This window comes from Bradyrhizobium embrapense (assembly GCF_001189235.2).
Lineage (GTDB): Bacteria > Pseudomonadota > Alphaproteobacteria > Rhizobiales > Xanthobacteraceae > Bradyrhizobium > Bradyrhizobium embrapense.
Genome location: NZ_LFIP02000010.1, coordinates 55,756 through 112,239, shown reverse-complemented (window position 1 = coordinate 112,239; position 56,484 = coordinate 55,756). Strand labels below are relative to the sequence as shown.

Here is a 56,484-nt window from a genome sequence, read left to right as displayed (position 1 = left end):
CGTGAAATGGCAGAGCCTCTCCGGCGGCATCGTGGCGCTGCATTCGGGCTGGCGTTTGTGATCTCTGCACTGACCCACATCTCGCGCCTTGCCCGCGCCGGTTTCGTGTTTGCGCGCGAGGGCGTGTTCGGCGTCGTCGATCCCGCGCTGGTGCCGCCGCCCGGGCAGCTCGCGCTGAAGCTGGCGCGGCTGATCGAGCGCCGCTCCGCCAAGTCCGGTCCGCGGCTGTCGCGGGCGCTGACCCGGCTCGGGCCCGCCTATCTCAAGCTCGGGCAATTCCTCGCCACCCGCCCCGACGTGGTCGGCGTCGCGATGGCGCGCGATCTCGAAAGCCTGCAGGACCGGCTGCCGCCGTTCGCGCAGGAGGAGGCCGAGACTGTCATCGCGCAATCGCTGGAACGGCCGCTGGCGCAGGCCTTCGTGCAGCTGGGTCCGGCGGTGGCCGCAGCCTCGATCGCGCAGGTGCATCGCGGCGAGGTCGAGCGCGACGGCGTGCGACAGCAGGTTGCAGTCAAGGTGCTCCGGCCCAATGTCGCCGCGCGCTTCCGCCGCGACCTCAGCGACTTCTTCTTTGTCGCGCACAAGGCCGAAGCGCATTCCGCCGAGGCGCGGCGCCTGCGGCTGATCGAGGTCATCAACACGATGTCGCGCTCGGTCGCGATGGAGATGGACCTGCGGCTCGAGGCGGCCGCGCTGTCCGAGATGGCCGAGAACACGCGCGACGATCCGGATTTCCGTGTGCCGGCTGTGGACTGGGATCGCACCGCGCACAGCGTGCTGACGATGGAGTGGATCGACGGCATCGCGCTGAACGACCACGCTCGCCTTGCGCAGGCCCAGGTCGACCTGCCGGACCTTGGCCGCAAGGTGATCCAGAGCTTCCTGCGCCACGCGCTGCGCGACGGCTTCTTCCATGCCGACATGCATCCGGGCAATCTGTTCCTCGACGACGCCGGCCGCCTCGTTGCGGTGGATTTCGGCATCATGGGACGGCTCGGACTGAAGGAGCGGCGCTTCCTCGCCGAGATCCTGCTCGGCTTCATCACCCGCGACTATCGCCGCGTCGCCGAGGTTCATTTCGAGGCCGGCTATGTGCCGGGCCACCATTCGGTGGAGAATTTCGCGCAAGCGATCCGCGCCATCGGCGAGCCGATCCACAACCGCACCGCCGAGGAAATCTCGATGGCGAAGCTGTTGACGCTTCTGCTCGAGGTCACCGGCCTGTTCGACATGCAGACCCGGCCCGAACTGATCCTGCTGCAGAAGACCATGGTGGTGGTCGAGGGCGTGGCGCGCGGCTTCGATCCCAAGCTCGACATCTGGAAGATCGCCGACCCCGTGGTGCGCGAATGGATCACGCACAATCTCGGCCCGGCCGGCCGGATTCAGGGCGCGATATCGGGTGTGGGCGAACTCAGCCGCATCATCGCCAATTTGCCGTCGATCGCCAACCGCGCCGTCACGGTGCTCGAGCAGCTCGAGACCATGACGCGGGAGGGCCACATGCTGTCGTCGGACTCGATCGACGAAATGGCCCGCGCCGAGGCCCGCAAGGCGCGGGTGCAGACCGTCGGCCTTTGGGTCATTGCCGCCGCCCTGATCGCAATCTTTTTCGCCATTCGGACGCACTGATTGCAATGCATGCACTATGTGATAGCATCGCTATCACAATGATGCCTGAGGGCACGCCATGGCCAGCCTGACCATCCGCAAACTCGACGACAATTTGAAAGCCTATCTGCGGCTGCGCTCCGCCAGGAACGGGCGCTCGGTCGAGGAGGAGATCCGGGTGATCCTCCGCGAGCTCGCAGAGGGCGGCACGGAGCCCACGGAGGCGCCGGCGGCGGGTTCCCTGACGGTTGCAGCCCCTGCACCACGGGTCACCAGCGCGGCCGGCGAGCCCAGGGTGACCCTGATCATCGGCGGCGGGATTGCGGCCTATAAGGCGCTGGACCTGATCCGGCGGCTCAAGGAGCGGCACATCCAGGTGCGCTGCGTGCTGACCAAGGCGGCGCAGCAGTTCGTGACGCCGCTGGCCGCCAGCGCGCTGTCGCATGAGCGCGTCTACACCGACCTGTTCGACGCCGAGAGCGAATTCGACGCCGGCCATATCCGCCTGGCGCGGGATTGCGACCTGATCGTGGTGGCGCCGGCGACCGCCGACCTGATGGCCAAGATGGCGCAGGGCCATGCCGACGACCTCGCCACCGCCACCCTGCTGGCGGCCAACCGGCCGATCCTGCTGGCGCCGGCGATGAACCCCTTGATGTGGAACAATCCGGCTACCCGCCGCAATGTGCTGCAACTGCGCCGCGACGGCGTCCACACCGTCGGCCCCAATGCGGGCGAGATGGCGGAGGCCGGCGAGGCCGGCGTCGGGCGGATGGCCGAGCCTGTCGAGATCGCTGCCGCCGCCGACCGCATGCTGCGGCCGCCGCAGCCGCGCCCGCTCGCCGGCAAGCGCGTGCTGATCACCGCCGGCCCGACCCACGAGGCGATCGATCCGGTCCGCTACATCGCCAATCGCTCGTCCGGCAAGCAGGGCTTTGCGATCGCCACCGCCGCGCGCGCCGCCGGCGCCGAGGTCGTGCTGGTGACCGGCCCGGTCGAGCTCGGCGACCCCGCCGGGATCTCCGTGATGCGCGTGGAATCCGCGCGCGACATGCTGCACCGGGTCGAGGCCGCGCTGCCGGTCGACGTCGCGATCTTTGCGGCCGCGGTCGCCGACTGGCGGGTCGCCACCGAAGGCAGCCAGAAGCTGAAGAAGACCGCAGCCGGCATGCCGCCGCTGCAGCTGGTCGAGAACCCCGACATCCTCGCGACGATCTCGAAACTGAAGGAGAAGCGGCCGCCGCTGGTGATCGGCTTCGCCGCCGAGACCGAGCATCTGATCGAGAACGCCAAGGCCAAGTTCGCCCGCAAGGGCTGCGACTGGATCGTCGCCAACGACGTCTCGCCGGCGACCGGCGTGATGGGCGGCGACCGCAACACCGTTCATTTGCTCTCGCGCGAGGGCAAGGATGTCACCGTCGACTCCTGGCCCGTGATGACCAAGGAAGAAGTCGCGACCGCGCTGGTGTCGCGGATCGCAAGAGAAGTAGGAATCGCATGGTGAGCGCCACCATCAAGGTCGAAGTCCGCCAATTGCCGCATGGCGCAGACCTTCTGCTGCCGATCTACCAGACCGCCGACGCGGCCGGCCTCGACCTGCTTGCGGCCGTGCCGCAATCGGCGCCGTTGCTGCTGCTGCCGGGGCGCTACGAAATGGTTCCGACCGGACTGACGATCGCGCTGCCGCCGGGCTATGAGGCCCAGGTGCGGCCGCGTTCCGGCCTCGCCGCCAAATACGGCGTCACGGTGCTGAACTCGCCCGGCACGATCGACGCCGACTATCGCGGCGAGATCAATGTGCTGCTGGTCAATCACGGCCACGAGGTATTCCCGATCCGGCGTGGCGAGCGCATCGCGCAAATGGTGATCGCGCCGGTCACCAGGGCCGAGCTGGTTCCGGTCGACGTGCTGCCGGCGACCGATCGCGGCAGCGGCGGCTTCGGCTCGACCGGGCGCTAGAATAGCGACCGGAGAAGTGTGCGGCGCTCTCCGGCAGATCACGCTCCCCCGCGTGAATACGGAGTCAATTCGCGTAAAATCCACATCGCCAGCCGCATTTTTTCACAGCGGATTCTGCGTTCACGGTCTGGACTCTTACTCGCCGAGTCCGGTTGGGACTATTCTGGATTGATTCGAGCGCGACGGGGGGTCTTCGTCGGGCTGTCGGGTCCTGCTTGGGCATGATCCCCGGACAAACGTCCAACGTTTGCCGTGAGGGAATAGCGGTTCTGCTGCTTTCCGGATCATGCCTTAAGGTTTGTGCGTTCTGGGGCAACATATGTCGGGCGTAGTCGCGGCAATGCGTCGAACCCTGCTGTCATGCACCTCACTGGCGCGCGACGGCATGCTTGGGCTCGCCATGTCAGCATTGCTGCCGGCCCGCGCGTCGTTCGCCGCCGAGAGCCTGGTCGCCCAGGCGCTGTCGGACCATCTCGGCTTCAATCACCAGGAGGTCGCGGTTCTCGCGACCTCCTTCGCGCTGGTCGGCTTCTCGGCCGTCGCCGCGATCCTTCTGATGCGTACCCGCCTGCGCGCGACGCGGAACGAGGAGCAGCTGCAATCCGAGATCACGGACCTGCAGGCGCAGTCGGACCGGCTGCGGGCGCTGCTGTTCGTCGAGCCGCAGGTCCTGATCTCCTGGGCCGCGGGCGACAACCGGCCGCAGATCTCGGGCGACATCTCGCTGGTGATGTCGCAGGAAAGCGCGCCGCAACGCATCCTCGCGTTCGGAACCTGGCTGCCGCCCGAGCCGGCGCTGCAGATGGATCACGCGGTCGACGCGCTGCGCGAGAAGGGCGAGGCGTTCCTGCTCAACCTCTCGACCTCGGCCGGCCGCGCCATCGAGGCGATGGGCCGCGCGATCGGCGGCCAGGCCATCGTGCGGATCCGGGAACTTGGCGGCCTGCGCCGCGAGCTTGCCGAGTCCAACCTGCGCTACAAGACGCTGCAGGAGGAGACCGAGCTGCTGCGCGATTTCGCCGCCGCCGCGCCATGGCCGATCTGGGCCAAGAGTCTCGAGGGCAATCTGCGCTATGCCAACGCGGCCTATGTCCGCGCCACCGAAGGCAAGAGCGTGTCGGACGCGCTGCAGCGCAACCTCGAACTGCTCGAAAGCGACCAGCGCAGCGAACTGACCCGCGCGCTGAACGACAACGCCCATTATGCCGCCCGGCTGCCGATCGTCGTCAGCGGCGAGCGGCGGATCTACGACGTCCAGGCGCTGAAACTCTCCGGCGGCAGCGCCGGCATTGCGATCGACGCCAGCGAAGCCGCGGCGCTGCGCGCGGCGATCGCGCGGATGGTCGAAGCGCACCGGCGCACCCTCGATCAGCTCTCCTCGGGCGTCGCGGTGTTCGATGCCGACCGGCGGCTCACCTTCTACAACGAGTCCTATCGGCGGCTGTGGGGCCTCGACCAGGCCTTCCTCGACAGCAACCCGGACGATTCCAGCGTGCTCGACCGGCTGCGCGCCAACCGCAAGCTGCCCGAGCAGCCGGACTTCCGCGCCTGGAAGGCCAAGCTGCACGAGGCCTATCGCGCGGTCGAAGCCGAGACCTACACCTGGTTCCTGCCCGACGGCCGCGCCATCAGCGTCGTCACCACGCCGAATCTCGAGGGCGGCGTCACCTACCTGTTCGACAACGTCACCGAGAGCCTGGACCTCGCGCGCCGCTACGACCGCCTGACCCGGGTGCAGCGCGAGACCCTCGACAATCTCGGCGAGGCGGTCGCGGTGTTCGGCAGCAACGGCCGCGCCGAGCTGTTCAACCCGCCGTTCGCCAAGATGTGGAAGCTGCCGGCCGATGCGCTGCAGGGCGAGCCGCATATCGAGGCGGTGGAAGCGCTGTGCCGGCCGCTGTTCGACGACGCGCCGACCTGGCGGACACTGCGCGAGCAGATCACCGCGATCGAGAACCGCGCCCAGGTCGCGCTCAAGCTCGAGCGCAAGGATGGCAGCGTGCTGAATTGCATGACGGTGCCGCTGCCGGACGGCAAGACCCTGCTGGCCTTCCAGGACATCACCGACACCGAAAATGTCGAGCGGGCGCTGCGCGAGCGCAACGAGGCGCTGGAAGCCGCCGACCAGATGAAGGTGGATTTCGTCCACCACGTCTCCTACGAGCTGCGCGCCCCGCTCACCACCATCATCGGCTTCGCGCATTTCCTCAGCGATCCCTCGACCGGGCCGCTGACGCCGAAGCAGGCCGAATATCTCGACTACGTCACCAAATCGACCAACGCGCTGCTGGCGCTGACCAACAACATTCTCGATCTCGCCACCATCGACGCCGGCGCGATGAAGCTCGAGCTCGGCCCGGTCAATATCGGTCAGGCGATCGAGGCCGCCGCCGAAGGCATCCAGGACCGTCTCGCAACCGACCGCATCACGCTCAAGGTCGATATCGAGCCCAACATCGGCGCCTTCGTCGGCGACGAGCGGCGCGTGGTGCAGGTGCTCTATAATCTGCTCGCCAATGCGGTCGGCTTCTCGCCGCATGACGCCACCGTCACGATCAGCGCGCACCGCACCGAGCACAGCGTGGTGTTTGCGGTGACCGACGCCGGTCCCGGCATTCCGGCCGAGATGCGCGACAAGGTGTTCAACTGGTTCGAGAGCCATTCGCACGGCTCCCGGCACCGCGGCGCCGGGCTCGGCCTGTCGCTGGTCCGCTCCTTTGTCGAACTGCATGGCGGACGGGTGCGCGTCGATTCGACCGTAGGCCGCGGCACGACCGTGACCTGCGACTTCCCGATCGACCAGACCGCCCATCGCAACGCTGCCGAATGACGGCGACCTCGACATTCTCGGTGGCGCTCGCGAACGAAACCGCGACGTCAGAGCTGATGGCCGACCTTGCGCTCCTGATCGGCGCCGGCGACGTCATCACGCTGTCGGGTGACCTTGGCGCCGGCAAGACCGCCGCCGCCCGCGCGCTGATCCGCTACATCGCGGCCGACGATGCGCTGGAAGTGCCGAGCCCGACCTTCACGCTGGCGCAGACTTACGAGCTGCCGTCGTTTCCGCTGGTTCATGCCGACCTCTACCGCATCAACGATGCCAGCGAACTCGAGGAGATCGGGCTGTCGCCAATGCCCGACGACATCGTCGCCCTGATCGAGTGGCCCGAGCGCGCGCCGGACGCGATGCCCGCGGACCGCATCGACATCGCGTTCAGCCACCGCCCGGCGCTCGGATCGGCCGCACGCGCAGCCGAGATCACCGGCTTTGGCAAGGGTGCGGCGAAGGTCGCGCGGCTGCACGAGCTACGCCAGTTCCTCGAGCGCAGCGGCTTCCTCAATGCCCGGCGCGAGCGGATGCCGGGCGATGCCTCGACGCGCTCCTATGCGCGACTGCGCAACGACGACGGCAGCGTCATCCTGATGAACTCGCCGCGCCGCCCCGACGGCCCGGCGATCTACGACGGCAGATCCTACAGCGCCGCGGTGCATCTCGCCGAGGACGTCAGGCCGTTCGTCGCGATCGGAAACGGCCTGCGCAAGCACGGCTTCTCCGCGCCGGCGATCCGCCACATCGATCTCGAATCGGGCTTCCTGATCACCGAGGATCTCGGCGCCGAAGGCGTGATCGAGGGCGATCCGCCGCAGCCGATCGCCGAGCGTTACGAGGCCGCCGTCGACATGCTGGCGGCGCTGCATCGCGAGGTGCTGCCCGACACGCTGCCGCTGACAGCAGACGAGAGCTACGCCATCCCGGTGTTCGATATCGACGCCTGGCTGATCGAGATCGGGCTGATGCTCGAATGGTACCTGCCCGACCGCGGCGTCCAGGTCAGCGATGAGCTCCGCGCCGACTTCCTCGGGATGTGGCGCGGCCTCTTGCAGAAGCCCGCCGCGGCGCCGCAGACCTGGGTGATCCGCGACTTCCATTCGCCGAACATCATCTGGCTTGCCGAGCGCACCGGCATCCTGCGCGTCGGCATCATCGACTTCCAGGACGCGCTGCTCGGCCCTGCGGCCTATGACGTGGTGTCGCTGCTGCAGGACGCGCGGATCGACGTACCCGAGCAGCTCGAGCTGTCGCTCCTGACCCGCTACATCAAGGCGCGGCGCGCCACCGACGAGAGCTTCGATGCCGCCGGCTTCGCCGAGCTCTATGCGATCATGTCGGCGCAGCGCAACACCCGTCTGCTCGGCACCTTTGCGCGGCTCAACCGCCGCGACGGCAAACCGCAATATCTGAAGCACCAGCCGCGGATCTGGACCTACCTCGAACGGTCGCTGGCGCATCCGGCACTGGCCACCTTCCGGATCTGGTACATAGCTAACGTCCCTCCCCCGGTACCTTAGTTTACGGGTTATTAGCCTCAGCTCCCCTAAGGTCGCGGAGGCCACACCTCATCCAGGGCGCGGCCTGATCGGGAGCGGGACCACACGATGGGGACGGAACGACGCAGGGGCGATCGTGTCACGTTTGAGCGCGGCATAGCCGCGCACATGATGGGCATTGACGGCACCTGGCGGCGCGACTGCACCATGGAAGACGTGTCGGAGACGGGCGCCAAGCTGACCGTCGAAGGCTCGGTCGAGGGCCTGAACCTGAAGGAGTTCTTTCTGCTGCTGTCGTCCACAGGATTGGCCTATCGCCGCTGCGAATTGGCGTGGGTCAACGGCGACCAGATCGGCGTCAACTTCCTTAAACAAGGCGACAAGAAGAAGAAAACTGCCAGACGCGGCGCGCAAGCCGACGTCTAGAGCATGATCCGGAAAGAGGAGACGGCTTTCCGGCAAGATCATGCTCCAACAGGCGCAGAGGTCGCCATTGCCGTCTTACGGCCGTCATGTCCCGTGACTATGGCGTCTGATCGATGTGCTTGCCGAATCGCCGTGATATGATCGGCGCGTGAGAGATAATGACCGAGAATATCCGGAAGATGCCCGTCACTCCCCATAAAGCCATGGTGCTCGCTGCGGGCCTCGGCGTGCGCATGCGCCCCCTGACCAACACCATGCCCAAGCCGCTGGTGAGCGTCGCCGGCCAGCCGCTGCTCGACCATGTGCTCGACAAGCTCGCCGGCGCCGGCGTCAGCGAAGCGGTCGTGAATGTGCACTATCTGCCCGACCAGATCATCGAGCACGTCAAGCCCCGCAGCCGCCCGCGCGTCATCATCTCCGACGAACGCGACGAGGTGCTCGGCACCGGCGGCGCGGTCGTGAAGGCGCTGCCGCTGCTCGGCGATGCGCCGTTTTTCCATCTCAATGCCGACACGATGTGGATCGACGGCGTGCGCTCCAACCTGTCGCGGCTGGCGGAAACTTTCGATCCCGCGCGGATGGATATCCTGCTGCTGATGGCGCCGACAGCCTCGAGCATCGGCTATAGCGGCCGCGGCGATTACTCGATGCTGCCGGACGGCGCGCTGCGCAAGCGGCGCGAGAACCAAGTGGTCCCGTTCGTCTATGCCGGCGCCGCGATCATGTCGCCGGCGCTGTTCGCCGACGCCCCTGCCGGCGAATTCTCGCTGACCAAGATGTTCGACCGCGCCAACGAGCAGGAGCGGCTGTTCGGCCTGCGCCTCGACGGCGTCTGGATGCATGTCGGGACCCCCGACGCAATCCTGGCCGCGGAAGAAGCCTATCTGGAAAGCGTCGCGTAGAGCCTGGCGAGATTAGCCTGAGATAGAACGGCATCGCACGTTCACCTCTCCCTTGGGAGAGGTGAACCGAGACCGCGCCAAGCCGATTCGACCGAAACTCGTCCTCCTTTAGGCAAGGCTGTCGTCAATCAGCGCTGTCGATGGCGAGCACTGCAAAGCTCGCGAGCCAGTGTTCGCCCATATAGTCGCCGGCGATATGCGGCAGGCCGGCGTCGAGATGATCTCGCGCAGCATCCAGCAGGATCGGACGATGCGGATCGGCTTCCGGCAACGCACCAGCCAGCGCGCGCCAGCACCAGGCGCGGCTGAGATTGAGTCCGTCGAGATGCGCGAGCTTGCCGTCGGTGCGATCGGTGACGGTGGCGGGCCTGAACAGGGTTGCGGGTTCGCGTTGCGCCAACCGCGGCAGGAAGCGGTCGAACCAGGGCAGGAAGTCGCGAGGCCCCAGCAGCCGGCGCATGCATTCGGCTTCGATCAGCGCAGGCGACTGGAAATCGTCGCCGCTCGGCTCGCCCCAGGCGGGGCAATCCTGATCGGCGCCGTACCAGCGCAGCGCGGTCTCGCGCAGCAGCGCATTGAGCGCATCGTCCTGCGTCACCGCGGCATAGTCGGCGGCCATGCGAAGCCCGAACGCCGTGTTGAAGTGTGTCCCGACCCGCACCGGATAGGTGGCGAGCGGCAGGAAATCGCGGAAGCGCTGCGCGAAGATTGCGGCCAGCGGCGCGATCTGCTCGTACCACCGCGCCGCGTCGAGCAGCGCGAGCTCTGCCGCCAGCTTCAACAGCCAGCCCCAGCCGTAAGGCCGCTTGAAGCCACGCGCGGTCGGTGCCGCAAGATAGGCGCATTCGGCCGCGACCTTCTCGTCAACGAACTGTGCGTCGAACAGTGTGCGGATATCGCCCGCTACGTCGGATACCGGATAGCGACGGAGCAACCGGGCGAGCATCCAGTAGCTATGGACGCAGGAGTGCCAGTCATAGCTGCCGAAGAACACCGGATGCAGCTCGCGCGGCGTGCGCGCGTCCTTCGGTCCCGCCAGCACATGATCCGGCTTGTTCGGATACTCGCGCGTGACATGGCCGAGCGCGATGCGGGCGAAACGCGCGGCGAGGTCTTCAGTCAGGATCGTCTCGCTCATGATGAGGCTTTCTCCTTGCGCTCGCGCCGGACCAGCAGCTCGATCAGCCGCGGCATCATATAGATCGGAAACTGCGTGGCGGCGAAGAACAGCGCCGTCATCGGCGACACCGCCGCGCCCATCGCCGACCAGACCAGTCCGACATTGCGGTTGCTCAGAATGAGGCCCGTGGTCAGCCGCTCGGCCAGCGGACCCGGCGTGAGCAGCGCGCCGAACGCCTGCAGCGCGAGATTGCAGGCGAAGGCAAGGCCCGCCAAGGTCAGCGCGGTGGCCGGCTGCGCTGCGATCTGTGCGCGCACCCCCGCCATGGTCGAGATCGCGAACACCAGCAGCGCGGCGAGCACAAATGCATCGATGATGCGCGAATGCCGCGCCAATTGCGCAGCGGCCTGGCGGCGCAGCAAGAGCGCCAGCGCGCCGGAACCGACCACCAGCAGCGCGAGCCGCGCGGCGAGCGCCAGTGGATCGAGCGCGAGACCGGCAAATCCCGCTGCGATCAGCGGAACCGTGATCGGCGCCAGCCCCATCGACAGCAGCGTCACGGCGAGCGGAATGGTCGCGTCGAAGCCGAGCATGCGTGCGACCGCCGCCGTGCCGGTCGACGGCGGCGCGCACACCGACAGCACCAGCGCCACGATCAGCTCGGTGCGAAATCCGGCGCCGCGCGCGGCGAAGCCGACCGCAAGGGGACAGGCCAGCATCGCCAGCGCTGGCAGCAGCAGCGAGACCAGCGGTCGCGCCAGCGCACGCCGGAACGCCGCGGCGTCGACCTGGAGAAAAGTCCCCAGCACCAGCACGAAGATCGCCGCCGCCATCAGTGGGCGCACGCTGTCCGCCAAGGCAGGGAAAGCCAGTCCGGCCAGGACGCCGATGACCAGCAAGGTCGGCCCGCGCGGCATCAGTCTCGCGAATGATCGTCCCAAGTCTTTCCGCCTCGTCATCCTGTCGGTCACCACCGTAAGCGCGGGCAGAGCATTGTTGAAATCGATTATCATTATGATCATTATTGCTAGGATGAATTTAGCCGCCGTCGATCTCAACCTGCTGGTCGCCTTTGAGGCGCTGATGGAGGAGCGCCACGTCACGCGCGCGGCCGAGCGTATCGGGCTGGCCCAGCCGTCGATGAGCAGCGCCCTACGGAGATTGCGCGCCCTGTTTGCTGACGAATTGTTCCTGCGGGCCGGCGCGGGCATGCAGCCGACCGAGAAGGCGCTGGCGCTGGCCGGTCCGATCGGCGAGGCGCTGCGGCAGATCAGGGGCGCGCTGGCGCCCGACCGGAGCTTCGATCCGGCCAACGCGCGAAGGCGCTTCACCATCGCAGCGACCGACTATGGCGACCTCGTTCTGGTGCCGGAACTGAGCCGCCTGCTGCGGATGGAAGCGCCTGGCACCGAGCTTGCCGTGCGTCCGCTGACCGACACGACGGCGGCGTTGGCCAGGCTGGAGCGCGGTGAACTCGATGCGCTGATCGGCGGCCACCTGCCGGACTCGCCGCGCTGCGTCCGGCACCGCTTGTTCGAGGAACGCTTCGTCTGCATCCGCGACGGCGCGCGCGCGAGCCGATCGGAAGCGCTCAGCCTGGAGGATTATGCGAGCCTGCAGCACGCGCTGTTCTCCGCGGCCGGCGGCGACGGCCTGCCGAGCGTGATCGATGCGCTGCTGGCGCGCCATGGACTGAAGCGACGGGTGGCCGTCACGCTTGCGCATGTGGTGGCCGTTCCGTTCGCCGTGGCCGGCACCGATCTGATCGCCACGATGGCCGAGCGCGTCGCCCGCCGCTTCACGCAGCTCGCCGAAATCACCGTCGTGATGCCGCCGATCGACATCCCTGCCTTCGCGATCGACCTGATCCACACCAGCCGGGCGGCCGAGGATCCGGCGCTGCGCTGGTTCCTGGATGCCGTCGATCGCGCCGCCGGCCGGCTGCGTCATTGAGCTGTTATGGCTGACCTGCAGGGGTGGCTAACGATGGCCGCCGCTCCCTATATTGGCGCCTGATTCGAACAAGGCAGCCCATGCGCGTTTTCAGCGTTCCCGTCTCTGCGCCGTTCCTGCGCACCGTGATCTCGGCGCTGGTGGATGGCCGGCTGGTACCGGGATTCGAGGCGCAGAGCGATCCGGCAAAGCTCGCCACCGCCACGCTCTATCTGCCGACCCGCCGCGCCGGACGGCTGGCGCGCGAAATCTTCCTCGACGTGCTCGATTCCGATGCCGCGGTGCTGCCGCGCATCGTCGCGCTCGGTGAGATCGACGAGGACGAGCTCGCCTTCGCCGGCCAGGGCGACGATTTCGGCGGCGCCGCGCCGCTGGAGATCCCGCCAAGGCTCGGCGAGCTCGAGCGCCGGCTGACCCTGGCGCATCTGGTCGCGGCGTGGGCGAAGACGCCGGTGTCGGCACCGCTGGTGGTCGGCGGCCCTGCCTCGACCTTGCAGCTCGCCGGTGATCTCGCGCGGCTGATGGACGACATGGTGACGCGCGGCGTCGACTGGCGCGCGCTCGACCGCCTGGTGCCTGACCAGCTCGACAAATACTGGCAGCACTCGCTCGACTTCCTGCGCATCGCGCGCGATGCCTGGCCGAACTACCTCAAGGAGATCGGCCGGATCGAGCCCGCGGCACGCCGCGACCTGCTGATCGAGGCGGAGGCGGCGCGGCTGACCACGCATCATGTCGGTCCGGTGATCGCCGCCGGCTCGACCGGCTCGATGCCGGCCACGGCGAAATTCCTGCATGCGGTGGCGAAGCTTCCGAACGGCGCCGTGGTGCTGCCGGGGCTCGACACCGATCTCGACGAGGAGTCCTGGGACACGATCGGCGGCGAGCGCGGCGACGACGGCATGTTCAAAACGCCGCCCTCGTCGAACCATCCGCAATTCGCGATGCACGCGCTGCTCGATCGCTTCGGCATCAAGCGCCGCGATGTCGAGAGCCTTGCCGAGCCCGCGCCGCAGGGGCGCGAGGTGCTGGCGTCGGAGACGATGCGCCCCTCGACCGCGACCGCGCAGTGGCACGACCGGCTGGAGCGGCCCGAGATCGTGGCGCGGATTTCCGCCGGGATGACCAACCTCGCCGTGGTCCAGGCGCCCAATCCGGAAATGGAGGCGCTGGCGATTGCGGTCGCGATGCGCGAGGCGCGGCATCTCGGCAAGTCGGCCGCGCTGGTGACGCCGGATCGCGCGTTGGCGCGGCGCGTGATGGCCTCGCTGACCCGCTGGAATCTGGAGTTCGACGATTCCGGCGGCGATGCGCTGATGGAAACGCCGGCCGGCGTATTCGCCCGCCTCACCGCGGAGGCCGCGGCCAAGGGGCTGGAGCCGCCGACCTTGCTCGCGCTGCTCAAGCATCCGCTGTTCCGGCTCGGCGGCGCCCATGGCGCGCTGAAGCGCGCAACCGAGGTGCTGGAGCTCGCGCTGCTCCGCGGCACCCGGCCGCAGGCGGGAACCGCCGGCCTCGCGCGCGACTTCGCCCGCTTCCGCGCCGAGCTCGTCAAGCTGCATGGCGGCGAGACCTCGTCGCTGCATGCCATGGAGCCGCGCGCCCGGCTGCGCGACAACGAGCTCAACCAGGCCGAGGGCCTGATCGCCAAACTGCAGGCGGCGCTGGCGCCGCTCGAAGGCATGGCGTCGTCAAAGCCCTACGACTTCGCCGAGCTGGCCGCGCGTCATCGCGAGGTGCTGATCGCGCTGTCGGCCGATCGGAACGGCGTCGCCATCGTGTTCGAGGAGCGCGCCGGGGGATCGCTCGCGTCCGCCTTCGACGAGTTGCTCGCCAAGCAGCAGTCGAGCGGGCTGGCGACGCCGCTCGCCGATTACCCCGAGGTGTTCCAGACCGCGTTCGCCGACCGCATGGTGCGGCGCCCGGACTCGGCGCGCGCGCAGCTCAACATCTTCGGCCAGCTCGAGGCGCGCCTGACCGAGTCCGATCGCGTCATCCTCGGCGGCCTGGTCGAGGGCGTCTGGCCACCGGCGCCGCGGGTCGATCCGTGGCTGAGCCGGCCGATGCGGCACGAGCTCGGGCTCGATCTTCCCGAACGGCGCATCGGCCTGTCGGCGCACGACTTCGCGCAGCTGCTCGGCCATGACGAGGTGATCCTCACCCACGCCGCCAAGGTCGGCGGCGCGCCGGCGGTCGCCTCGCGTTTCCTGCACCGGTTAGAGGCGGTCGCGGGCGAAGCGCGCTGGAAGGCGGCGACATCGGCCGGCGAAACCTACGTGCAATATGCCGCCGAGCTCGACCGGCCCGACGCGATCAAGCCGATCGCCCAGCCGGAGCCGCGGCCGCCGCGCGAGGCACGGCCGCTGAAAATGTCGGTCACCGCGATCGAGGACTGGCTGCGCGATCCCTATACGATCTATGCGCGCTACATCCTGAAGCTTGATCCGCTCGATCCGGTCGACATGCCGCTGTCGGCCGCCGATCGCGGCTCGGCGATCCACGAGGCGCTCGGCGAGTTCACGCAAACTTACGCGGACGCGCTGCCCGCCGACACCATGCGCGCGCTGCGCGAGATCGGGGCCAGGCATTTCGCGCCGCTGATGGAGCGGCCCGAAGCGCGTGCGCTGTGGTGGCCGCGCTTCCAGCGCATCGCGGCGTGGTTCGCCGAATGGGAACAGGCGCGGCGCGGCAGCATCGACGCAATCAGGGCCGAGATCCGCGGCGAGATCGGCATTCCGCTCGATGCTACGAGGACATTCACGCTCTCCGCGCGCGCCGATCGCATCGAGCGGCGCGACGACGGCAGCTTTGCGATCCTCGACTACAAGACCGGCCAGCCGCCGACCGGCAAGCAGGTGCGCATGGGGCTGTCGCCGCAGCTGACGCTGGAAGCCGCGATCCTGCGCGAGGGCGGCTTTGCCGATATTCCGGCCGGCTCCTCGGTCGGCGACCTCGTCTATGTCAGGCTGAGCGGCAACAACCCGCCGGGCGAGCAGCGTTCGCTGGAGCTGAAGGTCAAGACCAGCGACACGCCGCAGCCGCCCGATGAAGCCGCCGACGCCGCGCGGCGCAAGCTGGAAGCCCTGATCCGCGCCTTCGACGACGAGAGCCAGGCCTACACTTCGCTGAACCTCTCGATGTGGGCGAACCGCTACGGCGCCTATGACGACCTCGCGCGCATCAAGGAATGGTCCGCCGCCGGCGGCCTGGGGATCGAGGAATGGTAAAGGCACCGCGCCCAATCCCGCCGGCGGTGCGCGACGCGCAGGCGCGCGCGTCCGATCCGAAGGCATCGACCTTCGTGTCGGCCAATGCCGGCTCCGGCAAGACCCATGTGCTGGTGCAGCGGGTGATCCGCCTTTTGCTGTCCGGCGTGCCGCCGGAGAAGATCCTCTGCATCACCTTCACGAAGGCCGCCGCCGCGAACATGGCCGAACGCGTGTTCACGACGCTCGGCCATTGGGTGACGCTCGACGACGCCGCGCTCGATGCCGCGATCCGCGAGGCCGGCATCGCGCATCCCTCCGCCACGCTGCGGCGCGAGGCGCGAAAGCTGTTTGCCTGCGCGCTGGAGACGCCCGGTGGGTTGAAGGTGCAGACCATCCACGCGCTGTGCACCCGCCTGCTGCAACAGTTTCCGTTCGAGGCCAACGTGCCGGCGCGGTTCGCCGTGCTCGACGATCGCGACCAGAACGAGATGATGGAGCGCGCCAATCTCGCCGTGTTCCTCGAAGCGTCGCGGATTCCCGACAGTCCGATCGGCCGCGCGCTGCGGACGGCGATGGCGAATGCCGCCGACGTCACTTTCAAGGAGGTGGTGCGCGAGGCCTGCCTGAGCCGCGACCACTTCATGGCCTGGACCGATGCCGCCGGCAGCGCCGCGGCCGCCGCCGCGCAGATGTCGGCGGCGCTCGGCGTCTCCTCCGATGATCGCATCGAGGATGTCGAGCGCGAGATCGTCGACGGGCCGAACCTGCCGCGCGCGAGCTGGAAGGAGATGGCGACGCTGCTCGACACCAGCAGCAAGGCGGATCAGAAGCAGGCCGAACGGCTGCGCAGCGCGCTGGCCTTCACCGGTGCGGCGCAGGTCGACGAGTATCTCGGCGTCTTCCTGACCGACGACCGCGCGCCGCGCGCCTCCGTCATCACCAACAATTTCATCAAGAAGAACCCTGTTGCAGGCCACAGGTTCGAGGCGGAGATCGATCGTCTCGGTCCCTTGATCGAGCGGCGCCGCGCGGTAGTCGCGCGCGACCGCAGCGAAGCACTGATCCACATCGCGACCGCGGCGGCTGCGCACTACCGGCGCGAGAAGCTGGAACGCGGCCTGCTCGACTATGACGACCTGATCGACAAGACGCTGGCGATGCTCGACCGCGTCTCCTCGGGCTGGGTGCATTACAAGCTCGACCGCGGCGTCGACCACGTGCTGATCGACGAGGCGCAGGACACCAGCCCGCGGCAATGGGATATCGTCGCCCACATCATCTCGGAATTCACCTCCGGCGCCGGTGCGCGCGACGGCTTGGTGCGCACGGTGTTCGCGGTCGGCGACGAGAAGCAGTCGATCTTCTCGTTCCAGGGCGCAGCACCCCGTGAGTTCGACCTGCGTCGGCGCGAGCTGAAGCGGCGGTTCGAGGACGCCGGGCTGAAATTCGATCCGGTGTCGTTCACCTATTCGTTCCGCTCGGGACCGGTGATCCTGCATTCGGTCGACCATGTGTTCCGCGAGCAGGAGATCTTCCGCAGCATCCATGCGGTCGAGAACGGCTATCCGATCCATAATGCGATGGCTGACGCCGGCCCCAGCCTGATCGAGCTGTGGGATCTCGCCGTCGCCGATGACCGCCAGGACATCGAGGGCTGGCGCGCGCCGTTCGACGGCGTCGCGGTGACGAGCCCCGAAGTGAAACTCGCGCGGCGCATCCAGGCCGAGATCAAGCGCCTCGTCACCAGCGGCACCATGACCGGCAGCGCCGGCAGCCGGCGGCCGTTGCGTTACGGTGACATGCTGATCCTGGTGCGGCGGCGCGGCAACGCCTTCGACGCTGTCATCCAGGCGTTGAAGCACGCCGGCATCCCGGTCGCCGGCGCCGACCGGCTGAAGCTGACCGAGCACATCGCGATCATCGACCTGATGAACCTCGCCGACGCGCTGCTGCTGCCGCAGGACGATCTCGCGCTTGCGGTGGCGCTGAAGAGCCCGCTGTTCGGTCTCGACGACGACGATCTGTTCAAGCTGGCGTATCAGCGCCGCGGCTCGCTGCGCGAGGCGCTGGCCGCGCACGCGCCGACCGATGAACGCTTTTCGGCCGCCTTGCGCCGCCTGGAACAATGCGAGCGCCGTTTCACCCAGGAGACGCCGTTCGCGTTCTACGCCTGGCTGCTTGGCGGGGACGGCGGACGCGCGCGCATCCTGCGCCGGCTCGGCCACGAGGCCAACGACGCGCTCGACGAGTTTCTCGAACTGGCTCTGAGCTACGAGCGCAAGGCGCCGGCCTCGCTGCAGGGCCTCGTCGCCTGGCTGCGCGCCGCCGACACCGAGGTGAAGCGCGACATGGAGATTTCGCGCGACGAGGTCCGCGTCATGACCGTGCACGGCGCTAAGGGCCTCGAAGCATCTGTCGTGTTCCTGGTCGACACCACAACCTCGCCGTCGGACACGCAGCGGCTGCGGCTGATCCATCTGCCGCAGGGCAACGCGGCGCCGAACGCGCCCGGCGTCGTGGTGTGGGCCGGCAAGAAGGCCGAGGATCCCCCCAATGTCGCCGAGGCGCGCAAGGCAATGCTCAGCGACACCGAGGACGAATATCGCCGCCTGCTCTATGTCGCGATGACCCGCGCCGCCGACCGGCTGATCGTCGGCGGCTGCATGCCCGGCAACATGAACACGGTGCGGAAATCCTCCTGGTACGATCTGATCGCCAGGGGGCTCGCCAATTCCGGGCTTAAGCTCGAAGAAGAGCAGACGCCGGCCGGCAAGGTGATGCGCTATTCGCGGCCGGACGACATTGCCGAACTCACCGGCGCTTCTGCATCGGCAGCTGCGCCGCCGATCGTGCTGCCGTCCTGGCTGCGCGCTGCGGCAGCCCCTGAAGCATCCGCTGCGCGCGTGCTGCGCCCGTCCGATCCGGCTGACGGCGACAGCCATCCGATCCGAACCGGCGAATCGGTGCTGCTGCGCGCCCGCGCCCTGCAACGCGGCACGCTGGTGCATCGCCTGCTGCAATCGCTGCCCGATGTCGCGGTGGAACGACGGCTCGGCGCGGCGCTCGGTTATCTCGCGCGTAACGCCGACGGCTGGAGCGAGGATGAGCGCGCTGCGCTGGCTCGGCAGGTGGTCGCCCTGACGGTCGATCTGCGCTTTGCGCCGGTGTTTGCCCCCGGCAGCCGTGCCGAGGTTTCGATCGTGGGCCGGCTGGAGCGGCCGGGCCAGCCGAAGGTGCTGGTCTCGGGCCAGATCGACCGCCTGGTGGTCACGCCGAACGAGGTCCTGATCGTCGATTTCAAGACCAACCACGCGCCGCCAAAGACCGCCGCCGAGGGTTATATCCGGCAGCTCGCGCTGTACCGTGCGGTGCTGGCAAAACTTTATCCCCAAAGGATCATCCACGCCGCCCTGCTCTGGACCGAAATCCCTGAAATGATGGAGATTTCCGCCTCCGCGCTGGACGCCGGGCTGGCATAAGTTCATGTCGGCGTGAGCGAGCTTGACCCGGCAAGGGGGCATTCATACGTTTGCCCCATGCTCCCGGGCGCGATTCTCAACCGCGCCCTTTATCCCAACCGAACGAGGTACTCACATGGCCGTTGGCAAGGTTTCTGACGCCGATTTCGAAGCCGAAGTGCTCAAGGCGACCGGGCCGGTGGTCGTCGACTTCTGGGCCGAATGGTGCGGCCCCTGCCGCATGATCGCGCCCGCTCTCGATGAGATTTCCGGCGCGATGGGCGACAAGGTCAAGATCGTGAAGCTCAACGTCGACGAGAGCCCGAAGACCGCGTCGAAGTACGGCGTGATGTCGATCCCGACCCTGATGATCTTCAAGGGCGGCGAAATGGCCTCCCGTCAGGTCGGTGCCGCGCCGAAGGCCAAGCTGCAGCAGTGGATCACCGCTGCGGTCTGATCCGGTTCTCCTGATTAAATAATTTTGAGCACGGCCGGCGGATTCGCCGGCCGTTTGCGTTGGCATGACGTGTGTTGCCTCGAAAGGTCCCAGCGCTTGCCGTCCTCGCGTCATAAGCCCCCGTCCGGACCGGCTCGGCTTGCTGCAATGGAAGCGCGTTCGGTGGCTGACATTCCCCGGGGCGAGCAATGGCAGTACGAGCCCAAATGGGACGGCTTCCGCTGCCTGCTGAGACGCGACGGCAACAAAGTCGATCTGCGCTCGAAATCCGGCGAGGATCTCAGCCGTTATTTTCCCGAGCTCGTCGTTGCAGCACAAGAAGTGAAGGCCAAGGGCTTCGTACTCGACGGCGAGATCGTGGTGCCGCATGGCCGGAGGTTTTCCTTTGATAACCTCCTGCAGCGCATCCATCCTGCCGTCAGCCGCGTGAAGCGGCTCGCGCGGGAGACCCCGGCCTTGTTCCTGGTGTTCGACCTGTTGGCCTGCCCGAGCGCGAAGCAGCTATCGAGACGACCGTTGAGCGAGCGGCGGCCGAAGCTCGAAACGTTCGCCCGGTCGCAGTTGAAATCGAACTCCAGCTTTCGCCTCTCACCGGCGACGCCAAGTTATCTGCTCGCGAAGAAGTGGCTGGCGCGGTCGGGCGGCGGCTTCGACGGCGTCATCGCCAAGCGCCTGGATCTGCCCTATCAGGCCGGCAACCGCGACGGCATGCAGAAGATCAAGAAATTCAGAAGCGCCGATTGTGTGGTTGGCGGCTTTCGCTATGCCACGAACAAAATCGACGGCCGCAAGGTGGTGGGTTCACTGCTGCTCGGCCTCTACGATCACGACGGCCTGCTGCACCATGTGGGCTTCACCTCGGCGATCAAGCAGCAGGACAAGCCGGCGCTCACGGATCGCCTCGAGCCGTTGATCGCCAAGCCGGGCTTTACCGGAAATGCGCCGGGCGGCCCGAGCCGGTGGTCGACCGAGCGCTCGGCACAATGGTGCCCGCTGCGGCCCAAACTCGTGATCGAGGTCTGCTACGACCATTTCAGTGGCGATCGTTTCCGCCACGGCACCTCGATCCTTCGCTGGCGGCCGGACAAGGCGCCGAAACAATGTACGCTCGACCAGCTGAAGCAGAAGGCCGCCGATCCGATGAAGCTGTTGAAGGCATAGCTCCGTCAGCGTATCCACCCCGTTGCCAGCGCCGAGGCGAGTTCGGCCTGACCATTGCGCCGCGCCAGCGCCGCCATCGCTGCGTGGTCGTACGGGATGTGACGGAAGGTGACGTCCCAGTTGCCGTCGACCTGTTCGAGAACGGCGTAGCGCGCAGCGGGCGAACCGGCTTCGACGACATGCGGATACGGCTTGCCGGCGCGATAACCGGGCGAGCCGACGCTGCCGGGATTGACGATCAGCCGCCCGTCGCGAAGCCGCACCGCGCGCGCGGTATGTGTGTGTGCGCAGAGAATCAGCGATTGCGTCACGCCGGCCGCCCTCGCCTCGATCGATTCCAGCGACGACATCAGGACTTCGCCGCCCGGCAGCACGGTCTCAAGCCAATAAGTGTCGTCGTCCTGCGGCGTGGCGTGACAGAGGAACACCGCGTCGCGATAGACCGCGTTCGCCGGCAGCGTGCGCAACCAGTCGAGATGTCGCGGCTCGAGCTGGGTGTAGGTCAGCCGCTCCCATGAGCCCATCTTCTCGTGCGGGCGGTCGATCAGATAGCGGTCGTGATTGCCGAGCAGATGAACCGCGTCGAGTGCCATCAGCATATCGATGGTCGGACGGGCGTCGAGTGGCCCGCTCACCATGTCGCCGAGATCGATGATCTCGGAAATCCCTTGCGCGCGAATGTCCGACAGGACAGCTTCAAGAGCGAGATGGTTGCCGTGGATGTCGGCGATCGCAGCAAAACGCATGATGTGTTGTCCTCCCGTAGCCCGGATGGAGCGAAGCGCAATCCGGGGTCCTGCTACCGCGGATCGAGCCGTCCCGGATTTCGCTGCGCTCCATCCGGGCTACGACGCCGACATCATGCAGGAGGCGTGCCGTTGGCCGCAAGCACGGGACCGGCGAGGTAAAGCGAGCCGGTGATCAGGATGCGCGGCGGCACCTCATAGGCCAGCGTGGCGAGCCGTTGCAGCGCGGCGTCGACACCGGATGCGATCTCGACCCGCATGCCGAGCGCACGCGCGGCGTCGGCGAGCTTGTCCGGCGCCATGCCGTTGTCGCGGCCAGGCACCGGGACTGCGATGATATGACGCGTCAGTCCGGCGAAATTGGCGAGGAAGGCGTTGGCATCCTTGTTGGCCATCATGCCAGCGATCACGACCAGCGGCCGCGACACGCGCTCCTCAAGATCGCCGAGCGCTGCCGCCGCGACGCGGCCGCCCTCGGCATTGTGGCCGCCGTCGAGCCAGACCTCGGAGCCCTGCGGTCCCTGGCAGACGAGGCTGCCTGCGACCAGCCGCTGCATCCGCGCCGGCCATTCCGCGCTGACGATGCCGGCCTCATAGGCCGCGATGTTGAGCCTGAAGGTGCCGATCGCACGCAAGGTCGCGATCGCAAGGCCCGCATTGTCGAACTGGTGCCGGCCGAACAGTTTTGGCGCAGCAAGATCCATCAGGCCGTGCTCGTCCTGATAGACCAGCCGGCCGCGCTCGACGCCGACATGCCATTGCTGGCCGGCCGCATGCAGCGGCGCGCGCATGCGGTTCGCCTCCGCCTCGATCACCGCCATCGCATCCGGCGCTTGCTCGGCGCAGACCACCGGCACCTTGCGCTTGATGATCGCGGCCTTCTCGCCGGCGATCAGAGCCAGCGTATCGCCAAGGAATTCCATGTGATCCATACTGACCGGCGCAATCACCGAAGCGAGCGGCGTCTCGACCACGTTGGTGGAATCGAGGCGGCCGCCGAGGCCGACCTCGAGCAACGCGACGTCGGCCGGATGCTTCGCGAACAGGCAGAAAGCGACCGCCGTCTCCATCTCGAAGATGGTGATGGGATGGCCGGCGTTGATGCGCTCGCAATGCTCGAACGTGGTGCGCAGCTCGTCGTCACCGACGAGCTTGCCGCCGCCTGCGGCGCCCAGCCGGTAGCATTCGTTGAGCCGCACCAGATAGGGCGAGGTGAAGACGTGCACGCGCAGGCCGGCGGCCTCGAGGATCGCGCGCAGATAGGCGATCGTCGAGCCCTTGCCGTTGGTGCCGGCGACATGGATCACCGGCGGCAGCTTGCGCTCAGGATGATCGAGCCGCTCCATCAGGCCGCGCATGCGATCGAGGCTGAGATCGATGCGCTTCGGATGCAGCGCCGATATCCGCGCGATCAACGCCTCGAACGAGGGTTGCGATGGGGCGGCGCTTGCGGTCACGCGTGCGGCGCAGCCGGCACCGTCTCCGGTGCCGTGACGATCTGGGCCGGCTCGGTGACGGCGACCGTGGGCTTGGACGCGGTTTCGAGCGCCGGCGCCTTGGTGAGCAGGCGACACAACCGCGCCAGCGTGGCCTTCATGTCATGGCGGTGCACGACCATGTCGACCATGCCGTGCTCGCGCAGATATTCGGCGCGCTGAAAACCTTCCGGCAGCTTCTCGCGAATGGTCTGCTCGATCACCCGCGCGCCGGCAAAACCGATCAGCGCACCGGGTTCGGCGATCTGGACGTCGCCGAGCATCGCATAGGAAGCGGTGACGCCGCCGGTGGTCGGATTGGTCAGTACGACGATATAGGGCTGCCGCGCCTCGCGCAGCATCTGCACGCCGACCGTGGTGCGCGGCATCTGCATCAGCGAGAGTATGCCTTCCTGCATCCGTGCGCCGCCGGACGCGGCGAATACGATGAAGGGCGACTTCTTCTCGACCGCGAGTTCGAGCCCGCGCACGATCGCCTCGCCTGCGGCCATGCCGAGCGAGCCGCCCATGAAATCGAAATCCTGTACCGCGACCACGACGCCGGTGCCTTCCAGCTTGCCGTAACCCACCTTGACCGCGTCGTTCAGGCCGGTCTTGCTCCGCGCATCCCTGATCTTGTCGACATATTTGCGCTCGTCGCGGAATTTGAGCGGGTCGGCGACGACCTCGGGCAGCGCGACGTCGAACCAGGTCTCGTTATCGAAGATCGACTTCAGCCGCGCCACCGCGCCCATGCGCATGTGGTAGTTCGAGCCGGGGATCACGAACTGGTTCGCCTCGACGTCCTTGTAGAACACGAGCTGGCCGGAATCCGGGCACTTGATCCAGAGGTTTTCCGGCGTCTCGCGCCGCAGGATGTTGCGAATCTTCGGCCGGACGACGTTGGTGAGCCAGTTCATGGTTCGCTCCGAAATGCGGGTCGCTCCCGCACCAGCTGGATATATGGCGGGCCGGGCGAACCCGGCAAGCCGCCGTCTGCGGCCTTGTTGCCGCAAAATGTGGCTTATTCAGCGGCCTGCTTGGCGCCCCGGATCCCCTGCGCCAGCGCGGACACCAGGTCCGCCACCGCGCTCACGGTCTTCGGCGTCGCGCGGCCCTCGGCATCGAGATTGGCCCTCACCACATCGACGATCGCGGTGCCGACCACGGCGCCATTGGCGTTCTCGGCAATCGCACGTGCCGTTTCCGGGGTGCGGATGCCGAAGCCGACACAGACCGGCAGCTTGGTGTGGCGCTTGATGCGGGCAACCGCTTCCGCGACCGCGTTCGAATCGGCCGTCGCAGCGCCGGTGATGCCGGTGATCGAGACGTAATAGACAAAGCCCGAGGTATTCGCGAGCACCGCGGGCAGGCGCTTGTCGTCGGTGGTCGGCGTCGCGAGGCGAATGAAGTTCAGTCCGGCCTTCATCGCGGGGATGCAGAGCTCGGTGTCTTCCTCCGGCGGCAGGTCGACGATGATCAAGCCATCGACGCCGGCCGTCTTGGCATCGGCCAGGAAGCTGTCGACGCCGTAGATGTAGATCGGATTGTAGTAGCCCATCAGCACGATCGGCGTCGCGTTGTCCTCCTTGCGGAAGTCGCGAACCATCGCCAGCGTCTTGCGCAAGGTCATGCCGCCCTTGAGCGCGCGCAGGCCGGCGGCCTGGATCGACGGGCCATCGGCCATCGGATCGGTGAACGGCATGCCGATCTCGATGACGTCGGCGCCGGCCTTCGGCAGCGCCTTGAGGATGTCGAGCGAGGTTTTTGCGTCGGGATCGCCGGCCATCACGAAAGTGACGAAGGCGGAGCGGCCCTGCTGCTTCAGCTCGGCGAAACGTGCGTCGATACGGGTGGTCATGCTATTACCATCGCTGTGCTATACCTCTCCCCTCCGGGGAGAGGTCGGCTGCGCAGCAGCCGGGTGAGGGGGATGGAGCGGTTCAAGGCGAGACCGCGAAACCTCCGCGCATCACAGACAAGCGCCGAGGCCAAGCTTTGGCAGGCGCTGCGCAATCGAAGATTGGTGCGGTGGAAGTTTCGTCGCCAGCACCCAGTCGACCGGTACATCGTCGATTTCATCGCACTCGACGGTAAGCTGATTGTCGAGGTCGACGGCGTGACGCATTCAACATCATCTGAGATGAAGCGCGATGAGGCGAGGACGGGCGTGCTTGAGGCCTGCGGCTTTCTTGTTGTCCGGGTCTCTAACACTGACGTGTATGAAAATCTCGAAGGCGTGCTCGAGATGATCGAGACTTCGCTTCGGTTCGAATGAGCGGAGAGACCCCACACCCGGCTGCTGCGCAGCCGACCTCTCCCCKMCGGGGAGAGGTGAAGGAAGCGCACTGGGCCGGTCACTTCTGCCTCGCCTTCAAGATGTCGCCGACCTGCGGCACGTCCTTGTCGCCGCGGCCCGAAAGGTTGACCACCATCAGGTGATCCTTCGGCCGCTGCGGCGCGAGCTCGGACAGTTTCGCGATCGCGTGCGCGGATTCCAGCGCCGGGATGATGCCCTCCAGCCGCGACAGCAGCTGGAATGCGGCCAGCGCTTCCTCGTCGGTGGCGGAGAGATATTTGACGCGGCCGGTCTCGTGCAGCCAGGCATGCTCGGGGCCGATGCCGGGATAATCGAGGCCGGCCGAGATCGAATGCGCTTCCTCGATCTGGCCGTCGACGTCCATCAAAAGATAGGTGCGGTTGCCGTGCAGCACGCCGGGCCGCCCGCCGGCGAGCGAAGCGGCATGCAACTGCGTCAGCCCGTGACCGGCCGCCTCGACGCCGAAAATCTCGACCGAGGGATCATCGAGGAACGGATGGAAGAGGCCCATCGCATTGGAGCCGCCGCCGATGCAGGCGATCAGCGAGTCCGGCAGGCGGCCCTCGGCCTCCTGCATCTGCGTGCGCGTCTCGTGGCCGATGATCGACTGGAAGTCGCGCACCATCATCGGATAGGGGTGCGGACCCGCCACCGTGCCGATGCAGTAGAAGGTGTTGTGCACGTTGGTGACCCAATCGCGCAGCGCGTCGTTCATCGCGTCCTTCAGCGTGCGCGCGCCCGACTGCACCGGGACGACCTTGGCGCCAAGCATCTCCATGCGGATCACGTTGGGCTGCTGCCGCTCGACGTCGACCGCGCCCATATAGACCACGCATTCGAGCCCGAAGCGCGCGCACAGCGTCGCCGTCGCCACGCCGTGCTGGCCGGCGCCGGTCTCGGCGATGATGCGCTTCTTGCCCATCCGGCGCGCGACCATGATCTGGCCGAGCACGTTGTTGACCTTGTGCGAACCGGTGTGGTTGAGCTCCTCGCGCTTCAGATAGATCTTGGCGCCGCCGAGATGCTCGGTGAGCCGCTCGGCGAAATACAGCGGCGAGGGCCGGCCGACATAGTCCTTCAGGTAGACGTTCATCTCGGCCTGGAACGCCGGATCCGCCTTGGCGTCGGCATAGGCCTTTTCGAGATCGAGGATCAGCGGCATCAGCGTTTCCGCGACGAAGCGTCCGCCGAAAATGCCGAAATGCCCGCGCTCGTCGGGGCCGCTGCGGAAGGAATTGGGCAGGTTTGGATTCATCGAACCATCAGTTCTTGGGTCGTACTTTGGGTTGCGCGTGCGGCGCGGATGAAGGCGCGGATCAGCTCGGGATCCTTGACGCCCGGCGTGCGCTCGACGCCCGACGACACGTCAACCCCGCCGGCGCGGGTGACGCGGACAGCCTCGGCGACGTTATCGGCGTTGAGCCCGCCGGAGACCATATAGGGCAGCGCGAGATCGAGATTTTCCAGCACGTGCCAGTCAAAGGGCGCGCCGAGACCGCCCGGCCGCGTCGCATCCTTCGGCGCGCGCGCATCGAACAGGATACGGTCGGCGACGCTGGCATAGCCCGGCAGCGGCGCGAGGTCGGCTGCGGTCTCGACCGGCAGCGCCTTCATCAGCGGCAGGCCGAACTTCTGCTTGATGTCGCGCAGCCGCGAGGTGGTCTCCTTGCCGTGCAATTGCAGAATGTCCGGCCGCAGCGTCTCGATGATGTTTTCCAGCGTCGCGTCGTCGGCATCGACGGTCAGCGCAACCTTGACGGCGCGGCCCTTGGCGCGGCCGCCCAGCTCGCGCGCGGTCTGGAGGCTGATATGGCGCGGCGACGGCGGGAAGAACACGAACCCCACCATGTCGGCGCCGCCCTCAAGCGCGACGTCGAGCGTCTCGCGCGTGGACAGGCCGCAGATTTTGACGAGCAGGGGCATGGTCTCGAAACGGGTCTCAAAACGGGTTTTCGGGCGTCCGGAACAGGGCTGTACCGATCCGACGGGGCGGGTTCTACAACGTCGCGCCCTGCTTGTCTCGCCCATTGGGCCCGTAAAAGCCCAGCTGGGCCGGGGCCGAACGGCGCTGCGCGTCGTCCCGGGGGGCCGCCGCCCGAAGGTCAGCCAGCTCTGCGCGGACGTGGCGGGCGTCCGCCTCGTGCTGCCGGGCGGCACGGCGCCAGCGCCCTTGCTTGAACCAGGTTCCGATGCCGCCCGCGATCACACCCAATATGGCAGAGGCGATGATGACGACGAACAGCGGCAGCGTGACCGCAACCGTCGGCGTCACAGAGTTGAAGGGATCGAACGACACCGTCACCCAGTGACGATTGGCGACGGCGAAGATGATGAAAATCAGTCCGAGCGGAACGACGAAGACTGCCGTGAAGAACTTTCGCATGACCATCTCTCGCAACGATGGAGAAGGTGCGGGCACCTCGCCCGCAGCACGGCAACGCTCGACGTCGCGCGTTAAGCGCCAGCCTTGTTACGCATCGGCCTTGGGCGCGTCGACCTTGGAGCCGCCCGCCGCAGTCTCGTCGCGATTGAGACGCTCGCGCATTTCCTTGCCGGTCTTGAAGAACGGCACGCTCTTCTGATCGACCGGCACATGCTCGCCGGTGCGCGGATTGCGGCCGGCACGCGCCGGGCGATGCTTCACCGAGAAAGCGCCAAAACCGCGCAACTCGACGCGATCGCCACGCGCCAGCGCCGCGACGATTTCATCGAGAATCGCATTCACAATGTTCTCGACATCCCGCTGATAGAGGTGCGGGTTGTGCTCGGCGATGCGCTGAACAAGTTCGGATTTGATCATCGAAAGTGGGATCCGGGCTCTTGCGGAAACCCATTTCCGTGAAAATGCCGTGCACTGTCAAGACGCTAAATCGATTTAGGACGCCGTGAATTCGCGTGACAAATAACCCAATTGGGGCATGCGGCGATTCCCGCAGAGCGGGAATACCCTGATCAACACGCCTTTCGCTCCCGATGGAGCCCCGTTCCGATTGAATCGGAACGCAGCTCGGGATTTTTGCTTTGACGCCTTTTCTTCACGCGAACCGGCGCCCACTTCGCTCGAAAACGCTCTAATCGGTTCCTCCGGGAGTCCACAGCGCCAGCATGCCGTCGAGTCCGAACCGGTCGACCGCCTGAGCGACACCGCCCTGCTCGATCCGTCGCGCGATGCCGCCAAGGCCAAACGCATCGAGCGTCATCGATGCTGCGGTGCGCAGGAAGGTCAGGTCGCTGAAGCGCGGATTGAGCTTGTAATTGCGCACCGGCAGGTCGCTTTTGACCTTCTTCTCCGCGACCAGCCAGGCGATCGCGGTCTTTTCGTCCCCGAGCTGATCGATCAGCTTGAGATCGACCGCCTGCCGGCCGGTGAAGACGCGGCCATCCGCGACCTTCTCCAGCAGACCGTCATCCATGCCGCGCCGCTCCTTCACCAATCCACGGAACCATGCATAGGAATCCTTGACCAGGCCGTCGATCGCAGCGCGGGCCTCCGGGCTGGTCGGCTCAAAGCCGTTGGGCGCCGCCTTCAGCGGCGAGGATTTGATTTCCTCCATCTTCACGCCGACGGTCTTGAGCAACTCGGACACGTTGGGAAACTGGAAGAGCACGCCGATCGAGCCGACCAGCGAGGTCTGCTGGGCGACGATATGGTCGGAGGCGATCGCCGTGATGTAACCGCCCGAGGCCGCCAGGCCCTCGACCACGACGACGAGCGGCTTCTTCGCCTTCAACTGCATCAGCGAGTCGTAGAGTTGCTCGGAGCCCGCGGTGGTGCCGCCGGGCGAATTGATGTGCACGACAACCGCCGCATAGCTCGACTTGCCGAGCCGCTCCAGCGCCTCGACGCGCTCCTGGTCGCTGCGGATCAGGCCGTCGATATTGATCCGCGCGATCGTGTTCGACGTCGAGAAGCTGCCGCGTCCGCCGGCGGCGATCACACCCACGCCGACGATGGCGGCGATCGCAATGACCGCAGCGGCGACGCGCCAGAACGTCAGCTTGCGCCTGATCCGGCGGCGGTCGACGATCACGTCAGAATCCAGCGACATCCGATCTCTCCAGAAACAGTCAGCGCGCAATCCGCGCGTTTTGCCGTCGCAGCGTCACTATCAGCTTAGCCAAATACATCAATTGCGACGCAATATGAAGAAAACAAGGCTCCGTCTTTGGAGGTACCTGTAGCCCGGATGAAGCGAAGCGCAATCCGGGAGCGCTTCAGCCGCGGATGCAAGACCCCGGATTTCGCTGCGCTCCATCCGGGCTACGGGCATTCCCAAAACAAAAGGGCCCCGGCTTTTCGCCGGGGCCCCGATGTTCGCCTCAACGAGACGGGTGCTTACTTGTCGGTACCGCGGTTCTTCAGCGCGGTGCCGAGGATGTCGCCGAGCGTCGCTCCCGAATCGGAGGAGCCGTACTGCGCGATGGCTTCCTTCTCTTCGGCAACTTCCAGCGCCTTGATCGAGACCTGCACCTTGCGGGCCTTCTTGTCGAACTGGATGACGCGGGCATCGACCTTCTCGCCGACGGCAAAGCGTTCGGCGCGCTGGTCGTTGCGATCGCGGGCCAGCTCGGACCGCTTGATGAAGGTGGTGAACTCGGTGCCCGAAATCCGGACCTCGATGCCGCTCTCCTTCACTTCGAGCACTTCGCAGGTCACGACCGCGCCCTTCTTGACGTCGCCCGGCTCGGCGAAGGGGTCGCCTTCGAGCTGCTTGACGCCGAGCGAGATGCGCTCCTTCTCGACATCGACATCGAGCACCACGGCCTTGACCATGTCGCCCTTCTTGAAGTTGTCGATGACCTGCTCGCCCGGAAGCTTCCAGTCGAGGTCGGAGAGGTGGACCATGCCGTCGACGTCGCCCTCGAGGCCGAGGAACAGACCGAACTCGGTCTTGTTCTTGACCTCGCCCTCCACCACCGAACCGACGGGGAACTTCTCGACGAAGACTTCCCAGGGATTGCGCATGGTCTGCTTGAGACCGAGCGAGATGCGGCGCTTGACCGAATCCACTTCGAGCACCTGCACTTCGACTTCCTGCGAGGTCGAAACGATCTTGCCGGGGTGCATGTTTTTCTTGGTCCACGACATCTCGGAGACGTGGATCAGGCCTTCGATGCCCGGCTCGAGCTCGACGAACGCGCCGTAGTCAGTGATGTTGGTGACGCGGCCGGTGAAGCGGGCACCCAACGGGTACTTGGCTTCGATGCCCTGCCACGGATCATCCAGCAGCTGCTTCATGCCCAGCGAGATGCGGTGGGTCTCGTGGTTGATCTTGATGATCTTGACCTTCACGGTCTGGCCGATGGTCAGCACCTCGGTCGGGTGGTTGACGCGGCGCCAGGCGATATCGGTCACGTGGAGCAGGCCGTCGATGCCGCCGAGATCAACGAACGCACCGTAGTCGGTGATGTTCTTGACCACGCCGTCGATCACCTGACCCTCTTCGAGGTTCTGCACCAGCTCCTGGCGCTGCTCGGCGCGGGTCTCTTCGAGAACCGTGCGGCGCGACACCACGATGTTGCCGCGGCGGCGGTCCATCTTGAGGATCTGGAACGGCTGCGAGTTGTTCATCAGCGGCGCAACGTCGCGGATCGGACGAATGTCGACCTGCGAGCGCGGCAGGAAGGCCACCGCACCGTCGAGGTCGACCGTGAAGCCGCCCTTGACCTGGTTGAAGATGACGCCGTTGACCTTTTCGTTGTTCTGGAACGCCTTCTCGAGCTTGCCCCAGCTCTCCTCGCGGCGTGCCTTGTCGCGCGACAGCACGGCTTCGCCGAGCGCATTCTCGATCCGGTCGAGGAACACCTCGACTTCGTCGCCGACTTTCAGATCGCTTTCACGGCCGGGGCCGGCGAATTCGCGCAGCGCGACGCGGCCTTCGGTCTTCAGGCCGACGTCGATGACGGCCATGTCCTTCTCAATTGCAACCACCTTGCCCTTGATGACCGAGCTTTCCTGCAAATTGCCGCCGGCAAAGGACTCATCAAGCATCGCCGCGAAGTCGTCGCGGGTCGGGGTATAGGAAGACACAGTATTCGAAGCCATTTGTTCTCCAGTGCGGGATCTTGCCGGCCGTTCGGGTTGATGGGCGCACCGCGCGTGAAGTGTCAGGGTTCCGCAAACCCTGACGACCGCTCATTGCAGGAGGTGCAACAGCGGGCCGGCAGCAAAACTGCACGTTCGGTACGTTTGAATTGATTGGAGCCTGATAACGAAAATATCGCCTTCAAGACCTGGGAGCGGGCGTTCCTCCAGATGCGGCGAGGGCTAAAACCCGGCGCCGGCCCGCTCAGACACGGCCTCGACACGGTCGATGGCGCTCCGAACGGCGCTGATATAGCCCTGCAAGCCGTTTTCGGCAAGCAGGAAATGCCCCATTTTGCTGGGTTTTCGGGCCGAAAGGGCCCTCCGATACGGGCTATTTTAGCGTCGGGCGCGCGCCGCCTCGACGATGGCGATAGCGGCGCGGACGCCAGCCTCGATGTCGAGATTGGAATTATCCAGCGTGTGGGCGTCCGGAGCCGGCCGCAACGGCGCAATGGCGCGGTTCTGGTCCCGCTCGTCGCGCTTGAGGATGTCGGCCAGCACCGCCTCTTCGTCGGCGTCCTCGCCGCGCGCGCGGGCCTCCAGGGTGCGCCGCCGTGCCCGCACGCGGGGATCGGCGACCACGAAGATCTTCACGTCGGCGTCCGGGCAGATCACGGTGCCGATATCGCGGCCATCGAGCACCGCACCGGGCGGATCGGCGGCGAACTGTCGTTGGAAGCTGACCAGCGCCTCGCGCACCCTCGGAAAGGCCGAGACAACCGACGCGCCCTCGCCGACCTTCTGGGTCTTCAGGATCGGATTGCCGAATTTTTCGGGATCGAGTTCGAGCGCAACGGCCACCGCCAGCGCCTCGTCGGTGAGGTCGGCACCCTGCGCCATCATCGCATAGGCCACCGCGCGGTAGATCACACCGGTGTCGAGATGGCGATAGCCGTAATGGTGGGCGAGCCGCTTGCCGAGCGTGCCCTTGCCGGAGGCGGCGGGTCCGTCGATGGCGATGATCATGCGAAGTCAGCTCCGAGCGCGCGCATCATCGGGATGAAATCCGGGAAACTGGTGGCGATGAAGGCGGTGTCATCGATCTTCACCGGCCGATCCGAAGCACAGCCCATCACCAGCGCCGACATCGCGATGCGATGATCCATGTGGGTCGCAACGAGGCCACCGCCTGGAACGTGGCCGCGGCCCTCGACGATCAAGTCATCGCCGGAAACCTCGACCTTGACGCCGTTGACGCGCAGCATGTCGGCGGTGGCTTCGAGGCGGTCGGATTCCTTGACACGCAGCTCCTGCAGGCCGCGCATGATCGTGGTTCCCTCGGCAAACGCCGCCGCAACCGCCAGCACCAGATATTCGTCGATCATCGACGGCGCGCGCTCCGGCGGCACCTCGACGCCCTTCAGCTTCGAGGCCCGCACGCGCAATTGCGCCATCGGCTCGCCGGCATCGCCGCGCACATCGCTCTCGTCAATCGAGGCGCCCATTTCGCGCAGCGTGGTGAATAGGCCGGTGCGCAGCGGATTGGTCATCACGTCGGAGAACACGACGTCGGACCCTTCGACAATCAGCGCCGCCACGATCGGGAACGAGGCCGAGGACGGATCGGCGGGTACCACGACCTCTGCGCCGTGCAGCTCTGGCTCGCCGTTCAGCGAGATCCGGCGGCCGTGGCTGCCTTCCTTCTCCGAGGAGATCTCGGCGCCGAAATGCTTCAGCATCAGCTCGGTGTGGTCGCGGCTCGCCTCCTGCTCGATGACCATCGTGATGCCGGGCGCGGACAGCCCCGCCAGCAGCACCGCGGACTTGATCTGGGCCGAGGCGACCGGGGTCTTGTAGACGATCGGCACGGGATAACGGGCGCCATGCAGGGTGAGCGGCAGCCGGCCGCCCTCCCTGATATCGCTGGTCCGGGCACCCATCAGCTCCAGCGGATCGAGAATCCGGCGCATCGGCCGCGAACGCAGCGAGGCGTCGCCGTCGAAAACCGCCGCGATCGGGCAGCCGGCCACCGCGCCCATCACCAGCCGGCAGCCGGTGCCGGAATTGCCGAAATCGAGCGGGGCCGAGGGCTGGGCGAAGCCGCCGACGCCGACGCCGGCGACCGACCACGCAAAAGGCGCCGTCCGCTCCACCCTGGCGCCCAGCGCGCGCATGGATTTGGCGGTATTGAGGACGTCTTCGCCCTCCAGAAGGCCGGAAATGCGGGTTTCGCCGACCGAAAGCGCCCCGAGGATCAGGGCACGGTGGGAAATCGATTTGTCGCCGGGAACGCGGACCTTGCCGGCCAGCGGGCCGCAGGCGCGTGATTCCAGCGGCGTCGGGGTGTCGGAATGAGCCAAGATTGTGTCCTCTCGCGCCGCGGCAGGTATCACATAGGCAACACCGCGTCACGCGCCCGTCACTTGCGCGCACACCGCTATTGACAGCGGCGGCTCAACTAGCCAAGTGAAGCTCCGTTTTTCAGCAAAATTCTGGGATGACCACGTTGGCCAAGTCCGAGCTCGGAACCAAGCGCATTTGCCCGACCACGGGCAAGAAGTTCTACGATCTCAACAAGAATCCGGTGATTTCGCCCTACACCGGTGAGGTTGTGCCGATCGCGCCCGTAGCCCCGCCGCGGGGCCGTGGCGCCCCCGTCAATTCGCCTGCGACCGCCGCCGACATGCCGGAGCCCGCCGAGGCCGAAGAATTGGTCTCGCTCGAGGAGGCCGATGCCGAGGAGAACACCGGCAAGGTCAAGGCGCAGGTTCCCGAATCCGAGGACGATATCGAGGTCGATGAGACCATCGACGACGATGACGACGACGATTCGACCTTCATCGCCGACGAGGAAGAGGGCGATGAGGACGTCACCGATATCATTGGTGACGTCGGCGGCGACGAAGAGACTTGAGATCGGCGCCGATCTGTGATCAACGGTGCTCCCGCGCGAGTCGCCTAGGCCGTGCGGACCGGGATTGATCCCCCAGGATCGACCCAACTGGATAAGGGGCCATAGCTCAGCTGGGAGAGCGCTTGCATGGCATGCAAGAGGTCGGCGGTTCGATCCCGCCTGGCTCCACCACGCTTCGCCCTTCGGGCTACGCGTGGCGCAGCCGCGCGGAGCCTGAGGGGCGAAGCGTGGTGTCCGGCGTGGCCCGAAGGGCGAAGACGGACTGCCAAGGGTTCTGTTGCCCGCGCTTCAGTGGATGCGAATGTGGTACGTCTACATCATCCGCAGCATCGAATTACCTGACCAGGAATACGTTGGCGCCACCGAGGACCTGAAGCGCCGCATCCCCGAGCAGAACGCCGGCAAATCCGCGCACACTTCAAAATTCAAGCCGTGGGAGCTGGTCTGGTACTGCGCATTCCCAGACAAGTACAAAGCCCTCGCGTTCGAGAAGTATCTCAAATCGCACAGCGGCCGCGCCTTCGCCAGGAAGCGGCTCTAGTCTAGCCACCGTCCGCCTACTCCCCCAGCGCCGCATTCAACCGGTCGCGCAGGGCGACGATCTCGTCCTTCATCGCCAGCAACTCACCAACCGTGCAGTCGGAAGCTGCGAGGATCGACTGCGGAACGGCCTTGGCCTTTTCGCGCAGCGCGTGGCCCTGCGGCGTCAGCGCGATCAGCACGACCCGCTCGTCCTCGGTGCTGCGGGTCCGCCTGATCAGCTCGGCCGCCTCCAGCCGCTTCAGCAGCGGAGTCAACGTGCCGGAATCCAGGAACAGGCGCTCGCCGAGGTCCTTCACCGCCACGTCGTCGCGCTCCCACAGCGCCAGCATCACGAGATACTGCGGATAGGTGAGGCCGAGCCGGTCGAGCAGCGGCTTGTAGACGCGGTTGAAGGCGTGCGCGGTCGAATAGACCGCAAAGCAGATCTGGTTATCGAGCCGCAGCGCCTGATCCGCCGCCGTCTGTTTCCTGACCATGATTCCCATCGAATCCATCTCGCTTTCCGGGTCATTCTGGCCTCCCGTGACCGCGGATTCAATTGCGAACAATTAAATGTGAGGCCGCATATTTTACATTGTGCACAATATAACTGTGTGCAATACATCTCTCGTCGAATTCAAACCCAAGCCTAAACTACCCGGTCCAAACCAAGGGAGACCACGATGTCTGTGAACGTGCTCTACAAGACCAGCGCCAAGGCAACCGGCGGCCGCGACGGCCATGCGGCAACGCTCGACGGCGCGCTCGACGTCAAGCTCACCACCCCGAAGGAGCTCGGTGGCGGCGGTGGCGCTGGCAACAATCCGGAGCAGCTGTTCGCGGCCGGCTATGCCGCCTGCTTTATCGGAGCCATGAAGTTCGTGGCCTCCCAGGGCGGCCCCAAGGTTCCGGCCGACGCCGCGGTGACCTCGACGGTCGGCATCGGCCCGCGCTCGGAAGGTGGCTTCGGCCTCGCGGTCGAGCTCGCCGTCTCGCTGCCCGGCCTGTCCCGCGCCGACGCCGAGGCGCTGGTCGAGAAGGCCCACCATGTGTGCCCCTATTCCAACGCGACCCGCGGCAATGTCGACGTCAAGCTGAGCGTCGTCTAGTCCACCGACTGCCGATAGTCTGCCACGTGCCGCGTGGCGGACTATTGCGTTTCAAGAGAGCACTGCAGATGCCAGTTCGCTTCTTTCAGTTCGCTTGGCGAACGTACGCGCCGCCTGCTGCATGGGCCTGCGCCGACGGAAGCATTGCTGCCTAGCCTGAAGACCGTTAGCTCTGGGATCGCATTTTTCCGATCCCAACTGAGCGAAGGTTGTTTCCATGAATACCCCAGCGGCTACGGGCGCGATGGCCGGACTGCGCGTGATCGATCTGACGCGTGTGCTCGGCGGCCCGTATTGCACCCAGATCCTTGCCGACCACGGCGCCGACGTGATCAAGGTCGAGCCGCCCGCCGGCGACGAGGTGCGCGACTGGGGCCCTCCCTTCCATGAGGAGGACGCGGCCTATTTCGTCGGCATCAACCGCAACAAGCGTTCGATCGGCCTCGACCTCGCCTCCGAGGGCGGACGCACCGTGCTGATGAAGATGCTCGAGACCGCCGACGTGCTGATCGAGAATTTCAAGCCAGGCACGCTCGACAAATGGGGCATCGGCAACGACGTGCTGCGCGCGAAGTTTCCGCGTCTCGTGCATTGCCGGATCTCCGGCTTCGGCGCCGACGGCCCGCGCGGCGGCAATCCCGGCTATGACGCGATCATCCAAGCGATGACCGGCATGATCGCGGCGACCGGTTCGCCGGAGAGTGGCCCGATGCGCATCGGCGTGCCGCTGGTCGACATCACGACCGGTCTCTATGCGGCGATCGGCATCCTGATGGCGCTGTCGGAGCGGCAGCGCTCCGGGCTCGGCCAGTTCATCGAGACCACGCTGTACGAGACCGGGCTCGCGATCATGCATCCGCACACCGCGAACTATTTCATGCATGGCAAGCCGCCATCGCTCACCGGCAACGAGCATCCGAACCTCGTGCCCTACGCGATCTTCCCGACCAAGACCGACAACATCTTCATCGGCGTCGGCAATGACGGCACCTTCCGCAAGCTCGCCAAGGAGATCGGCAAGCCCGAGCTCGGCACCGATCCGCGCTTTGCCCGCAACAAGGATCGCATCGCCAACCGCGACGCGCTGCGCGCCGAGCTTGCCGCGGTCTTCAGCCAGCACGAGGCCGAGCCGCTGTGCAACCGGCTGCTCGCCGCCGGCCTGCCGGCCGGCCCGGTGCAGAAGATCGACCAGGCGCTGACCAACCCGCATACGATCCATCGCGGTGACGTCATCGAGAAGGATTGGTACAAGGGCGTCGCCTCGCCGATCCGCCTCGACCGCACCAAGCCGAGCCTCCGCCGCACGCCGCCGAAGTTCAGCCAGCACGCCGCCGAAGTGCTCGGCGAGTTCGGCTACTCCAAGGATGAGATCAGCGGCCTGATCGACAAGGGCGTGGTCTGCGGCCCTCAGCGAAAGCGCTGATAGCACCTCGAACCAAGCCCGTCCCGCACGCGATGTGGGACGGGCACCGGTTTTCCGTCAAGCCAACACGTCCTGCCCCTGCGGTGCAACGTCGCGTCCGGCGTTGCACCGCACGCACGTGGGCTGCGATGTCAGCCTTTTTTACCGCTTCCCTTCGCCTCGGCTTCCCCCCTACCATGGCTTTCGTTTATACGGTCATTTGAACGTCATCCGGCGCTGATAACGCGCGCAACGAAAGATGGCGTTCCAACCGGGAGGGGCTTTTGATGATCTTCAGACGACTTGGCGCTGCTGCGGCAGCCGCTGCCGCACTTGTATTCGCGTCGCCTGCGTTTGCGGTGACGGAGATTCAGTGGTGGCACGCGATGACCGGCGCCAACAACGACGTCATCGTCAAGCTGGCCAACGACTTCAACGCTTCGCAGTCCGACTACAAGGTGATCCCGACCTACAAGGGCGGCTATGCCGACACCATGAACGCCGGCATCGCCGCCTTCCGTGCCGGCAACGCGCCGGCCATCATGCAGGTGTTCGAGGTCGGCACCGCGACCATGATGGCCGCCACCGGCGCCGTGAAGCCGGTCTACAAGCTGATGGCCGACGCCGGCGAGAAGTTCGATCCGAGCGTCTATCTGCCCGCGATCACCGGCTACTACTCGACCTCGAAGGGCGAGATGCTGTCGTTCCCCTTCAACTCGTCCTCGACCGTGATGTGGGTCAATCTCGACGCGCTGAAGAAGGCCAACATCGCCGAGATCCCGAAGACCTGGCCGCAGGTGTTCGAGGACGCCAAGAAACTGAAGGCCGCCGGCTACGCCACCTGCGGCTTCTCCGGCTCGTGGGTCACCTGGGTCAATCTCGAGCAGCTCTCGGCATGGCACAACGTGCCGCTCGCCAGCAAGGCCAACGGCCTCGACGGCTTCGACACCGTGCTCGAATTCAACGGCCCGCTGCAGGTCAAGCATCTCGAGAACCTGGTCGAGCTGCAGAAGGACAAGACCTACGACTATGCCGGCCGCACCAACACCGGCGAAGGCCGCTTCACCTCCGGCGAGTGCCCGATCTACCTGACCTCGTCGGCCTTCTTCGGCAACGTCAAGGCGCAGGCCAAGTTCAACTTCACCGCCGCGCCGATGCCCTATTATCCCGACGTCAAGAGCGCACCGCAGAACTCGATCATCGGTGGCGCCTCGCTCTGGATCATGGGCGGCAAATCGGCCGAGGAATACAAGGGCGTCGCCAAATTCCTGACCTTCCTCTCGGACACCGACCGCCAGGTCTGGATCCACAAGGCCTCGGGCTATCTGCCGATCACCAAGGCGGCTTACGCCAAGGCCAAGGAAGAGGGCTTCTACAAGGACCAGCCCTATCTGGAGACCCCGCTGCTCGAACTCACCAACAAGGAGCCGACCGAGAACTCCCGCGGTCTGCGTCTCGGCAACATGGTGCAGCTGCGCGACATGTGGTCGGAGGAGATCGAGCAGGCGCTGGCCGGCAAGAAGACCGCCAAGCAGGCGCTGGACTCGGCCGTCGAGCGCGGCAACCAGATGCTGCGGCAGTTTGAAAAGACCGCCGTCCACTGACATGATGATGCCTTGAGGCACCCGGCAGGCCGCAAGCGCGCGGCCTGCCAATTCTTCCGAGATCATGCAGAAGCAATCGATTTTCCAATCAAAGCTGTTGCCGTACGCGCTGGTTGCCCCGCAACTCGCGATCGTCCTGATCTTCTTCTACTGGCCGGCCGCGCAGGCGGTGATCCAGTCCTTCCTGCTGCAGGACGCCTTCGGCCTTTCCACCAGCTTCGTGTGGTTCGAGAACTATCTCGAATTGTTCAAGGACCCGGCCTATTTCGCCGCGATCGTCCGAACCTTCGCGTTCTCGTTCGCGATCGCAGTGTCCTCGCTGTCGTTCGCGCTGCTGCTCGCCGTGATGGCCGACAAGCCGCTGCGCGGCTCGACGCTCTACCGCACGCTGCTGATCTGGCCCTACGCCGTCGCCCCGCCGGTGGTCGGCGTGCTCTGGGTGTTCATGCTGCACCCTTCGCTCGGTGTGCTGTCCCGCTATCTGCGCGCCATGGGCGTCGACTGGAATCCACTGCTCAACGGCGACCAGGCGGCGGCCCTGATCATCCTCGCCGCGGCCTGGAAGCAGATCTCCTACAATTTCCTGTTCTTCCTCGCAGGCCTGCAGAGCATCCCGAAGAGCGTGATCGAGGCCGCCGCGATCGACGGCGCCCGCCCGATGCGGCGGTTCTGGACCGTGATCTTCCCGCTGCTGTCGCCGACCATCTTCTTCCTGCTGGTCATCAACATCGTCTACGCCTTCTTCGACACCTTCGGCATCATCGACACGATGACCCGCGGCGGCCCCGGCAAGGCGACCGAAACGCTGGTCTACAAGGTCTACACGGACGGCCTGCTCGGCGGCAATCTCGGCTCCTCGGCGGCGCAATCGGTCATTCTGATGGTCATCGTCGTCGTGCTGACGGGCATCCAGTTCCGCTTCGTCGAACGCAAGGTGACCTACTGATGGTCGAGGAGGAAGGCTTCCAGCGCTATCTGGCTCACATCATCCTGTGGATCGGGATCGCGATCGTCGCCTTCCCGGTCTATCTGGCGCTCGTCGCCTCGACCCAGGACAACGCCGTCATCGCCAACGGCCAGATGTCGCTGCTGCCCGGCGGCCATTTCCTCGAGACCTACTACCAGACGCTGTTCGTCGGCACGAGCGGCTCGACCCGCGAGCCGGTGCTCAACATGATGCTGAACTCGCTGATCATGGCGCTGCTGATCGCGGTCGGCAAGATCGCGATCTCGATCATCTCGGCCTACGCGATCGTCTATTTCCGGTTTCCGTTCCGGATGGCGATCTTCTGGATCATCTTCATCACCTTGATGCTGCCGGTCGAGGTACGCATCTATCCGACCTACAAGATCGTTGCCGATCTGCATCTGCTCGACAGCTATGCCGGCCTGTCGCTGCCGCTGATCGCCTCCGCCACCGCGACGCTGCTGTTCCGGCAGTTCTTCATGACCGTGCCGGATGAATTGCTGGAGGCCTCGCGCATCGACGGCGCAGGCCCGTTCCGCTTCTTCTGGGATACGCTGCTGCCGCTCTCGCGCACCAACATGGCCGCGCTGTTCGTGATCCTGTTCATCCTCGGCTGGAATCAGTATCTCTGGCCGCTTTTGATCACCACGCGCGACGACATGCAGACCATCCAGGTCGGCATCCGCAAGATGATCACCACGACCGACGCGCTGACCGAATGGCCTGTGGTGATGGCGACGGCGCTGCTCGCGATGCTGCCGCCGGTGTTCGTCGTCGTCGTGATGCAGAAACTGTTCGTGCGCGGATTGGTGGAGACGGAAAAGTAATGGCTAACGTCACGCTGCGCAGCGTCCGCAAGACCTATCCCGGCGGCTTCGAGGCCATCAAGGGCGTCGATGTCGACGTCGGCGACGGCCAGTTCTGCGTGCTGGTCGGCCCAAGCGGCTGCGGCAAGTCCACGCTGTTGCGCATGGTCGCGGGGCTGGAGACCATCACCGGCGGCGAGATCGACATCGGCGGCCGCGTCGTCAACCAGATCGAGCCCGCCGATCGCGACATCGCGATGGTGTTCCAGAACTACGCGCTCTACCCGCATATGAGCGTCTACAACAACATGGCCTATGGCCTGCGCAACCGCGGCATGGCTGAAGCCGAGATCAAGACCCGCGTCGAGGAAGCCGCCCGCGTCCTCGAACTGTCGCCGATGCTGGAGCGCAAGCCGCGGCAGCTCTCCGGCGGCCAGCGCCAGCGCGTCGCGATGGGCCGCGCCATCGTGCGCCAGCCGAAAGTGTTCCTGTTCGACGAGCCGCTGTCGAACCTCGACGCCAAGCTGCGCATCGCGATGCGGGTCGAGATCCGCAAGCTGCAGCGCCGGCTCAACACCACCTCGATCTACGTCACCCACGACCAGCTCGAGGCGATGACGCTCGCCGACATCCTCGTGGTGATGAATGGCGGCCAGGTCGAGCAGATCGGCAATCCGCTGGACATCTATCAGAAGCCGGCGACCACCTTCGTCGCCTCCTTCATCGGCGCGCCGCCGATGAACCTGATGCCGCTGCGTTCGGACGAGCTGACCTCCCAGATCGCGGGCGCCGATGGCGCCGGCATCGTCGGTATCCGGCCGGAGGATTTCGTGATCACGGCCGAGACTGCCGCCGGCGGCGTCGCGCTCGGCCTGACGGTCGAGGCGATCGAGCATGTCGGTGCCGAGACCTTCGTCTACGGCAGCCGCCAGCGCGAGGAGCGAGGCGTTGCCGCCAATCCGGGCGAGCTGCCGCCGGGCGAGGTCATCGTCCGGGTTCCCGGCGCCACTGGACCTGCCGTCGGCGAGCGGATCCGGGCGGTTGCGCCACGCGATAAACTGCATCTATTTACCGCCGACGGCCGCAAGCGCGTCAGCCCGTAACCGATCGGGAAGAATTTACCCTCATGTTGCGGGCGTTTAGGCTGGTTTCGGGGCTGCTTGAACGCTATCCAGATCGCCCCCATATCCCTCACTGACCGGCAGGCCAGACGGCCCGCCGGTTGCATGGGGTGCCGCAAGGGCCCCTCAAAGTCGCTTCGAGAGGACTTTGTAATGTCTCGTGTTCCATCGTTGTCCAGTCCGTTCCTTCTGGGATTCGACGAGATCGAGCGTGCGCTCGACCGCGTCGTGAAGGGCGCTGACGGCTATCCTCCGTACAACATCGAACGGTGCGACCGTACCAACGGGCAGCCCGAGCGGCTCCGCATCACGTTGGCGGTGGCGGGCTTCACCCGCGACCAACTCGATGTAACTATTGAGGAAAATCAGCTCGTCATCCGCGGCCGCCAGCAGGACGACAAGGCTCGGCAATACATCCATCGCGGCATCGCCGCGCGCCACTTCCAGCGCACCTTCGTGCTGGCGGAGGGGATGCAGGTGCTGGGCGCGGATCTGAAGAACGGGCTGTTGTCGATCGACCTGGCGAGGCCAGAACCTGAACGGGTCATTAAGACAATCGCTATCAATGAACACGAATAATAGAAACAAGGAGCGGACTCGACCGCTTATCTGACTGAGGAGTCGAGACCATGAGTGACATGAGTACCACCACCATCGAATCCAGCAACGTCACGCCGGAAGCGCTGGCCCATCTGGGCGAAGGTCATATCGCCTATGTGAAGCAGGTCCGTTCCGAGGACGTGCCCGATCTCTTTCCGCAGGCGCCGAAGATCGCGCCGGGCCTCAAGCTGTTCGCACTGCATGCCGCCGACGGCACGCCGATCATGCTGACCGACAGCCGCGAAGCCGCGATCGCGAACGCCTGGAGCAACGAGCTGCAGGCCGTCAGCGTCCACTGACGCCCGGCTCAATCCAACATCCGCGAGTTCGATGCGCGGGCAGGCCTCGACACCGAGGCCGCCCGCGCATTTTTTATGGCCGTATCCTTTATGACGATGTGTTTGATGCGGCGAGCATCGGCCCCATGCTGAGCTGCACCTCGCCGGGCACGTTGTAGTCGCGCATCAGCATGCGGTTGTTGCGCAACCCGCACGCCTCCCGCTGCACCACGAACATCCAGAGCGCATGACCGGCCTCCCGCACAAGGATGCGGCGCGCCTGTTGTCTTGCTTCGGAGGGCTGATGGGCAGCATCGAACTCGCGCAGCTTAGCGAGCGCCTGTTCCAGCGCGCGGCCCATGCGTCCGAGTGCGCTCGCCCGCTCCTCGGCGAGCTCGTAGGCGAGAACATCGATCGGAGCACGGTCAAGGCGAAAATCGCGGGACATCAGCCATCCCTGGTTCGCACGCGCAATATTGCGCACGACCGTCTTCTGGCGTCACCGGCAAGTTGTCAATACACGTTCAGGCCAGCCGCGCGCGGATGTCGGGCTTCAGCACCTTGCCGACCTTGGAACGTGGCAGATCATTCCAGACCTCGATCTGCTTCGGCGTCTTGATGCTGCCGATCTGCTGCTTGACGAAGGCGGCGAGCGCAATCGCATCGACGGTTTGGCCGGCGCGCGGCTGCACCACGGCGACGATGCGCTCGCCCCATTTGTCGTCGGGCAGCCCGATGACGGCGCAATCCTGTACCGCCTCATGGGCACGCAACGCATTCTCGACCTCGATCGAATAGACGTTGAAGCCGCCGGTGATGATCATGTCCTTGGCGCGATCGACGATGTAGAGGTAGCCGTCGTCGTCGATGTAGCCGATATCACCAGTGTGGTGCCAGCCATGCGCCGAGGCCTCGCGTGTGGCCTCCGGGTTCTTGTAGTAGCCTGCCATGACGAGCGAACCACGCACCACGATCTCGCCGCGCGATCCCGAGGGCAGCAGCTTGCCGTCGCCATCCATGATGCCGGCCTGCACCAGCGGGCCGATCCGTCCGGCGGAGGCAAGGCGCTCCATCGCGATGGAGCCGTCCGCATTGTAGTGATCGGCCGGCGCCATCATCGAGATCATCATCGGCGCCTCGGTCTGGCCGAACAACTGCGCCATCGGCCCGATCCGTTGCAACGCTTCCGCGAGCCGCGTCGCCGAAATCGGTGCCGCGCCGTACCAGAAGCATTGCAGCGAGCTGCGGTCGGTCGCATCGAGCCTCGGATGATCGAGCAGCATGTAGATCACGGTCGGCGGCAGGAATGTGTGCGTGACGCGATAGCGCTCGATCAGCGTGAGGAACTCGCCGATGTCGGGGTGATGCATGATCACGACGCGGCCGCCCAGCGTCATGATCGGGAAGCAAAGCACGCCGGCGGCATGGGTCAGCGGCGCCAGCGCGAGGTAGACCGGACGGCCCTTGAACGGATAGCCCATCAAGGTCAGCGCCGTCATCGCCTCGATGTTGCGTCCCGAGAGCATCACGCCCTTGGGCTTGCCGGTGGTGCCGCCGGTGCCCGGGATCATCGCGAGATCGTCGATCGTCTCGCGCTGATAGACATCATCGGCGAGCCCGCTGAGCCAGCGATCGAATGACGGCGCGAACGGCAATTCGGTATCGAGGCAGACCAGCGCGCGCAGCTTGGGCAGATCCTGCCGCACGGCCTCGACCATCGGCGCGAAGCTCGAATGAAACAGCAGCAGGCTGCAATCGAACTGGTCGAGGATGAACTTGTTCTCGGTCGCCTCGTTGCGCGGGTTGATCGGGCACCACACCGCGGCGGCGCGCGAGATGCCGAACACGCAAGAGAACGCGAGCGGATCGTTGCCGGACAGGATCGCAACCTTGTCGCCGGGCGCGATGCCGGATCGCTCGAGCCCGCGCGCGATCCGGTAGCTCAGCCGCTGCACCTCGCCATAGCTGAGGTCGCGGCCGTCCATGGTGAGGCACGGCGCATCAGTGCCGAGCGAGGCACCCTTGTCGAGGTAATCGATGAAGCGCATGGCGGGCCTCGCGCAAAGGGCGGGTGACGCGCGACTGCGTCACCCGCGCAAGGGGCGTTTTCGAGCAAATCGGATACCGGTCCGCCTGACGAAAACGCTTCAGGGAGCGGAATGCTGAGCCCCATCCGATCGGGGCTCAAGCTCAATCATGCACGGTCAGGACCGGCTTGCCGATCAGGCCGAAGCTGCGCAATTGGCCGAGCAGTTCGTGATGTCCGAACGCCTGGCAGCCGGAGGCGAAGCCTGTGCGCTTGGGCGGCTGCTGCAGCAGATACGCCGCGGCAAAGGCCTGCAGCATGCCGGTCTGCTTGTAGTTGCTGTTGCCGTAGATGACGCAGTGCGCGCGCCCCAGCGGGCCGGAGGCATACACCGAATCCATCGACTTGTTGACGCGAGGGTTCTCGCGCGGCGGCATGGTGTTCATCACGCCGGCAGCAGTCTGCGCCAGCGCGGCATAGCGCTCGTCGGGCTTCATGTCCTTGGTCGCCTCGAGCGCTGCGGCGACGATCTGCGGCACGCCCAGCATCAGCGCGCGGTTGAACACGCCGCCCAGCACCTTCACGTTGGCAACGCGCGGATCGCGCTTGAACCACACCGGGTGCGAGGTGCCGCCCCAGGGCAGCGCCAGCGCCAGCTCGTGCTGGCCGGGGATGGCGAGGCTGGTAAGGCCGGCATCGGGCTGATGCTCGACGTATTTGTTCTGCTCGAGATAGTAGGCCTTGGCCATCGCGGCGTTGACCAGGATGGTCTGCGTCGAGGCGATGGTCGGGCTGCCGCCCCAGAACACCGCGATATCGAGCGTGTCGAGACCGGGTGTCTCCAGGCACAGCTGCGCGGCGATCTCGCCGGTGGTGTACATCTGCGCGATGCCTGGCGCGAGCAACAGGCCGGCATTGCCGAACTTCGTGCCGAACTCCTGTTCGAGCGTGATCAGCCAGTCCTGCTCGCCGGTCGTGTCGGTGTAGTGGCACTTGGCGGCGAGGCAGGCCTGCACCACCTCGGTGCCGAACTTGGCGAACGGACCCACGGTGTTGAGCACCACCGAGGCGCCCTTGAACAGTTCGGTCAGCGCAGCCGTGCTGTGCGGCACCGTTACCACCTCGTAGTCGGCGGTCTCGATGCCGGCGACATTCGACTTCATCGCGGCGTTGAGCTTCTCGCCGCTGCGGCCGGCGGCGATGAAAGGAATATTGTACTCGCGCAGATATTCGCAGACCAGCCGGCCGGTGTAGCCGGACGCGCCATAGACGATGACGGGCTTCTTCTCGCTCATTGCGTTCCTCCGAAATGCGTGTTGTCGCGTTCTTGCTACATGCCCATGCCGCCATCGACCGGCAGACCGATGCCGGTGATGAAGCGGGCCTCGTTCGAGCACAGGAACACCGCGGCATCGGCGATGTCGGAGACCTCGGCGAGCTTGCCGAGCGGCGTCTGCTCCACCACCGAGCCAACCGCGGCATTGACGTCCGCCGCGAGACCGATCTTCACGATGTCATGGGCGAGCTGCAGGCCCATGTCGGTCGGGATCAGGCCGGGATAGATGCAGTTCACCCGCACCCCATAGCCGAGCTTGCCGGCTTCCATCGCGGCGACCCGCGTCATGCGATCGACCGCGGATTTGGTACCGGAATAGACCGCGATGCTCGGAAAGGCGATCGTCGCCGCGACCGAGGCGATGTTGACGACCGCGCCGCCCTTGCCCGCAGCTCCGCCCGGCCGCATCGCGCGGAAGGCGTGCTTCATGCCGAGCACGGTGCCGACGATGTTGACCTCGCACATCCGGCGCGCATCCTCGGCCTTGATATCGGCGACCAGCGAGGTGATCTCGATGCCGGCATTGTTGATCAAGATGTCGAAGCCGCCCAGCGTTTCGACCGTCGCGGCGGCGGCTCGCTCCCATTGCGCGTCGTCGGTGACGTCGAGCCTGACGAAGCCGGTCTTCACCCCGGCCTTGGCGACCTCGGCGGCGCTGGCCTTGCCGGCGTCGTCGAGAATATCTCCGATCATGACCGCGGCGCCGGACCGCGCCAACGCCTGCGCGATGGCCGCGCCAATCCCCCGGGCGCCGCCGGTGACCAGGGCTTTCCTACCTTCAAGGCTCTTCCCACTCATGACGTAGTCCTCCCTTTGCTTGGTGATTTTGATTGGTGCCGCGGACGGCGCGGGCATGGGCCGGCGGTCGCATGGTCTCAGCGCATTGGTGACGGCGGCCGGCATCGGCGAGGCGCAACGCTGGCGCGCCCGGCAGTGCATTTCCTCCTTGATGTCGTTAGGTCAGCCGTCTTGACGGTTGTCCAAATTATTGAACCAACCCTCGTCCAGGAACTTGACACTTGTCAAGCCTGAATTTGACAAGTGTCAAAGAGGATGATTGTGAAGAGATGGAGTGCGCCGCGGTTTGCGCGGTATAAGTTCGCTCGAGGGAAGAGACAGGAAAGGCACGAGATGGCGCGGCAAGCGACGGGAGCGGCCCACCGCGTGACGGTGGCAGCCGAGACACTGCGCGACGAGAAGTTCAACGCCCGCCGCATCGAGCTTGCCGAAGCCGCGCTGGAAACGCTTGGCGAACTCGGCTTCGCGCGCACCAGCCTGCGCGAGATCGCGCAGAACTCCGCATTCACGCACGGCGTGTTTCACTACTACTTCAGCGACAAGCTCGACCTGATCTGCTGCTGCGTCCGTCACTACAAGGCGAAATGCGTGACGCGCTACGACGAGGTGGTGACGACGGCGCGCAGCCGCGACGAACTGACCGAAGGCTTTCTCGCCAAGCTCGCGGCGACGTTGCGCGACGAAGCGCGCATGCACCGGCTCTGGTACGATCTGCGCTCGCAGGCGATGTTCGAGCCGGCGTTTCGCAAGGACGTGCTCGAGATCGACAAGAGCCTGGAAGCGATGATCTGGCGGATCGCCACGCGCTACGCAGAGCTCGGCAACAGGAAGCCGGCATCGTCTCCGGCCGCGCTCTACGCGCTGTTCGACGGCCTTTTCCAGAGCGCGCTGCTCAGGCACCTCGCCAGCGACGAGAAGGCCGTGCCCGATCTGCTCGACGAAGTCCGTCGCCTGCTGCCGACGATCTGCTGAGAGAATTGCGGCATACACAGCTTCGTAGCCCGCATGAAGCGCAGCGAAATCCGGGACTCGTGCCAGCCGTGAGATTTGCCCCGGATTGCGCTTCGCTTCATCCGGGCTACGGGAATTCGAACGTCGACGACGCATTGGCGCGCGTCATCACGTGGCGCATCGATCATGCTCCGGTGACAGTTGCGCGAACGAGTTCGCTGACGCGGTTGATTACGCCGCGCTCGCCGGCGGCAGCGCGAGCACCGAGTAGATCGCCTGCGCGTCGCGCGAGGCGCGCAGCTTCTTGGCGACGTCCTGGTCGCGCAGCAGGCGGGCGATGCGCGCCAGCGCCTTGAGGTGGTCGGCGCCGGCGCCTTCCGGCGCCAGCAACAGGAAGATCAGATCGACCGGCTGGCCGTCCATCGCCTCGAAATCGATCGGGCGCTCGAGGCGGGCGAAGAAGCCGAACAGCTTCTCCAGCTTGGGCAGCTTGCCGTGGGGAATGGCGACGCCATAGCCGACCGCCGTGGTGCCGAGCTTCTCGCGCTGCAGCAGCACTTCAAAGATCGCGCGTTCGTTCTGCCCGGTCAGCGCGGATGCACGCGCCGCGAGTTCCTGCAGCGCCTGCTTCTTGCTGATGACTTTCAAAGCCGGAAGTATCGCCTCGGGTGCGACCAGATCGGTAATCGGCATTGGGACGTTCCGAGGTGAATGAACCGTCAGGTTGCGAATAGGCTTTACAGCGGCGGCGTCAAGAAGTTGAGGTGGGATGCGGGCTTAGCCCGGGTCCAGCTGGCAGGGCTTCTACTCCAACGTATCGGCGGTGCCAACACCTGCGAACCCTGTTCCGCCCCCTTATTGCCGGAGGCGGCGGACCATAAGCAGGGCGGGCTTCGGACGTCAATGCCATCTGCCAACTATCCTCAGGGGCTCACCGCCGGCGGATCGACCCAGCCGACATTGCCGTCCGTACGGCGGTATATGATGTTCAACCGGCCACTGCCGCCATGCTGGAATACCAGGCAGGAGGCACCGGTCAGATCGAGCTCCATCACGGCTTCGCTGACCGACAGCCGCTTCAGCGCAGTGGTTGCCTCGGCAATGATCACCGGGCTGTACTCGGTGATCTCGTCCTCGTTCTCGGGTGCCTCGATGACGTAGCTCGGCGCGTCGAGGCCTGCGCTGTTGAGGCCTGCGCCGTTCAATTCGGCAAGCGCAGCGGTCGCGGCATAGGCCTTGCGGGCCGAGCGGTCCTTGAGCCGGCTCTTGTAGCGGCGCAGCCGCTTCTCGATCATCAGGAGCGCGGCGTCCGCGCTGGCATAGGCGTCGGCGGCGTTGGATTCGGCTTCCAGCGTGATGCCGGAATCCAGATGCAGCGCGCAGTCGGTGCGGAAGCCAAAGCCATCCTTGCTCAGCGTGATGTGACCAGAATAGTTGCCATCAAAATACTTTCGCAGGACCTCGTCGGTGCGCTCGCTGACGCGCGCGCGAAGCGCCTCGCCGATGCTGATGCTCTTTCCCGAGATTCGAAGGGTCATTTGATGCCTCGATTGCTGGATGCCTCGATCACTCTTGCAGGAGCGTGGAGCTTGCTGGGCTTCCGGTTACCTCCCTGTCTGGATGGCGCTTCGCCTGGAGAGGTTGAGACTATTCCGATTTGGCACGAACGCAACGAGCGGATGGCCCGCTCCGTACTCGGACGGAGCCATACTCAAGAAGTAACCTAAACGGGGGCTGTATCGCGCGAGCGGTCGGGCGAGGAGGCAGGAGCCGAAAGGGCATTACCGAGCATGCTCTGTTTGTCACGGCGGCGCTGCACCGAGGATGGTATCCGCATCGCCTCGCGGTACTTCGCGACGGTGCGGCGGGCAATATCAATGCCCGAAGCGCGCAAACGTTCCACGATCGTGTCGTCGGACAGGATCGCCGACGGCGCCTCGCCGTCGATCAACTGCTTGATGTGGTGACGCACCGCTTCGGCCGAATGCGCCTCTCCGCCGTCGGCGGAAGCGATCGACGCGGTGAAAAAATACTTCAATTCAAAACTGCCGCGATTGGTCGCCATGTATTTGTTGGCCGTGACGCGCGACACCGTCGATTCATGCATCTGGATCGCATCCGCTACCGCCTTCAGATTGAGCGGCCGCAGATGCGCGACGCCATAGGTGAAGAATCCATCCTGCTGGCGGACGATTTCAGTTGCGACCTTCAGGATGGTTCGGGCTCGCTGATCGAGCGCGCGCACCAGCCAGGTCGCGTTCTGCAGGCAATCGGTGAAGTACGACTTGTCCCCGTCCTTGCGGATCGTCTTCGACAGCTCAGAGTAATAGGTCTGGTTGACCAGCACGCGCGGCAGAGTGTCGCTGTTGAGCTCGACATGCCAGCCGCCGTCGGGACCCGGACGCACATAGACGTCGGGCACCATGGTCTGCGTCCGCGCGGTGCCGAACTTCAGCCCGGGCTTCGGATCGAGCCGGCGGATCTCGGCGATCATGTCGGTGATGTCTTCGTCGTCGACGCCGCACAGCTTTCGCAGGGCCGCGATGTCGCGCTTGGCGAGCAGGTCGAGATGCTCGACCAGCGCCTGCATCGCCGGATCGTAGCGATCGAGCTCGCGCAGCTGGATCGCCAGGCACTCGCTCAGGTTTCGCGCGCACACGCCCGGCGGATCGAACTTCTGCAGCACCGCGAGGACCTCGTCGACCGCCTGCTGCGAGGCACCGAGCCGCTCGGCGGCCTGGCCGAGGTCGGCCGGCAGGTAGCCGGCGTCGTCGACCAGGTCGATCAGGTACTGCCCGATCATGCGCTGCGCCGGCGCCGAGAACGCCACCGCGAGCTGTTCGGCAAGGTGGTCGGCGAGCGTCAGCTCGGCGGCCACGAAGGCTTCGAGATTGTATTCGTCGTCGCTGGAGGCCCCACCGCCCCATTCGGTATAGACCGACGGGGCTGCGTCCTGCGCGGCGCGCGCGGCGGCTTCGGCCGGTTCCTCGGCGAACACATTGTCGAGCCTGGTATCGAGCGTCTGCTCGATCTCGGCTCGGGTGCCGAGGTCGCGGTTCAGCCATTCCTCCTGGCCGGGCTCAAAGCCGGCCTCGCCGCCCGAACCTGCAGCCATGTCAGAGGCGTCGCCATCGTCCCCGTAGCTATTGGAACCGTTGGAATCGCCGTAGTCCGGCCGCTCCATCACCGGCTCGCCCGCCACCGGTGGCTCCGGCCCGTCTGCGGCCCGCTCGAGCAGCGGATTGCGTTCCAGCTCTTCCTCGACAAAGGCCGACAGATCCAGGTTCGACAGTTGCAGCAGCTTGATCGCCTGCATCAGCTGCGGCGTCATCACCAGCGACTGCGACTGGCGGAACTCTAGTCTTTGCGTCAGTGCCATGGAGGCAAGATCGACCTTAAAAGTTGGCTCGATTCTTGCTTATCTTAGTCCGTGAAGCTTGTACACGGCTTGACGGACGCAAAATTTTGGCTACAGCCGGAATTCTTCGCCAAGGTAAAGCCGGCGTACATCGGGGTCGTTAACGATCTCCTCGGGGCTGCCCTCAGTCAAGATCTCACCGGCATAGACGATGTAGGCACGGTCGGTCAGGCCGAGCGTCTCGCGGACGTTATGGTCGGTGATGAGCACGCCGATGCCGCGGTTGGTCAGATGACGGACGAGGTCCTGAATGTCGCCGACCGCGATCGGGTCGATGCCGGCGAACGGCTCGTCGAGCAGCATGTAATTCGGACGCGTCGCCAGCGCGCGCGCAATCTCGACGCGGCGGCGCTCGCCGCCGGACAGCGCGATCGACGGGCTCTTGCGCAGCCGCGTGATGTTGAACTCGTCGAGCAGCGAATCCAGTTCGTGCTCGCGCTTCTTCCTCGAGGGCTCGACGACCTCGAGCACCGCGCGGATGTTCTGCTCGACCGACAGGCCGCGGAAGATCGAGGCCTCCTGCGGCAAATAGCCGATGCCGAGGCGCGCGCGCTGATACATCGGCAGCTTGGTGACGTCATGGCCGTCGAGCTCGATCGCGCCGCGATCGGCCTTGATCAGGCCGGTGATCATGTAGAACACCGTGGTCTTGCCGGCGCCGTTGGGTCCGAGCAGGCCGACCGCCTCGCCGCGGCGCACATAGATGCTGACGCCGCGCACGACCTGGCGGCTGCCAAAACTCTTTTCCACGCTGTGCACAGCGAGGTAGCCCGGCCGCTTGATGAGCTGCGGCGCTGAAGCGGCGTTGTTCCTGGCCGGCCTTGCCCGCGCCGGGGCGGCCGCAGCCGCTGGCTGGGATCGCGGCAGCTCGACGGCGGGAACCGGAGCGGCACGCGCCATCGGCGGCGCGTCGCGCACCGGTGACGTCAGCATCTCGCCGAACTGGTCGCCGAGCGCCGTGATGTCGTCATGCGCGCGCGCAAATCCGGAACTGCGTTTCGCAGGGCGCCGCCGGAACATGCCGAGAAAATCCACCATCCCCGCTTCGCTTCAGCCTTTCACGGTGATCCCGCGACCTTGCCTGCGGACCGATCGATTCGCACGGCAAAGCGCGATCACCCGCGCCTTGAATGAATGGATGCCCCTGTCCCGGCCGACATAACTCCCCCTCGAAGGCACATCGTCCGGCCGGGCCGCTGGAGTAGATACAGTCTCGCCCCGCGCGCTTCAACCTCGCGGTCGCAAGATATTATCTAACTTATTGATTCTACTTCACCTTACGTGAGGCTTACTTTGCGGCGCCTATTTCGGCTTGCTGCCCGGAAGAAGTTGAAGCGGCGACGGGGCTGCCGGGGTCGTGCCGGGGGCGGCCGGCGTGCCGCAGCCGCCCTTGCCGTTCTGGCCGCCCTGGGACTGGATGAACAGGCCCTGCACCTTGCCGCTGTCGGATTCCACCCGCGAGACGCCGGTGGTCATGTCGACCAGCAGGCGGTCGCCGCGCAGCACGTTCTGGCACTGGGTCAGCACCACCTGGCCGCCGCCTCCGCCGAGCATGGTGATCAGATTGGTCTTGGTGTCGAAGATCGCGGTCTCGCCGGTGACGACCTGATCCTTCTGGGTGACGACGACATTGCCCTTCGCCTCCAGTCGCTTGATCGAGGACGCGCCGCCGGGGCCCGGGGTCGCCGATTGCATCGGCGCGCCCTTCTGAGCGGCGGCAGCCTTGGTGCCGCTCGCGGCCGGCGCCGGCGCCGCTGTCGACTTGTCCTCGTAGAACACCACCAGGATCTTCGAGGTCATGGTGGTATCGCCCTGCACGACCTTCACATTGCCGGAGAAGGTCGCCTCCTTCTTCTTGTCGCGCATCTCGAGCGCGGCGGCCTCGATCTGGATCGGCTGGTCGCGGTTCTGCGAAAAGCCCTGCATGGCGTTGGGAACACCGGACATCGAGCCCTGCGCCGCGGCGTAGTTCACGGCGAACAGCGCGAGCAGAAAGGCCGCAATTGCGATGCCGTGCGGAAAGCGTCTCATCATCAAATTCATTTCGTGTTGGCGGATTTGCGCGCCTTCGGCGGCGCAGGAGGAGGTGGTGGTGGTGCGGGCTCGGCGGGCGCGCTCGCATTGTTGTCGCCGAGCTTGTCGAGATACATCACGACATTGCCTTCGAACCGCACGAGCTCGCCGCTGTTGTAGATCCTGAGCCTGTCCGATGTCAGCGTGCCCTGGAGCAATTTGACGTCGACATGCTCGTCCGACGACACGTTGCCCTTGTTGATGTCGACGAAGGCCTGCGTCAGCTTGGCTTCATAGCCGGTGGACGACTGCAGGAAGATATCCTGGCGCAGGTCGAGCAGCTGCTTCTTGTTGTCGAAGAAGCCGGTGCGCGCATCCATCGTCACGGTCGACTCATCCTGCTGCGCCACCTTGGCGCGGATCGTCTTCAGCTCGACATGATCGGGGTCGGTGACGTCCTGGATCGCCGCCTTGGCCCACATCTCATAGGGCCGCCCCTCGGCCGAGAAGCCGGCGATGTGCGGCGATTCCATCGTGATCTTGGTGCCGGAGACGACGAGATTGTCCATCTCGACCGGCAGCTTGGGGATCATCTCGCGGAATGGATTGTAGACCGAGACGAAGATGATCGAGGCCATCGACAGCCCAACCACCGCAGGCACGGCGATGCGCAGGATCCGCACCATGCGGCTGTGCCGTGCGGCGGCGGCAAACCGCGCCTCGAGGCCCGTGACGTAGCCGGGATTCTGGGCTGGATTCTGAACCGAATTCACCTGAGCTCCAGAGGCACGAAATTGCCCCTATCCTAGCCGGAGCCGCCCGATTATGCAGCCCGGACCTCGCGTCGCGCCCCTGCGGGGGACCACGCGTGAACAGTTTGGCCGAAACGGGGCGGAACCGGCCCCGCCGCGACGAATTCGCGCCCCATCATTAACGGGCGAAATCACGAATGGGCGAAGATGTCCTCGGCCTCCCAGCCGTCGAGGTCGAGCCTGGCACGCGTCGGCAGGAAGTCGAAGCAGGCCTTCGCGAGATCGGTGCGTCCCTCACGCGCCAGCATCACATTCAACTTGTCGCGCAACGCATGCAGGTGCAGCACGTCGGATGCGGCATAGGCGAGCTGGGCTTCGCTGAGGCTTTGCGCACCCCAGTCGCTCGACTGCTGCTGCTTCGACAGCTCGACGTTCAGCACCTCGCGCACCAGGTCCTTCAGGCCGTGGCGGTCGGTATAGGTGCGCGAGAGCCGCGAGGCGATCTTGGTGCAATAGACCGGCGCCGGCATCACGCCGAACGTGTTGTAGAGCACCGCGACGTCGAACCGCGCAAAATGAAAGATCTTGGTGATCGCAGGGTTGGCGAGCAGCGCCTTCAGGTTCGGCGAGTCGGTGTGGCCCTTCGGGATCTGGATCACGTCGGCGGTGCCGTCGCCGTTCGACATCTGCACCACGCAGAGCCGGTCACGATGCGGATGCAGTCCCATGGTCTCGGTGTCGATCGCAACGGAATCGGTATAGCGAGTGAGATCGGGCAGGTCGCCGCGATGCAGGCGGATGGTCATGAAATAAGGCCTCGGGTCTCGGATCGATTCGACAGGCGACACTAGCCCCCAAACGCCGGGGATGCGAGCGGATAGGCGGTCGCCGGCCGGCTCAGCCAGGGGTTACGCCCCCGCTCTTGCCATATCCCGGCACGGCTGCCCAGCATCGCGTGAACTCTGTTGCATTTGGATCACGCGCAATTCAAACGATTGGCAATGGGATGACCCGAGGCCTCGCAATACCCATATGGAGGAGCGGGAGTTTCGCGGTTTTTGATCACAGTCCCGCATAATTTTTTGCGCGTCCGCGCCGATGAAATCCACGGATGGCGCCCTATCTGTGCCCAGCCGCTCGCACGTCCTACTCATCTTCAGAAATGAGCCTCATGTCGGACCAGACCATCGCCGCGCCGATCGACGCCGAGCCGCAGGAACGCGGCTTCTCGCGTTATCAAGCGTTCCTGATCGCGCTGCTTGCGTTCACGCAATTCACCCTGATCCTCGACTTCATCATCATGTCGCCGCTCGGCGCCATCCTGATGCCGTCGCTCAACATCACGGCCGGGCAATTCGGCGTCGCGGTGTCGGCCTACGCCTTCGCGGCCGGGATTTCCGGCATCCTCGCCGCCGGCTTTGCCGATCGCTTCGACCGCAAGCGGCTGTTGTTGTTCTTTTATGTCGGCTTCACGCTCGGCACCGTGCTGTGCGCGCTGGCGCAGAATTTCCATGTGCTGCTGCTCGGCCGCATCGTCACCGGCCTGTTCGGCGGCGTGATCGGCTCCGTCGTGCTCGCCATCGTCACCGACCTGTTTCCGCTGCGTCTGCGCGGCCGGGTGATGGGCTTCATCCAGACCGCATTCGCCGCGAGCCAGGTGCTCGGCGTGCCGGCCGGGCTTTTCCTGGCCAATCACTGGAATTGGCACATCTGCTTCGTCGCCATCGTCGGCCTGTCGATCGCGGCGATCGCCACCATCGCGCTGGTCATGGAGCCGGTCGACGGCCATCTCAAGCTTCAGCACGACCGCAACCCGTTCCAGCATCTGATCTCGACCGTCGCGCAGCCCCGCTACACGCTCGCCTTCCTGGTGACGACGCTGCTGGCGACCGGCGGCTTCATGCTGATGCCGTTCGGCAGCGCCTTCACCGTGCACAATCTCGGCATCGACATCGTCCACCTGCCGACGATCTATCTGGTCTCCGGCCTGTTCAGCATCCTGATGGGACCGCTGGTCGGCCGCGCCAGCGATGCGTTCGGCAAATATCCGACCTTCATCTTCGGCTGCGTGGTGTCGGCCATCATGGTGCTGATCTACACCCATCTCGGCCACGTCTCGCTGCTGACCGCGATCATCGTCAATGTGCTGATGTTCGTCGGCATCTTCTCGCGCATGATCCCCTCGCAGGCGCTGATGTCGGCGATCCCCGATGCCAGCCAGCGCGGCTCGTTCAGCGCGATCTCAGCGTCGGTGCAGCAATTGTCTGGCGGCCTGGGATCGGTGGTCGCCGCCGCGATCGTCGCAGAGAATGCGGACGGCTCGCTGCTGCATTTCGACCGGATCGGCTACGTCGTCGTGGCGAGCTCGATGATCTCGATGATCGCGATGTATTTTGTGCAGCGGCCGATCGCCCTGCGGGCGGGGCGGCGGGTGGTGTGAGACTCGCGGACGCGACGCCGACTGGCGCGCAGGCTCCGGCCTCGCCTCCGGCGCACCGGCAACGGGTACGGCTTTGCCGCAGCCGCCCTCCGGATACTGAGCGATTTCAATCGCTTAAAAAGGGGGTGGTGCCCAGGAAAGGACTCGAACCTTCACGGCCGTTAAGCCACTGGCACCTGAAGCCAGCGCGTCTACCAATTCCGCCACCTGGGCATGTGGAGCGGCTTAGTAAGGATCGGTTACGCGCTTGTCAAATTCGCGATTGAAAATTCA

Annotated in this window: 52 protein-coding genes and 2 tRNA genes (1 of these 54 only partly in view); 27 read left to right on the top strand and 27 right to left on the bottom strand. The window is 65.7% G+C overall.

Going from position 1 to position 56,484, the window contains the following annotated elements:
• The 8 genes from ubiE to AKN83_RS31815 form a co-directional block, all read left to right on the top strand.
• Positions 1–61: the 3' portion of a bifunctional demethylmenaquinone methyltransferase/2-methoxy-6-polyprenyl-1,4-benzoquinol methylase UbiE gene (gene ubiE / locus AKN83_RS31850; protein WP_050406175.1), read on the top strand. Its footprint begins 701 nt before the window's first position; only the last 61 of its 762 coding nucleotides appear in the window; its start codon lies off the left edge, out of view; it ends in the stop codon at positions 59–61.
• A complete protein-coding gene (gene ubiB, locus AKN83_RS31845) occupies positions 58–1,632 on the top strand; it encodes a 2-polyprenylphenol 6-hydroxylase (RefSeq protein WP_050406174.1) in 1,575 nt (524 codons plus the stop codon). Before ubiE ends, ubiB begins: the two co-directional genes overlap by 4 nt.
• Before the next feature lie 58 nt (positions 1,633–1,690).
• The gene (coaBC, locus tag AKN83_RS31840) at positions 1,691–3,115 is read left to right on the top strand and encodes a bifunctional phosphopantothenoylcysteine decarboxylase/phosphopantothenate--cysteine ligase CoaBC (RefSeq protein ID WP_050406173.1); all 1,425 of its coding nucleotides are present in this window, start codon (positions 1,691–1,693) and stop codon (positions 3,113–3,115) included.
• The gene (gene dut, locus AKN83_RS31835; protein WP_050406232.1) at positions 3,112–3,570 is read left to right on the top strand and encodes a dUTP diphosphatase; all 459 of its coding nucleotides are present in this window, start codon (positions 3,112–3,114) and stop codon (positions 3,568–3,570) included. The genes coaBC and dut overlap by 4 nt, the downstream gene beginning before the upstream one ends.
• A 319-nt stretch (positions 3,571–3,889) precedes the next feature.
• Complete coding sequence (locus tag AKN83_RS31830; RefSeq protein ID WP_063695628.1) at positions 3,890–6,400, top strand: sensor histidine kinase; 2,511 nt, start codon at positions 3,890–3,892, stop codon at positions 6,398–6,400.
• Positions 6,397–7,920, top strand: coding sequence for a tRNA (adenosine(37)-N6)-threonylcarbamoyltransferase complex ATPase subunit type 1 TsaE (tsaE, locus tag AKN83_RS31825; protein ID WP_063695627.1), 1,524 nt, complete (start codon positions 6,397–6,399; stop codon positions 7,918–7,920). Before AKN83_RS31830 ends, tsaE begins: the two co-directional genes overlap by 4 nt.
• Before the next feature lie 87 nt (positions 7,921–8,007).
• Positions 8,008–8,325: a PilZ domain-containing protein gene (locus tag AKN83_RS31820; RefSeq protein ID WP_050402160.1), complete on the top strand. Its 318-nt coding sequence runs from the start codon at positions 8,008–8,010 to the stop codon at positions 8,323–8,325.
• A 179-nt stretch (positions 8,326–8,504) separates the two neighbouring features.
• Positions 8,505–9,227, top strand: coding sequence for a nucleotidyltransferase family protein (locus AKN83_RS31815; protein WP_050402163.1), 723 nt, complete (start codon positions 8,505–8,507; stop codon positions 9,225–9,227).
• Positions 9,228–9,351: 124 nt separating this feature from the next.
• Here AKN83_RS31815 and AKN83_RS31810 read toward each other — a convergent pair whose 3' ends face one another.
• Both AKN83_RS31810 and AKN83_RS31805 read right to left on the bottom strand, forming a co-directional pair.
• The gene (locus AKN83_RS31810) at positions 9,352–10,365 is read right to left on the bottom strand and encodes a DUF2891 domain-containing protein (RefSeq protein ID WP_050402159.1); all 1,014 of its coding nucleotides are present in this window, start codon (positions 10,363–10,365) and stop codon (positions 9,352–9,354) included.
• Positions 10,362–11,288, bottom strand: coding sequence for a hypothetical protein (locus tag AKN83_RS31805; protein ID WP_244522177.1), 927 nt, complete (start codon positions 11,286–11,288; stop codon positions 10,362–10,364). Before AKN83_RS31805 ends, AKN83_RS31810 begins: the two co-directional genes overlap by 4 nt.
• Before the next feature lie 91 nt (positions 11,289–11,379).
• Between AKN83_RS31805 and AKN83_RS31800 the strand changes: the two genes are divergently transcribed.
• From AKN83_RS31800 to AKN83_RS31780, 5 genes are all read left to right on the top strand, one after another.
• Positions 11,380–12,300, top strand: coding sequence for a LysR family transcriptional regulator (locus AKN83_RS31800; RefSeq protein WP_050402162.1), 921 nt, complete (start codon positions 11,380–11,382; stop codon positions 12,298–12,300).
• 80 nt (positions 12,301–12,380) lie between these two features.
• Positions 12,381–15,527, top strand: a complete 3,147-nt coding sequence (gene addB / locus AKN83_RS31795; protein ID WP_050402157.1) for a double-strand break repair protein AddB — start codon at positions 12,381–12,383, stop codon at positions 15,525–15,527.
• Positions 15,521–18,988 (top strand): double-strand break repair helicase AddA, encoded by a 3,468-nt coding sequence (gene addA / locus AKN83_RS31790; RefSeq protein WP_063695626.1) that lies wholly within the window; start codon positions 15,521–15,523, stop codon positions 18,986–18,988. Before addB ends, addA begins: the two co-directional genes overlap by 7 nt.
• Positions 18,989–19,103: 115 nt before the next feature.
• The gene (trxA, locus tag AKN83_RS31785; protein WP_016847387.1) at positions 19,104–19,424 is read left to right on the top strand and encodes a thioredoxin; all 321 of its coding nucleotides are present in this window, start codon (positions 19,104–19,106) and stop codon (positions 19,422–19,424) included.
• A gap of 147 nt (positions 19,425–19,571) precedes the next feature.
• Positions 19,572–20,585: an ATP-dependent DNA ligase gene (locus tag AKN83_RS31780; RefSeq protein ID WP_050404269.1), complete on the top strand. Its 1,014-nt coding sequence runs from the start codon at positions 19,572–19,574 to the stop codon at positions 20,583–20,585.
• 5 nt (positions 20,586–20,590) lie between these two features.
• Here AKN83_RS31780 and AKN83_RS31775 read toward each other — a convergent pair whose 3' ends face one another.
• The 4 genes from AKN83_RS31775 to trpA form a co-directional block, all read right to left on the bottom strand.
• Positions 20,591–21,331: a metallophosphoesterase family protein gene (locus AKN83_RS31775; protein WP_050404270.1), complete on the bottom strand. Its 741-nt coding sequence runs from the start codon at positions 21,329–21,331 to the stop codon at positions 20,591–20,593.
• 113 nt (positions 21,332–21,444) lie between these two features.
• Positions 21,445–22,689, bottom strand: a complete 1,245-nt coding sequence (locus tag AKN83_RS31770) for a bifunctional folylpolyglutamate synthase/dihydrofolate synthase (RefSeq protein WP_430641590.1) — start codon at positions 22,687–22,689, stop codon at positions 21,445–21,447.
• A 95-nt stretch (positions 22,690–22,784) separates the two neighbouring features.
• Entirely contained in the window at positions 22,785–23,726 is a 942-nt protein-coding gene (accD, locus tag AKN83_RS31765; protein WP_050404272.1) for an acetyl-CoA carboxylase, carboxyltransferase subunit beta, read from the bottom strand.
• Positions 23,727–23,830: 104 nt separating this feature from the next.
• The gene (trpA, locus tag AKN83_RS31760) at positions 23,831–24,667 is read right to left on the bottom strand and encodes a tryptophan synthase subunit alpha (protein ID WP_050404273.1); all 837 of its coding nucleotides are present in this window, start codon (positions 24,665–24,667) and stop codon (positions 23,831–23,833) included.
• A gap of 72 nt (positions 24,668–24,739) precedes the next feature.
• Here trpA and AKN83_RS31755 point away from each other — a divergent pair, with 72 nt between their 5' ends.
• Positions 24,740–25,084 (top strand): endonuclease domain-containing protein, encoded by a 345-nt coding sequence (locus AKN83_RS31755; RefSeq protein WP_050404274.1) that lies wholly within the window; start codon positions 24,740–24,742, stop codon positions 25,082–25,084.
• 79 nt (positions 25,085–25,163) lie between these two features.
• Here AKN83_RS31755 and trpB read toward each other — a convergent pair whose 3' ends face one another.
• The 8 genes from trpB to aroA all read right to left on the bottom strand — a co-directional run bounded on the left by trpB (position 25,164) and on the right by aroA (position 33,514).
• Positions 25,164–26,381 (bottom strand): tryptophan synthase subunit beta, encoded by a 1,218-nt coding sequence (trpB, locus tag AKN83_RS31750; RefSeq protein ID WP_050404275.1) that lies wholly within the window; start codon positions 26,379–26,381, stop codon positions 25,164–25,166.
• On the bottom strand, positions 26,378–27,049 hold the full coding sequence (locus AKN83_RS31745) for a phosphoribosylanthranilate isomerase (protein WP_050404276.1): 672 nt from the start codon (positions 27,047–27,049) through the stop codon (positions 26,378–26,380). The genes trpB and AKN83_RS31745 overlap by 4 nt, the downstream gene beginning before the upstream one ends.
• A 73-nt stretch (positions 27,050–27,122) precedes the next feature.
• A complete protein-coding gene (locus AKN83_RS31740) occupies positions 27,123–27,509 on the bottom strand; it encodes a LapA family protein (RefSeq protein ID WP_050404341.1) in 387 nt (128 codons plus the stop codon).
• A gap of 87 nt (positions 27,510–27,596) precedes the next feature.
• Positions 27,597–27,926: an integration host factor subunit beta gene (locus AKN83_RS31735; protein ID WP_050404277.1), complete on the bottom strand. Its 330-nt coding sequence runs from the start codon at positions 27,924–27,926 to the stop codon at positions 27,597–27,599.
• Between the two features lie 271 nt (positions 27,927–28,197).
• Positions 28,198–29,175: a signal peptide peptidase SppA gene (gene sppA, locus AKN83_RS31730; protein WP_050404278.1), complete on the bottom strand. Its 978-nt coding sequence runs from the start codon at positions 29,173–29,175 to the stop codon at positions 28,198–28,200.
• 287 nt (positions 29,176–29,462) lie between these two features.
• Positions 29,463–31,172, bottom strand: coding sequence for a 30S ribosomal protein S1 (rpsA, locus tag AKN83_RS31725; RefSeq protein ID WP_050404279.1), 1,710 nt, complete (start codon positions 31,170–31,172; stop codon positions 29,463–29,465).
• Between the two features lie 378 nt (positions 31,173–31,550).
• Complete coding sequence (gene cmk / locus AKN83_RS31720) at positions 31,551–32,180, bottom strand: (d)CMP kinase (RefSeq protein WP_050404280.1); 630 nt, start codon at positions 32,178–32,180, stop codon at positions 31,551–31,553.
• The gene (aroA, locus tag AKN83_RS31715) at positions 32,177–33,514 is read right to left on the bottom strand and encodes a 3-phosphoshikimate 1-carboxyvinyltransferase (RefSeq protein ID WP_050404281.1); all 1,338 of its coding nucleotides are present in this window, start codon (positions 33,512–33,514) and stop codon (positions 32,177–32,179) included. Before aroA ends, cmk begins: the two co-directional genes overlap by 4 nt.
• 146 nt (positions 33,515–33,660) lie before the next feature.
• Between aroA and AKN83_RS31710 the strand changes: the two genes are divergently transcribed.
• The 3 genes from AKN83_RS31710 (at position 33,661) to AKN83_RS31700 (ending at position 34,609) form a co-directional block, all read left to right on the top strand.
• The gene (locus AKN83_RS31710) at positions 33,661–34,068 is read left to right on the top strand and encodes a TIGR02300 family protein (protein ID WP_050404342.1); all 408 of its coding nucleotides are present in this window, start codon (positions 33,661–33,663) and stop codon (positions 34,066–34,068) included.
• 95 nt (positions 34,069–34,163) lie between these two features.
• Positions 34,164–34,239, top strand: a tRNA-Ala gene (locus tag AKN83_RS31705).
• Between the two features lie 130 nt (positions 34,240–34,369).
• Positions 34,370–34,609, top strand: coding sequence for a GIY-YIG nuclease family protein (locus AKN83_RS31700; protein ID WP_050404282.1), 240 nt, complete (start codon positions 34,370–34,372; stop codon positions 34,607–34,609).
• 16 nt (positions 34,610–34,625) lie between these two features.
• Here AKN83_RS31700 and AKN83_RS31695 read toward each other — a convergent pair whose 3' ends face one another.
• Complete coding sequence (locus tag AKN83_RS31695; RefSeq protein WP_050404343.1) at positions 34,626–35,087, bottom strand: MarR family winged helix-turn-helix transcriptional regulator; 462 nt, start codon at positions 35,085–35,087, stop codon at positions 34,626–34,628.
• A gap of 186 nt (positions 35,088–35,273) precedes the next feature.
• Here AKN83_RS31695 and AKN83_RS31690 point away from each other — a divergent pair, with 186 nt between their 5' ends.
• The 8 genes from AKN83_RS31690 (at position 35,274) to AKN83_RS31655 (ending at position 42,498) form a co-directional block, all read left to right on the top strand.
• A complete protein-coding gene (locus tag AKN83_RS31690; protein WP_063695625.1) occupies positions 35,274–35,699 on the top strand; it encodes an organic hydroperoxide resistance protein in 426 nt (141 codons plus the stop codon).
• Positions 35,700–35,916: 217 nt separating this feature from the next.
• On the top strand, positions 35,917–37,122 hold the full coding sequence (locus tag AKN83_RS31685; RefSeq protein ID WP_050404284.1) for a CaiB/BaiF CoA transferase family protein: 1,206 nt from the start codon (positions 35,917–35,919) through the stop codon (positions 37,120–37,122).
• Positions 37,123–37,388: 266 nt separating this feature from the next.
• Positions 37,389–38,705, top strand: coding sequence for a sn-glycerol-3-phosphate ABC transporter substrate-binding protein UgpB (ugpB, locus tag AKN83_RS31680; protein ID WP_050404285.1), 1,317 nt, complete (start codon positions 37,389–37,391; stop codon positions 38,703–38,705).
• A 64-nt stretch (positions 38,706–38,769) separates the two neighbouring features.
• Complete coding sequence (ugpA, locus tag AKN83_RS31675; protein WP_050404286.1) at positions 38,770–39,651, top strand: sn-glycerol-3-phosphate ABC transporter permease UgpA; 882 nt, start codon at positions 38,770–38,772, stop codon at positions 39,649–39,651.
• Entirely contained in the window at positions 39,651–40,499 is an 849-nt protein-coding gene (ugpE, locus tag AKN83_RS31670) for a sn-glycerol-3-phosphate ABC transporter permease UgpE (RefSeq protein WP_050404287.1), read from the top strand. The genes ugpA and ugpE overlap by 1 nt, the downstream gene beginning before the upstream one ends.
• Positions 40,499–41,581, top strand: a complete 1,083-nt coding sequence (locus AKN83_RS31665; RefSeq protein WP_050404288.1) for a sn-glycerol-3-phosphate import ATP-binding protein UgpC — start codon at positions 40,499–40,501, stop codon at positions 41,579–41,581. The genes ugpE and AKN83_RS31665 overlap by 1 nt, the downstream gene beginning before the upstream one ends.
• A 171-nt stretch (positions 41,582–41,752) precedes the next feature.
• Positions 41,753–42,178: an Hsp20 family protein gene (locus AKN83_RS31660; RefSeq protein WP_021082592.1), complete on the top strand. Its 426-nt coding sequence runs from the start codon at positions 41,753–41,755 to the stop codon at positions 42,176–42,178.
• A gap of 50 nt (positions 42,179–42,228) precedes the next feature.
• A complete protein-coding gene (locus AKN83_RS31655; RefSeq protein WP_050404289.1) occupies positions 42,229–42,498 on the top strand; it encodes a BQ00720 family protein in 270 nt (89 codons plus the stop codon).
• An 88-nt stretch (positions 42,499–42,586) separates the two neighbouring features.
• On the opposite strand, the gene AKN83_RS31650 is transcribed toward AKN83_RS31655, so the two are convergent.
• From AKN83_RS31650 to AKN83_RS31635, 4 genes are all read right to left on the bottom strand, one after another.
• Positions 42,587–42,925 carry a DUF6665 family protein gene (locus AKN83_RS31650; RefSeq protein ID WP_050404344.1) on the bottom strand — a complete coding sequence of 113 codons (339 nt, stop codon included), beginning with the start codon at positions 42,923–42,925 and terminating at the stop codon, positions 42,587–42,589.
• A 76-nt stretch (positions 42,926–43,001) separates the two neighbouring features.
• Positions 43,002–44,525, bottom strand: coding sequence for an acyl-CoA synthetase (locus AKN83_RS31645; RefSeq protein ID WP_050404290.1), 1,524 nt, complete (start codon positions 44,523–44,525; stop codon positions 43,002–43,004).
• A gap of 142 nt (positions 44,526–44,667) precedes the next feature.
• The gene (locus tag AKN83_RS31640) at positions 44,668–45,798 is read right to left on the bottom strand and encodes a DUF5938 domain-containing protein (RefSeq protein ID WP_050404291.1); all 1,131 of its coding nucleotides are present in this window, start codon (positions 45,796–45,798) and stop codon (positions 44,668–44,670) included.
• Positions 45,799–45,833: 35 nt separating this feature from the next.
• Positions 45,834–46,637, bottom strand: coding sequence for an SDR family NAD(P)-dependent oxidoreductase (locus AKN83_RS31635; protein ID WP_050404345.1), 804 nt, complete (start codon positions 46,635–46,637; stop codon positions 45,834–45,836).
• A gap of 333 nt (positions 46,638–46,970) precedes the next feature.
• On the opposite strand from AKN83_RS31635, the gene AKN83_RS31630 reads away from it, so the two are divergent.
• Positions 46,971–47,609 carry a TetR/AcrR family transcriptional regulator gene (locus AKN83_RS31630; protein WP_157113661.1) on the top strand — a complete coding sequence of 213 codons (639 nt, stop codon included), beginning with the start codon at positions 46,971–46,973 and terminating at the stop codon, positions 47,607–47,609.
• A 210-nt stretch (positions 47,610–47,819) separates the two neighbouring features.
• On the opposite strand, the gene ptsN is transcribed toward AKN83_RS31630, so the two are convergent.
• From ptsN to AKN83_RS31595, 7 genes are all read right to left on the bottom strand, one after another.
• A complete protein-coding gene (gene ptsN, locus AKN83_RS31625) occupies positions 47,820–48,281 on the bottom strand; it encodes a PTS IIA-like nitrogen regulatory protein PtsN (protein ID WP_016843543.1) in 462 nt (153 codons plus the stop codon).
• A gap of 230 nt (positions 48,282–48,511) precedes the next feature.
• Positions 48,512–49,126 carry a ribosome hibernation-promoting factor, HPF/YfiA family gene (gene hpf, locus AKN83_RS31620; protein ID WP_050404292.1) on the bottom strand — a complete coding sequence of 205 codons (615 nt, stop codon included), beginning with the start codon at positions 49,124–49,126 and terminating at the stop codon, positions 48,512–48,514.
• A 185-nt stretch (positions 49,127–49,311) separates the two neighbouring features.
• The gene (gene rpoN / locus AKN83_RS31615) at positions 49,312–50,967 is read right to left on the bottom strand and encodes an RNA polymerase factor sigma-54 (RefSeq protein WP_050404293.1); all 1,656 of its coding nucleotides are present in this window, start codon (positions 50,965–50,967) and stop codon (positions 49,312–49,314) included.
• Between the two features lie 90 nt (positions 50,968–51,057).
• Entirely contained in the window at positions 51,058–52,044 is a 987-nt protein-coding gene (lptB, locus tag AKN83_RS31610) for an LPS export ABC transporter ATP-binding protein (protein WP_050404294.1), read from the bottom strand.
• Between the two features lie 264 nt (positions 52,045–52,308).
• The gene (locus AKN83_RS31605; RefSeq protein ID WP_050404347.1) at positions 52,309–53,040 is read right to left on the bottom strand and encodes an LptA/OstA family protein; all 732 of its coding nucleotides are present in this window, start codon (positions 53,038–53,040) and stop codon (positions 52,309–52,311) included.
• 5 nt (positions 53,041–53,045) lie between these two features.
• The gene (gene lptC / locus AKN83_RS31600; protein ID WP_050404295.1) at positions 53,046–53,792 is read right to left on the bottom strand and encodes an LPS export ABC transporter periplasmic protein LptC; all 747 of its coding nucleotides are present in this window, start codon (positions 53,790–53,792) and stop codon (positions 53,046–53,048) included.
• A 170-nt stretch (positions 53,793–53,962) separates the two neighbouring features.
• On the bottom strand, positions 53,963–54,577 hold the full coding sequence (locus AKN83_RS31595; protein WP_050404296.1) for a ribonuclease H-like domain-containing protein: 615 nt from the start codon (positions 54,575–54,577) through the stop codon (positions 53,963–53,965).
• Between the two features lie 365 nt (positions 54,578–54,942).
• Between AKN83_RS31595 and AKN83_RS31590 the strand changes: the two genes are divergently transcribed.
• Positions 54,943–56,211, top strand: coding sequence for an MFS transporter (locus tag AKN83_RS31590; RefSeq protein WP_050404297.1), 1,269 nt, complete (start codon positions 54,943–54,945; stop codon positions 56,209–56,211).
• Positions 56,212–56,337: 126 nt separating this feature from the next.
• On the opposite strand, the gene AKN83_RS31585 is transcribed toward AKN83_RS31590, so the two are convergent.
• A tRNA-Leu gene (locus AKN83_RS31585) sits at positions 56,338–56,424 on the bottom strand.
• Between the last annotated feature and the right edge of the window lie 60 nt (positions 56,425–56,484).

Bases quoted from the DNA above. Each gene is read 5' to 3' on its own strand.
- coaBC (WP_050406173.1), top strand. From the start codon at position 1,691: ATGGCCAGCCTGACCATCCGCAAACTCGACGACAATTTGAAAGCCTAT.
- AKN83_RS31830 (WP_063695628.1), top strand. From the start codon at position 3,890: ATGTCGGGCGTAGTCGCGGCAATGCGTCGAACCCTGCTGTCATGCACC.
- tsaE (WP_063695627.1), top strand. From the start codon at position 6,397: ATGACGGCGACCTCGACATTCTCGGTGGCGCTCGCGAACGAAACCGCG.
- AKN83_RS31820 (WP_050402160.1), top strand. From the start codon at position 8,008: ATGGGGACGGAACGACGCAGGGGCGATCGTGTCACGTTTGAGCGCGGC.
- AKN83_RS31815 (WP_050402163.1), top strand. From the start codon at position 8,505: ATGCCCGTCACTCCCCATAAAGCCATGGTGCTCGCTGCGGGCCTCGGC.
- AKN83_RS31810 (WP_050402159.1), bottom strand. From the start codon at position 10,365: ATGAGCGAGACGATCCTGACTGAAGACCTCGCCGCGCGTTTCGCCCGC.
- AKN83_RS31800 (WP_050402162.1), top strand. From the start codon at position 11,380: ATGAATTTAGCCGCCGTCGATCTCAACCTGCTGGTCGCCTTTGAGGCG.
- addB (WP_050402157.1), top strand. From the start codon at position 12,381: ATGCGCGTTTTCAGCGTTCCCGTCTCTGCGCCGTTCCTGCGCACCGTG.
- addA (WP_063695626.1), top strand. From the start codon at position 15,521: ATGGTAAAGGCACCGCGCCCAATCCCGCCGGCGGTGCGCGACGCGCAG.
- trxA (WP_016847387.1), top strand. From the start codon at position 19,104: ATGGCCGTTGGCAAGGTTTCTGACGCCGATTTCGAAGCCGAAGTGCTC.
- AKN83_RS31780 (WP_050404269.1), top strand. From the start codon at position 19,572: ATGGAAGCGCGTTCGGTGGCTGACATTCCCCGGGGCGAGCAATGGCAG.
- AKN83_RS31775 (WP_050404270.1), bottom strand. From the start codon at position 21,331: ATGCGTTTTGCTGCGATCGCCGACATCCACGGCAACCATCTCGCTCTT.
- AKN83_RS31770 (WP_430641590.1), bottom strand. From the start codon at position 22,689: ATGCGCGGCCTGATGGAGCGGCTCGATCATCCTGAGCGCAAGCTGCCG.
- accD (WP_050404272.1), bottom strand. From the start codon at position 23,726: ATGAACTGGCTCACCAACGTCGTCCGGCCGAAGATTCGCAACATCCTG.
- trpA (WP_050404273.1), bottom strand. From the start codon at position 24,667: ATGACCACCCGTATCGACGCACGTTTCGCCGAGCTGAAGCAGCAGGGC.
- AKN83_RS31755 (WP_050404274.1), top strand. From the start codon at position 24,740: ATGGAGCGGTTCAAGGCGAGACCGCGAAACCTCCGCGCATCACAGACA.
- trpB (WP_050404275.1), bottom strand. From the start codon at position 26,381: ATGAATCCAAACCTGCCCAATTCCTTCCGCAGCGGCCCCGACGAGCGC.
- AKN83_RS31745 (WP_050404276.1), bottom strand. From the start codon at position 27,049: ATGCCCCTGCTCGTCAAAATCTGCGGCCTGTCCACGCGCGAGACGCTC.
- AKN83_RS31740 (WP_050404341.1), bottom strand. From the start codon at position 27,509: ATGCGAAAGTTCTTCACGGCAGTCTTCGTCGTTCCGCTCGGACTGATT.
- AKN83_RS31735 (WP_050404277.1), bottom strand. From the start codon at position 27,926: ATGATCAAATCCGAACTTGTTCAGCGCATCGCCGAGCACAACCCGCAC.
- sppA (WP_050404278.1), bottom strand. From the start codon at position 29,175: ATGTCGCTGGATTCTGACGTGATCGTCGACCGCCGCCGGATCAGGCGC.
- rpsA (WP_050404279.1), bottom strand. From the start codon at position 31,172: ATGGCTTCGAATACTGTGTCTTCCTATACCCCGACCCGCGACGACTTC.
- cmk (WP_050404280.1), bottom strand. From the start codon at position 32,180: ATGATCATCGCCATCGACGGACCCGCCGCCTCCGGCAAGGGCACGCTC.
- AKN83_RS31700 (WP_050404282.1), top strand. From the start codon at position 34,370: ATGTGGTACGTCTACATCATCCGCAGCATCGAATTACCTGACCAGGAA.
- AKN83_RS31695 (WP_050404343.1), bottom strand. From the start codon at position 35,087: ATGGTCAGGAAACAGACGGCGGCGGATCAGGCGCTGCGGCTCGATAAC.
- AKN83_RS31690 (WP_063695625.1), top strand. From the start codon at position 35,274: ATGTCTGTGAACGTGCTCTACAAGACCAGCGCCAAGGCAACCGGCGGC.
- AKN83_RS31685 (WP_050404284.1), top strand. From the start codon at position 35,917: ATGAATACCCCAGCGGCTACGGGCGCGATGGCCGGACTGCGCGTGATC.
- ugpB (WP_050404285.1), top strand. From the start codon at position 37,389: ATGATCTTCAGACGACTTGGCGCTGCTGCGGCAGCCGCTGCCGCACTT.
- ugpA (WP_050404286.1), top strand. From the start codon at position 38,770: ATGCAGAAGCAATCGATTTTCCAATCAAAGCTGTTGCCGTACGCGCTG.
- ugpE (WP_050404287.1), top strand. From the start codon at position 39,651: ATGGTCGAGGAGGAAGGCTTCCAGCGCTATCTGGCTCACATCATCCTG.
- AKN83_RS31665 (WP_050404288.1), top strand. From the start codon at position 40,499: ATGGCTAACGTCACGCTGCGCAGCGTCCGCAAGACCTATCCCGGCGGC.
- AKN83_RS31660 (WP_021082592.1), top strand. From the start codon at position 41,753: ATGTCTCGTGTTCCATCGTTGTCCAGTCCGTTCCTTCTGGGATTCGAC.
- AKN83_RS31655 (WP_050404289.1), top strand. From the start codon at position 42,229: ATGAGTGACATGAGTACCACCACCATCGAATCCAGCAACGTCACGCCG.
- AKN83_RS31650 (WP_050404344.1), bottom strand. From the start codon at position 42,925: ATGTCCCGCGATTTTCGCCTTGACCGTGCTCCGATCGATGTTCTCGCC.
- AKN83_RS31645 (WP_050404290.1), bottom strand. From the start codon at position 44,525: ATGCGCTTCATCGATTACCTCGACAAGGGTGCCTCGCTCGGCACTGAT.
- AKN83_RS31640 (WP_050404291.1), bottom strand. From the start codon at position 45,798: ATGAGCGAGAAGAAGCCCGTCATCGTCTATGGCGCGTCCGGCTACACC.
- AKN83_RS31635 (WP_050404345.1), bottom strand. From the start codon at position 46,637: ATGAGTGGGAAGAGCCTTGAAGGTAGGAAAGCCCTGGTCACCGGCGGC.
- AKN83_RS31630 (WP_157113661.1), top strand. From the start codon at position 46,971: ATGGCGCGGCAAGCGACGGGAGCGGCCCACCGCGTGACGGTGGCAGCC.
- ptsN (WP_016843543.1), bottom strand. From the start codon at position 48,281: ATGCCGATTACCGATCTGGTCGCACCCGAGGCGATACTTCCGGCTTTG.
- hpf (WP_050404292.1), bottom strand. From the start codon at position 49,126: ATGACCCTTCGAATCTCGGGAAAGAGCATCAGCATCGGCGAGGCGCTT.
- rpoN (WP_050404293.1), bottom strand. From the start codon at position 50,967: ATGGCACTGACGCAAAGACTAGAGTTCCGCCAGTCGCAGTCGCTGGTG.
- lptB (WP_050404294.1), bottom strand. From the start codon at position 52,044: ATGGTGGATTTTCTCGGCATGTTCCGGCGGCGCCCTGCGAAACGCAGT.
- AKN83_RS31605 (WP_050404347.1), bottom strand. From the start codon at position 53,040: ATGATGAGACGCTTTCCGCACGGCATCGCAATTGCGGCCTTTCTGCTC.
- AKN83_RS31595 (WP_050404296.1), bottom strand. From the start codon at position 54,577: ATGACCATCCGCCTGCATCGCGGCGACCTGCCCGATCTCACTCGCTAT.
- AKN83_RS31590 (WP_050404297.1), top strand. From the start codon at position 54,943: ATGTCGGACCAGACCATCGCCGCGCCGATCGACGCCGAGCCGCAGGAA.